52 protein-coding genes (2 of these 52 running past the window's edge) are annotated in these 57,671 nt (G+C 69.4%); 39 read left to right on the top strand and 13 right to left on the bottom strand.

All coding sequences use genetic code 11. From position 1 onward, the window contains the following. Positions 1-683 carry the 3' portion of a two-component system sensor histidine kinase NtrB gene (locus tag MKK84_RS08285; RefSeq protein ID WP_243918607.1) on the top strand. The gene continues 460 nt to the left of window position 1, outside the view, so the window shows 683 of its 1,143 coding nt (coding positions 461-1,143); its start codon lies off the left edge, out of view; the stop codon is at positions 681-683. A 48-nt stretch (positions 684-731) separates the two neighbouring features. After that, positions 732-2,198, top strand: a complete 1,467-nt coding sequence (gene ntrC / locus MKK84_RS08280; RefSeq protein WP_243918605.1) for a nitrogen regulation protein NR(I) — start codon at positions 732-734, stop codon at positions 2,196-2,198. A 175-nt stretch (positions 2,199-2,373) separates the two neighbouring features. On the opposite strand, the gene MKK84_RS08275 is transcribed toward ntrC, so the two are convergent. Next, positions 2,374-2,643: a hypothetical protein gene (locus MKK84_RS08275; RefSeq protein WP_243918603.1), complete on the bottom strand. Its 270-nt coding sequence runs from the start codon at positions 2,641-2,643 to the stop codon at positions 2,374-2,376. A gap of 102 nt (positions 2,644-2,745) precedes the next feature. Between MKK84_RS08275 and MKK84_RS08270 the strand changes: the two genes are divergently transcribed. The 11 genes from MKK84_RS08270 (at position 2,746) to MKK84_RS08220 (ending at position 15,077) form a co-directional block, all read left to right on the top strand. Continuing rightward, a complete protein-coding gene (locus tag MKK84_RS08270) occupies positions 2,746-2,919 on the top strand; it encodes an Rmf/CrpP family protein (RefSeq protein ID WP_243918601.1) in 174 nt (57 codons plus the stop codon). A gap of 107 nt (positions 2,920-3,026) precedes the next feature. Continuing rightward, positions 3,027-4,211, top strand: coding sequence for a cystathionine beta-lyase (metC, locus tag MKK84_RS08265; RefSeq protein WP_243918593.1), 1,185 nt, complete (start codon positions 3,027-3,029; stop codon positions 4,209-4,211). Next, positions 4,208-5,641, top strand: a complete 1,434-nt coding sequence (locus tag MKK84_RS08260) for an MmgE/PrpD family protein (RefSeq protein WP_243918591.1) — start codon at positions 4,208-4,210, stop codon at positions 5,639-5,641. Before metC ends, MKK84_RS08260 begins: the two co-directional genes overlap by 4 nt. A 263-nt stretch (positions 5,642-5,904) precedes the next feature. Next, complete coding sequence (locus tag MKK84_RS08255) at positions 5,905-7,626, top strand: ArnT family glycosyltransferase (RefSeq protein ID WP_243918589.1); 1,722 nt, start codon at positions 5,905-5,907, stop codon at positions 7,624-7,626. Further along, positions 7,623-8,390 carry a glycosyltransferase gene (locus MKK84_RS08250; RefSeq protein WP_313899323.1) on the top strand — a complete coding sequence of 256 codons (768 nt, stop codon included), beginning with the start codon at positions 7,623-7,625 and terminating at the stop codon, positions 8,388-8,390. Before MKK84_RS08255 ends, MKK84_RS08250 begins: the two co-directional genes overlap by 4 nt. After that, entirely contained in the window at positions 8,384-8,716 is a 333-nt protein-coding gene (locus tag MKK84_RS08245; protein WP_243918587.1) for a lipid-A-disaccharide synthase N-terminal domain-containing protein, read from the top strand. Before MKK84_RS08250 ends, MKK84_RS08245 begins: the two co-directional genes overlap by 7 nt. After that, positions 8,713-9,315, top strand: a complete 603-nt coding sequence (locus MKK84_RS08240) for a pyridoxamine 5'-phosphate oxidase family protein (RefSeq protein WP_243918585.1) — start codon at positions 8,713-8,715, stop codon at positions 9,313-9,315. The genes MKK84_RS08245 and MKK84_RS08240 overlap by 4 nt, the downstream gene beginning before the upstream one ends. 448 nt (positions 9,316-9,763) lie before the next feature. Then, positions 9,764-11,356 (top strand): methyl-accepting chemotaxis protein, encoded by a 1,593-nt coding sequence (locus MKK84_RS08235; protein WP_243918583.1) that lies wholly within the window; start codon positions 9,764-9,766, stop codon positions 11,354-11,356. A gap of 108 nt (positions 11,357-11,464) precedes the next feature. Then, positions 11,465-12,361 (top strand): EamA family transporter RarD, encoded by an 897-nt coding sequence (gene rarD, locus MKK84_RS08230; RefSeq protein ID WP_243918581.1) that lies wholly within the window; start codon positions 11,465-11,467, stop codon positions 12,359-12,361. Between the two features lie 50 nt (positions 12,362-12,411). Then, a complete protein-coding gene (locus MKK84_RS08225; RefSeq protein WP_243918579.1) occupies positions 12,412-14,799 on the top strand; it encodes a response regulator in 2,388 nt (795 codons plus the stop codon). Continuing rightward, entirely contained in the window at positions 14,796-15,077 is a 282-nt protein-coding gene (locus MKK84_RS08220; protein ID WP_243918577.1) for a hypothetical protein, read from the top strand. Before MKK84_RS08225 ends, MKK84_RS08220 begins: the two co-directional genes overlap by 4 nt. Positions 15,078-15,346: 269 nt before the next feature. Here the strand turns inward: MKK84_RS08220 and MKK84_RS08215 are convergent, their stop codons facing one another. After that, complete coding sequence (locus tag MKK84_RS08215) at positions 15,347-16,372, bottom strand: P1 family peptidase (protein ID WP_243918575.1); 1,026 nt, start codon at positions 16,370-16,372, stop codon at positions 15,347-15,349. Positions 16,373-16,482: 110 nt separating this feature from the next. Between MKK84_RS08215 and MKK84_RS08210 the strand changes: the two genes are divergently transcribed. Next, positions 16,483-17,349 (top strand): NAD(P)-dependent oxidoreductase, encoded by an 867-nt coding sequence (locus tag MKK84_RS08210; protein WP_243918574.1) that lies wholly within the window; start codon positions 16,483-16,485, stop codon positions 17,347-17,349. A gap of 22 nt (positions 17,350-17,371) precedes the next feature. On the opposite strand, the gene MKK84_RS08205 is transcribed toward MKK84_RS08210, so the two are convergent. After that, positions 17,372-18,229 carry a S49 family peptidase gene (locus tag MKK84_RS08205; RefSeq protein WP_243918572.1) on the bottom strand — a complete coding sequence of 286 codons (858 nt, stop codon included), beginning with the start codon at positions 18,227-18,229 and terminating at the stop codon, positions 17,372-17,374. Between the two features lie 215 nt (positions 18,230-18,444). Between MKK84_RS08205 and MKK84_RS08200 the strand changes: the two genes are divergently transcribed. The 6 genes from MKK84_RS08200 (at position 18,445) to MKK84_RS08175 (ending at position 23,980) form a co-directional block, all read left to right on the top strand. Continuing rightward, positions 18,445-18,765 carry a hypothetical protein gene (locus tag MKK84_RS08200; protein WP_243918569.1) on the top strand — a complete coding sequence of 107 codons (321 nt, stop codon included), beginning with the start codon at positions 18,445-18,447 and terminating at the stop codon, positions 18,763-18,765. A gap of 304 nt (positions 18,766-19,069) precedes the next feature. Continuing rightward, entirely contained in the window at positions 19,070-21,802 is a 2,733-nt protein-coding gene (gene gyrA / locus MKK84_RS08195; protein ID WP_243918567.1) for a DNA gyrase subunit A, read from the top strand. A 49-nt stretch (positions 21,803-21,851) separates the two neighbouring features. Beyond that, positions 21,852-22,355 (top strand): pantetheine-phosphate adenylyltransferase, encoded by a 504-nt coding sequence (gene coaD / locus MKK84_RS08190; protein WP_243918566.1) that lies wholly within the window; start codon positions 21,852-21,854, stop codon positions 22,353-22,355. 32 nt (positions 22,356-22,387) lie between these two features. Then, on the top strand, positions 22,388-22,936 hold the full coding sequence (locus MKK84_RS08185) for a peptidylprolyl isomerase (protein WP_243918564.1): 549 nt from the start codon (positions 22,388-22,390) through the stop codon (positions 22,934-22,936). Between the two features lie 7 nt (positions 22,937-22,943). Then, entirely contained in the window at positions 22,944-23,441 is a 498-nt protein-coding gene (locus MKK84_RS08180) for a hypothetical protein (RefSeq protein WP_243918562.1), read from the top strand. 77 nt (positions 23,442-23,518) lie between these two features. Further along, complete coding sequence (locus MKK84_RS08175) at positions 23,519-23,980, top strand: peptidylprolyl isomerase (protein ID WP_243918560.1); 462 nt, start codon at positions 23,519-23,521, stop codon at positions 23,978-23,980. A gap of 162 nt (positions 23,981-24,142) precedes the next feature. Here the strand turns inward: MKK84_RS08175 and mobA are convergent, their stop codons facing one another. The 3 genes from mobA to MKK84_RS08160 form a co-directional block, all read right to left on the bottom strand. Continuing rightward, entirely contained in the window at positions 24,143-24,742 is a 600-nt protein-coding gene (gene mobA, locus MKK84_RS08170) for a molybdenum cofactor guanylyltransferase MobA (RefSeq protein WP_313899322.1), read from the bottom strand. 4 nt (positions 24,743-24,746) lie between these two features. Further along, the gene (gene apbC, locus MKK84_RS08165) at positions 24,747-25,895 is read right to left on the bottom strand and encodes an iron-sulfur cluster carrier protein ApbC (protein WP_243918559.1); all 1,149 of its coding nucleotides are present in this window, start codon (positions 25,893-25,895) and stop codon (positions 24,747-24,749) included. Positions 25,896-26,071: 176 nt separating this feature from the next. Continuing rightward, positions 26,072-26,359 (bottom strand): hypothetical protein, encoded by a 288-nt coding sequence (locus tag MKK84_RS08160; protein WP_243918557.1) that lies wholly within the window; start codon positions 26,357-26,359, stop codon positions 26,072-26,074. Positions 26,360-26,503: 144 nt separating this feature from the next. Here MKK84_RS08160 and MKK84_RS08155 point away from each other — a divergent pair, with 144 nt between their 5' ends. The 8 genes from MKK84_RS08155 to MKK84_RS08120 all read left to right on the top strand — a co-directional run bounded on the left by MKK84_RS08155 (position 26,504) and on the right by MKK84_RS08120 (position 36,916). Further along, positions 26,504-27,007 (top strand): pyridoxamine 5'-phosphate oxidase family protein, encoded by a 504-nt coding sequence (locus MKK84_RS08155; protein WP_243918555.1) that lies wholly within the window; start codon positions 26,504-26,506, stop codon positions 27,005-27,007. A 122-nt stretch (positions 27,008-27,129) separates the two neighbouring features. Further along, positions 27,130-28,422 (top strand): nicotinate phosphoribosyltransferase, encoded by a 1,293-nt coding sequence (gene pncB, locus MKK84_RS08150; protein ID WP_243918553.1) that lies wholly within the window; start codon positions 27,130-27,132, stop codon positions 28,420-28,422. Positions 28,423-28,534: 112 nt separating this feature from the next. Further along, complete coding sequence (locus tag MKK84_RS08145; RefSeq protein ID WP_243918551.1) at positions 28,535-29,989, top strand: MmgE/PrpD family protein; 1,455 nt, start codon at positions 28,535-28,537, stop codon at positions 29,987-29,989. 112 nt (positions 29,990-30,101) lie between these two features. Then, positions 30,102-32,153: an AI-2E family transporter gene (locus tag MKK84_RS08140; RefSeq protein WP_243918549.1), complete on the top strand. Its 2,052-nt coding sequence runs from the start codon at positions 30,102-30,104 to the stop codon at positions 32,151-32,153. A gap of 106 nt (positions 32,154-32,259) precedes the next feature. After that, complete coding sequence (gene hisN / locus MKK84_RS08135; RefSeq protein ID WP_243918547.1) at positions 32,260-33,048, top strand: histidinol-phosphatase; 789 nt, start codon at positions 32,260-32,262, stop codon at positions 33,046-33,048. A gap of 163 nt (positions 33,049-33,211) precedes the next feature. Continuing rightward, positions 33,212-34,327, top strand: coding sequence for a hypothetical protein (locus MKK84_RS08130; RefSeq protein ID WP_243918545.1), 1,116 nt, complete (start codon positions 33,212-33,214; stop codon positions 34,325-34,327). An 86-nt stretch (positions 34,328-34,413) separates the two neighbouring features. After that, positions 34,414-35,859 (top strand): YcjX family protein, encoded by a 1,446-nt coding sequence (locus MKK84_RS08125; protein ID WP_243918543.1) that lies wholly within the window; start codon positions 34,414-34,416, stop codon positions 35,857-35,859. Between the two features lie 31 nt (positions 35,860-35,890). After that, complete coding sequence (locus MKK84_RS08120) at positions 35,891-36,916, top strand: YcjF family protein (protein WP_243918541.1); 1,026 nt, start codon at positions 35,891-35,893, stop codon at positions 36,914-36,916. 14 nt (positions 36,917-36,930) lie between these two features. Here the strand turns inward: MKK84_RS08120 and MKK84_RS08115 are convergent, their stop codons facing one another. The 3 genes from MKK84_RS08115 to MKK84_RS08105 form a co-directional block, all read right to left on the bottom strand. Continuing rightward, complete coding sequence (locus MKK84_RS08115; RefSeq protein ID WP_243918539.1) at positions 36,931-37,155, bottom strand: hypothetical protein; 225 nt, start codon at positions 37,153-37,155, stop codon at positions 36,931-36,933. 173 nt (positions 37,156-37,328) lie between these two features. Beyond that, on the bottom strand, positions 37,329-37,880 hold the full coding sequence (locus MKK84_RS08110; RefSeq protein WP_243918537.1) for an RBBP9/YdeN family alpha/beta hydrolase: 552 nt from the start codon (positions 37,878-37,880) through the stop codon (positions 37,329-37,331). 45 nt (positions 37,881-37,925) lie between these two features. After that, complete coding sequence (locus MKK84_RS08105) at positions 37,926-38,999, bottom strand: UV damage endonuclease UvsE (RefSeq protein WP_243918535.1); 1,074 nt, start codon at positions 38,997-38,999, stop codon at positions 37,926-37,928. A gap of 128 nt (positions 39,000-39,127) precedes the next feature. On the opposite strand from MKK84_RS08105, the gene MKK84_RS08100 reads away from it, so the two are divergent. The 3 genes from MKK84_RS08100 (at position 39,128) to MKK84_RS08090 (ending at position 42,133) form a co-directional block, all read left to right on the top strand. Beyond that, positions 39,128-40,321 carry a YihY/virulence factor BrkB family protein gene (locus MKK84_RS08100; protein ID WP_243918533.1) on the top strand — a complete coding sequence of 398 codons (1,194 nt, stop codon included), beginning with the start codon at positions 39,128-39,130 and terminating at the stop codon, positions 40,319-40,321. A gap of 68 nt (positions 40,322-40,389) precedes the next feature. Next, a complete protein-coding gene (gene msrB, locus MKK84_RS08095; protein ID WP_243918531.1) occupies positions 40,390-40,800 on the top strand; it encodes a peptide-methionine (R)-S-oxide reductase MsrB in 411 nt (136 codons plus the stop codon). A gap of 319 nt (positions 40,801-41,119) precedes the next feature. Beyond that, positions 41,120-42,133 (top strand): hypothetical protein, encoded by a 1,014-nt coding sequence (locus tag MKK84_RS08090; RefSeq protein WP_243918529.1) that lies wholly within the window; start codon positions 41,120-41,122, stop codon positions 42,131-42,133. Positions 42,134-42,231: 98 nt separating this feature from the next. On the opposite strand, the gene MKK84_RS08085 is transcribed toward MKK84_RS08090, so the two are convergent. After that, positions 42,232-42,660, bottom strand: a complete 429-nt coding sequence (locus tag MKK84_RS08085; RefSeq protein WP_243918521.1) for a L,D-transpeptidase — start codon at positions 42,658-42,660, stop codon at positions 42,232-42,234. A 247-nt stretch (positions 42,661-42,907) separates the two neighbouring features. Here MKK84_RS08085 and MKK84_RS08080 point away from each other — a divergent pair, with 247 nt between their 5' ends. The 8 genes from MKK84_RS08080 (at position 42,908) to metH (ending at position 54,660) form a co-directional block, all read left to right on the top strand. Next, a complete protein-coding gene (locus MKK84_RS08080; RefSeq protein ID WP_243918512.1) occupies positions 42,908-44,281 on the top strand; it encodes a dicarboxylate/amino acid:cation symporter in 1,374 nt (457 codons plus the stop codon). Continuing rightward, positions 44,281-45,207, top strand: coding sequence for an ROK family protein (locus tag MKK84_RS08075; RefSeq protein WP_243918510.1), 927 nt, complete (start codon positions 44,281-44,283; stop codon positions 45,205-45,207). Before MKK84_RS08080 ends, MKK84_RS08075 begins: the two co-directional genes overlap by 1 nt. 325 nt (positions 45,208-45,532) lie before the next feature. After that, complete coding sequence (locus MKK84_RS08070; RefSeq protein ID WP_243918508.1) at positions 45,533-47,254, top strand: enoyl-CoA hydratase-related protein; 1,722 nt, start codon at positions 45,533-45,535, stop codon at positions 47,252-47,254. Between the two features lie 131 nt (positions 47,255-47,385). Further along, on the top strand, positions 47,386-48,282 hold the full coding sequence (locus tag MKK84_RS08065; RefSeq protein ID WP_243918506.1) for a bestrophin family protein: 897 nt from the start codon (positions 47,386-47,388) through the stop codon (positions 48,280-48,282). Between the two features lie 180 nt (positions 48,283-48,462). Further along, the gene (locus tag MKK84_RS08060) at positions 48,463-49,473 is read left to right on the top strand and encodes an ArsR/SmtB family transcription factor (protein ID WP_243918499.1); all 1,011 of its coding nucleotides are present in this window, start codon (positions 48,463-48,465) and stop codon (positions 49,471-49,473) included. A gap of 48 nt (positions 49,474-49,521) precedes the next feature. Next, entirely contained in the window at positions 49,522-50,442 is a 921-nt protein-coding gene (gene metF / locus MKK84_RS08055) for a methylenetetrahydrofolate reductase [NAD(P)H] (protein ID WP_243918497.1), read from the top strand. 62 nt (positions 50,443-50,504) lie between these two features. Then, positions 50,505-50,738 (top strand): hypothetical protein, encoded by a 234-nt coding sequence (locus MKK84_RS08050; protein ID WP_243918496.1) that lies wholly within the window; start codon positions 50,505-50,507, stop codon positions 50,736-50,738. Positions 50,739-50,907: 169 nt separating this feature from the next. Continuing rightward, complete coding sequence (gene metH / locus MKK84_RS08045; RefSeq protein ID WP_243918642.1) at positions 50,908-54,660, top strand: methionine synthase; 3,753 nt, start codon at positions 50,908-50,910, stop codon at positions 54,658-54,660. Positions 54,661-54,862: 202 nt separating this feature from the next. Here metH and MKK84_RS08040 read toward each other — a convergent pair whose 3' ends face one another. From MKK84_RS08040 to MKK84_RS08030, 3 genes are all read right to left on the bottom strand, one after another. After that, positions 54,863-55,822: an SMP-30/gluconolactonase/LRE family protein gene (locus MKK84_RS08040; protein ID WP_243918640.1), complete on the bottom strand. Its 960-nt coding sequence runs from the start codon at positions 55,820-55,822 to the stop codon at positions 54,863-54,865. Positions 55,823-55,915: 93 nt separating this feature from the next. Continuing rightward, the gene (araD, locus tag MKK84_RS08035; RefSeq protein ID WP_243918494.1) at positions 55,916-57,646 is read right to left on the bottom strand and encodes an L-arabinonate dehydratase; all 1,731 of its coding nucleotides are present in this window, start codon (positions 57,644-57,646) and stop codon (positions 55,916-55,918) included. Between the two features lie 16 nt (positions 57,647-57,662). Continuing rightward, a protein-coding gene (locus tag MKK84_RS08030; protein ID WP_243918492.1) for an MFS transporter crosses the window boundary here: on the bottom strand, positions 57,663-57,671 show its end. Its footprint extends 1,338 nt past the window's final position; 9 of the gene's 1,347 nt are visible here — the last part of the coding sequence; its start codon lies beyond the right edge, outside the window — the gene reads right to left on this strand; its stop codon occupies positions 57,663-57,665.

Raw genomic sequence — 57,671 nt, 5'->3', positions numbered from 1 at the left:
TCAAGAACCCGCTCGCCGGCATCCGCGGCGCCGCGCAGCTCCTAGAGGGCACCGGTGCCGAAGAGGACCGGCTGCTCACCCGGCTGATCTGCGATGAGTCCGACCGGATCGTGCGTATCGTCGAGCGGATGGAGCTGTTCGGCGACGAGCGCCCGGCCGATCGCGGCGCCGTCAACGTCCACGGGGTGCTCGATCAGGTGAAGCGCTCGGCCCAGTCGGGCTTCGCGCGTCACATCCGCTTCGTCGAAACCTACGATCCGTCGCTTCCGCCGGTGCTCGGCAGCCGCGATCAGCTGATCCAGGTGATCCTCAACCTCGTGAAGAACGCCGCCGAGGCGATCGGCCCGGACGCGGTCGAGGGCGAGATCACCCTGTCGACCGCCTTCCGCACCGGCCTGCGCCTGCAGGTGCCGGGTTCCCGCGAGCGGGTCAGCCTGCCGATCGAGGTTGCGGTGCGCGACAACGGTCCCGGTATCTCGGCGGAGCTGTTGCAGGACCTGTTCGACCCGTTCGTCACCACCAAGGCGCAGGGGTCCGGCCTCGGTCTTGCATTGGTGGCCAAGATCGTCGGCGATCACGGAGGGATCGTCGAGTGCGATCCCGCCCCCCGCCGCACGACGTTCCGCATCCTCCTGCCGATGTCGAGCGCCCGCGACGGTCGCGAATCGGCGGTCGATCCGTGAAGTCGCATTCCCCCGTCCGGCCCCCGTCGGAGCTCTGAGTAGAGAGTCATGCCCAACGGCCACATCATCGTCGCTGACGACGACGCCGCCATCCGCACCGTCCTCAATCAAGCGCTGTCCCGGGCGGGCTACGAGGTCCGCTCGACCGGCAATTGCGCGACCCTCTGGCGCTGGGTCGCGCAGGGGGAGGGCGATCTCGTCATCACCGACGTGGTGATGCCCGACGAGAACGTGTTCGACCTGCTGCCGCGCATCAAGCGGGTGCGGCCGGAGCTGCCGATCATCGTGATGAGTGCGCAGAACACGTTCATGACGGCGATCCGGGCCTCGGAGCGGGGCGCCTACGAGTACCTGCCCAAGCCCTTCGACCTGAAAGAGCTGATCGCGATCGTGGGCCGGGCGCTGTCGCGGCCCCGCGGCGCGGCGCCGTCCGGCGCGCCGCCGGACAACGAGGACATCCCGCTGGTCGGCCGCTCGCCCGCCATGCAGGAGATCTACCGGGCGCTCGCCCGGTTGATGCCGACCGACCTTACCGTGATGATCACCGGCGAATCCGGGACCGGCAAGGAGCTGGTCGCCCGGGCGCTGCACGATTACGGCCGCCGCCGCACCGGCCCGTTCGTGCCGGTCAACATGGCGGCGATCCCGCGCGACCTGATCGAATCCGAGCTGTTCGGCCACGAGAAGGGCGCCTTCACGGGCGCGCTCCAGCGCTCGGCCGGCCGGTTCGAGCAGGCCGAGGGCGGCACGCTGTTTCTCGACGAGATCGGCGACATGCCCATGGAGGCGCAGACGCGCCTTCTGCGCGTACTCCAACAGGGCGAGTACACCACGGTCGGCGGCCGGGTGCCGATCAAGACCAACGTGCGCATCATCGCGGCGACCAACAAGGATCTGCGGATCTCGATCCAGCAGGGCATCTTCCGCGAGGACCTGTTCTTCCGGCTCAACGTCGTGCCGCTGCGGCTGCCGGCTTTGCGTGAACGATCCGAGGACGTGCCGGACCTCGTCCGCCACTTCTTCGTGATGGTCGAGCGCGAGGGCCTGACCCGGAAGTCCCTCGACGGCGATGCGATGGAGCGGTTGAAGCGCTACCGCTGGCCCGGCAACGTCCGCGAATTGGAGAACCTCGTCCGGCGGCTCGCCGCCCTCTATCCGCAGGACACGATCACCGGCCCGGTGATCGAGGCCGAGCTCGACACGCTGCCGCTGGCCGCGCCCGCGTCGTCGTCCACCAACGGGGCCGGCCGCAAGGCCGGCGGCGAATCGGAGAGCCTGTCGAGCGCAGTGGAGCGGCACCTCTCGGATTATTTTTCGGGTTATCGCGACACGCTGCCGCCGCCCGGCCTCTATCACCGGATCCTGCGGGAGATCGAAGGCCCGCTGATCGGCGCGGCACTCGCCGCCACCCGCGGCAACCAGATCCGCGCTGCGGAGCTGCTTGGGGTCAACCGCAACACCCTGCGCAAGAAGGTGCGGGATCTCGACCTGCAGGTGTTTCGGACGGCGCGGTAGGCCTTCCGAGCTACTGCAATCCATCCCCTTCATCCTGAGGTGCCCGCGTCAGCGGGCCTCGAAGGAGGGCTCCAGGGATCGCGCGGCCAGCTGGAAGGCTCCTTCGAGGCCTCCGCTTCGCTCCGGCACCTCAGGATGAGGTCCAGGGTGGGATAAGCGTTATCCCGCCTGCACCTTACCGCCCCGGCAGGATCGGATCGCCACGCATCAGGGCATGGAGCCGTTCGGTGTCGAATCCGTTCGGGATGCCGGGCGCAGCCGGCTTCGGCGCCGGGGCAGCCTTGATGGGCGCAGGCAGGGACCCGGTGGCGGAGGGCTCGGCCTGGGCGGCGCGGACCACCGGCGCCGGCGCCAGATGCGCGAGCCGGTCGGCGCTGACGAACACGACCGTCGCCGTGGAGGCGAGGACGAGAATGCCGCCGATGAGGGAACGCAGGATACGCAATCGACGATCCGATACGCGACTTGAGACGGCAACAGAATAGCGCCGCGGCCGTTAACGAAGCCCCACTCCAGGGCTTCCACCGCCAATCTTCGGGAGGCGATATTGACGAACGTCCAAGCCACCGCGAGCGACAGCCCGTTCATCCAAGGCCGCAACGCCCGCCTCTACGGCAAGCCCGTGAGCGATTGCCCCTATCCGGAGGGATCCGAGGAGCGCGCCGGCTGGATGGAGGCCTACGAGGAGGCCGCGAATACGAATCCGCCCGAGAAGCCCTGAGCACGAAATTCTGTCCTGACGGGTGCAGCCGGATGACGCCGCCGGCTTGACCTCATCGGATGCCGGGGGCTTCGTGCGTCGCAGAGCAACGCGATCACCGGTCCCCGATGTCCCTGACGCCCAAGCCCGAAAAGAATTTCGCGCCCGCGACGCGCCTCGTCCATGCGGGCCGCGATCCGGGCGCGCAGCACGGCTTCGTCAACACGCCGATCTACCGCGGGTCCACGGTCCTCTACCCGACCTACGATGCCATCAAGAACCGGCGCGGGCGCTACAATTACGGCACCTCGGCCACGCCCACGATGGACGCGCTCACCGAGGCCTGGACCGAACTCGCGGGTGCCGCCGGCACGGTCGTGACACCCTCGGGGCTGGCGGCGCTGACCGTCGCGTTGATGGCCGCGGTCTCGGCGGGCGACCACCTCCTCGTCACCGATTCCGCCTACCGGCCGACCCGCCAGTTCTGCGACGGCGTGCTGTCCCGGTTCGGCGTGGAGGTGACCTATTACGATCCCACCATCGGCGCCGGCATCGCCGCGCTGATGCGGCCGAACACGAAGGCGGTTCTGGTCGAGGCGCCTGGCTCGCAGAGCTTCGAGATGCAGGACATCCCGGCCATCGCCGAGGTCGCGCATGCCCGCGACGCCTGCGTGATCATGGACAACACCTGGGCGACGCCGCTGCTGTTTCCGCCCCATGAGCGGGGCGTCGACATCGCGGTCGAGGCCGGGACGAAATACCTGAGCGGCGGCTCGGACCTGCTGATCGGCCTGACCTCCGCCAACGCCCGGTATTACCCGGCGGTGCGGCGCACCTTCGAGCATTTCGCCATGTGCGCCGGCGCCGAGGACATCTTCCTGGCCCTGCGCGGCATGCGCACCATGAACCTCCGGCTGCGCGAGCATGGCCGCGCCGGGCTGGAGATGGCCCGGTGGTTCCAGGCGCGGCCCGAGGTGCTGCGCGTGCTCCATCCCGGGCTGCCGGAAGATCCCGGCCATGCGATCTGGAAGCGCGACTTCTCCGGCGCCTCCGGGCTGTTCGGGGTGATTCTCAAGCCCGTGCCGGAGGCGGCCGTGGCCGCCCTGCTGGACGGGCTGGAGCTGTTCGGGATGGGCTTCTCTTGGGGCGGTTTCGAGAGCCTCGTGATCCCGTTCGACTGCGCCGGCTACCGCACCGCCACGCAATGGGCGCCGGGCGGCCCAGCCCTGCGCTTCCATATCGGTCTGGAGGACGTCGAGGACCTGAAGGCCGATCTCGACGCTGGCTTCGCGCGCCTGCGGGCGAACGCGTGAGCGCACCGACCCGGCGGCGGCTGATCCAGGGTGCCGGCGCCCTGGCCCTCGTACAAAGCTGTGCGGCCATCGCTGCCGATGCAGAGGTGACCGGGCGGCTCGCCCGCTACATGGCGGCGGCCCGGGACCAGACCCTGCCGCCGGAGGTGCTGATCGCCTGCAAGCACCGGATCCTCGACACCCTGGCCGCCATGGTGTCGGGCGCCCGGATGCGGCCCGGCGAAATGGCGCTCGCCTATGTTCGCACCCTCGGCGGCACCGAGCAGGCGGGGATCGTCGCGTCGGATTTCCGAACCACGACGGTGAACGCGGCGCTGGCCAACGCCATGTGCGCCCATGCCGACGAGACCGACGATTTCGAGCCTGTGACCAAGGCCCATCCCGGCTGCGCCACCGTGCCGGCGGCCCTGGCGCTGGCCGAGCTGCACGGCAATTCCGGCGCCGAGTTCGTCCGGGCCGTGGCGTTGGGCTACGATCTCTGCTGCCGGTTGCTCCTGGCGCTGGGACCCGACCATGTGCGCGGCACGCACCGGAGCGCGGAGGGCACCAGTTCCACCTTCGGGGCGCTCGGTGCCGCCGCCTCGTTGGCCCGCCTCGACGAGCGCCGCATGCGCTTCGCGCTGGCCTACGCGGCCCAGCAGGTTTCCGGCCTGTGGAGCTGGGTGCGCGATCACGACCATGTCGAGAAGGCGTTCGACTTCGCCGGCATGGGCGCGCGCAACGGCGTCACGGCGGTCGGCATGGTCGAGGCGGGGCTGACGGGGGTGTCGGACGTGCTCGACGGCCGCCACAACCTGCTGAACGCGCTCTCGACCGCGCCGAAGCCCGACGCGATGCTGGAGGGGCTGGGCAGCCGCTTCTTCGTCACCGAAACCGCCATCAAGACCTATTCGGTCGGCTACCCGATCCAATCGCCGCTGGACGCGACGCTGACGCTGCGCCGGCAATACGGCCTGACGCCGGATTCCGTGCGCCACATCCTGGTGAAGCTGCCGACCGATGCCGTCGGCATCGTCGGGTCGAGCGCCATGCCGGATGTCAGCTGCCAGCACCTCGTGGCTTTGGCGTTGGTGAAGGGGGCGGTCTCCTTCGCCGACAGCCACGATGCCGGCCTGATGCACGATCCCGCGATCGCGGCGGAGCGCGCCAAGGTGGACGTCGCGGGTGATCCGGCCCTGATGGATCCGGCCGCCCCGCGCGGCGCCATCGTGACGATCACGCTGGCGGACGGCCGGATCGTCGAGCACCACACACGGCATCCGCCCGGCACGAAGGAGAACCCGCTGAGCACGGAGGCGGTGAACGCCAAGGCGCGCGACCTGATGGCGCCGGTGCTCGGGCCGGACAAGACCGATCGGCTGATCGCGCGGGTCAACGCGCTGGAGGCGGTGGCCGATATGCGCGAATTGCGGCCGCTGCTGGTTGCTTGAGGACGATGCCGCTGCGCGGCGCTGCGTGTGCTGGGTCCCGGATCAGGTTCCGCGACGCTGCCCCTGTCCGGGAAAAGGGGGCAGTTTTCCTTGAAACGCGCCGCCCTCTCACGGGCGCATGGAGCGCCAGCGGATTGCGACCCGGGACCCAGCACAGGAATCGCCGCGCAGCGGCACCGAATGCCCCCCGATACGGATATCCGCTGCGTCGAGCCGCCCGGTGCATTTGACCTTCCCGCGCGATCCTGATTGACCGGCCCGGCATGACCACGAGCCTCTCCGCCGGCGGCACCACGCGCCTCGCACCCGCCGATCGGATCGGCCGCGGGCTCGACACGCTGAGCCTGACCCACGTCCGCGCCGTCGCCGCCCTGCTGGCGCTGTGCTGCATCCTGTTCCTGCCGGGCCAGATCGCGCTGCAGCCGATGGACCGGGACGAGCCGCGCTTCGCCCAGGCGTCGAAGCAGATGCTGGAGACCGGCGATCTTGTGAACATCCGCTTCCAGGGGCAGGCGCGCAACAAGAAGCCGGTGGGGATCTACTGGGCCCAGGCCGCCGCCGTAGCGGCCGGCGAGGCTCTCGGCGTGCCGGATGCCCGCACGCAGATCGCCCTCTACCGCATCCCTTCGCTGATCGGCGCCGCCGCCTCGGTGCTGCTCGCCTACTGGGCCGCGCTCGCCTTCCTGCCGCGCCGCGCCGCACTGCTCGCCGCCGCCCTCTACGGCGCCGGCCTGATGCTCAACGCCGAGGCGCATCTCGCCAAGACCGACGCGCTGCTCGCGGCCTGCGCCACGGCGAGCCTCGGCGCGCTGGCCCGGACGTGGCTGGCGGCGCGCGCGGGCCGGTCACCGTCCGGCCCGGTCTTTGCCGCCTTCTGGCTCGGGATGGCTTTGGGCATCCTGGTGAAGGGGCCGATGGTGCCGCTCTTCGTCGCCCTGCCGGCGCTCGGATTGTCGGTCGTGGCGCGTTCCGGGCGCTGGCTGCTGCCCCTGCGGCCGCTGCCGGGCCTCGTCCTGACGTTGGCCGTGGTCGCCCCCTGGTTCGCCGCCATCGCGTGGAAGAGCGGCAGCGCCTTCTACGCCGAGGCGATCGGGCACGACATGCTCGGCAAGGTCGGCGGCGCGGCTGAGCGGCACTGGGGACCGCCCGGGGCCTACACGCTCGCGTTCTTCGCGACCTTCTGGCCCGGTGCCGCCTTCGCCGCCATGAGCCTGCCCTTCGCGTGGCGGGCCCGGCGCGAGCCCGCCATCGCCTTCCCGATCGCCGCTGTGCTACCCGCGTGGTTGATCTTCGAGGCGGTGCCGACCAAACTGCCTCACTACGTCCTGCCGCTGATGCCGTGGCTGGCGATCCTCACCGTACTGGCCCTGTCCCGGGGGGGGCTGGATCCACGGTTGCGCGGCGCCCGCCTGACCGCGATGCTGGTGCCGGCGATCCCCGTGGCGCTGACCATCGGCCTGTGCATCGTCGGCTGGCGCCTCGACAGCCACACGATCCCCTGGCCGGCGCTGCCCCTGCTCGCCGCCGCCTGCGCGGTAGCGATGCTCGCGTGGTTGGCCTTCGCGCAGGGGTCCGCCGAGCGCGCCCTGGTGCTCGGGGTGCTCGCCTCGTGCCTCCTCGGTCCGGCGGTGCTGGGGGTGGCGCAGCGTTCGCTGCCGGCCCTCAAGGTCTCGCCGCGTCTCGCCGCCCTGCGCGACCGGATGCCCTGTGCCACTCCGCAGGTGGCCAGCCTCGGGTACCGGGAGCCGAGCCTCGTCTTCTTGATCGGCACCGGCCTCGCCCTGCCGCCGGACGGGTCGGCGGCACGGGAGTTCCTGGAGGCTGGCGGCTGCCGGCTGCTGTTCGTCGAGGCCCGGGACCGCGACGACTTCAACGCCGCCTGGCCGGTGGGCAGCGGGGCGCCCGCGCCGATGGCCGAGGTCGAGGGCTTCAACCTCAACACCGGCCGGCGGGTGTTCGTGACGGCCTACGGGGTGGCACCGTGAGCGAGCCCCTCCGTCTCAGCGTCGTCGTGCCGATGCGCAACGAGGCCGGCAACGTCGCGCCTCTGGTGGCCGAGATCGAGGCTGCCTGCGCGGGCCTCGCCTTCGAGCTGATCTGCGTCGATGACGGCTCCACCGACGCCACCCCGACGGCGCTGGCTGCGGCGCGGGTGGGGCGGCCCTGGTTCCGGGTGCTGCGCCATAGCCGGGGCGGCGGCCAGTCCGCTGCCGTACGCAGCGGTGTCCTGGCGGCGCGCGGCGAGACCGTCGCGACCCTCGACGGCGACGGCCAGAACGATCCGGCCTTCATCCCGATCCTGCTCGAAGCCCTCGATGCTGCCGGTGCCGGAACCGGGCTCGCCCAGGGCCAGCGACGCGGGCGCAAGGACGGGCCGTTCAAGATGCTCCAGTCGCGGATCGCCAACGGCGTGCGCGGGCGCATCCTCAAGGATTCCACCCGTGACACCGGCTGCGGCCTCAAGGTCTTTCGCCGCGCCGTCTATCTGCGACTGCCCTATTTCGACGCGCTGCACCGGTTCATGCCGGCGCTCGTTGCCCGGGAAGGCTTTGCCGTGGTCCACCGCGACGTGGTCGACCGGCCGCGGCTGACCGGCGTTTCGAATTACGGGCTGTTCGACCGCCTCTGGGTCGGGCTGCTCGATCTCGCGGGTGTCTGGTGGCTGATCCGGCGCAAGCACGCCGACCCGCACCCGGACGAAATCGCCGCGCCGGCCGGGACGCCGGCAGACCAGGACGTCGGATGCTGATCCAGCTCGCCCACGATCTGCCGGACTACTTCTACGACGTGTTCATCACCCGAATGGATTTCTGGCTGGTGTTCGGCATCGTCGCCCAAGTGGTGTTCGGCTCGCGCTTCATCCTGCAATGGATCGCCAGCGAGCGGGCAGGGCGGAGCGTGATGCCGCTGTCCTTCTGGTTCCTGTCGATCCTCGGCGGGCTGATGACCCTGGTCTACGGCTTCGTCCGGCGCGAACCGGTGATCATCATCGGCCAGAGCCTGTCCACCGGCATCTATCTGCGCAACCTCGCGCTGATCTTCCGCGAGCGGCAACGGAAACGAGGTGCGGCATGACCCGCCCGCCGCTGCCGGCCTTCTACGACGACCGCGATGCCAGCTTCGCCGAACTCTGGCGGCTCCTGGCCGAGGGCGCCGCTTTGGGGCGCAGCGGGTTCCACCTGCCGGCGCTGGCGACGCTCGGCACGGATCGCGCGCCGCGACTGCGCACCGTGGTGCTGCGCGAAGCCGATCCGGAGACCGGGACCCTCCGGTTCCATTGCGATCGCCGGTCCGACAAGGCAGCCGAGATCGCCGTGAACCCGGCCTGCGCGCTCATGGCGTATGATGCGGCGGCCAAGACCCAGATCCGCGTGGAGGGCCACGCCACCCTCCACACCGACGATGCCGTGGCGGAGGCGGCCTGGACAGGATCGCGAGCGATGAGCCGGGTCTGCTACGGGGCCGAGCCCGGCCCTGGGACCACGCTCCCGGCCGGGGACGCCTACACGATGCCGGACGAGACCGCCGCCGCTACGGTCGGCCGGCCGCATTTCGCCGCCGTGCTGCTCAGGGCCGAGCGGTTGGAGTTCCTTTATCTCGACCGCCGCGGCCATCGCCGGGCGGCGTGGAGCAGAGATGCGTCCGGCTGGTGCGGGACATGGCTCGCACCCTGACTGGACCACACGCTCCGGCAGATCGCGCGAAGCCCGCGCCCCGATCGTAGCCTCGTCCTACGGCAGCTGATGGGCGAGGGCATCGTCGCGTGGGGGAGCGCGATCCGTGGGTCGACCAGCGCGTCGGCAAAAGCACATCGTGCGATGGTCAGCTATGATGTTTCGCACGACTTTCGCGAGACAAGATCAGTGACTATAAATTGCATGAATTGATCTCTCTGCATCGCTGAATAGAGATCCTATCGAGGCTGTCCCGATTTCGATCTGATGCCCATCAATGGGCAGAATTGTTATCGACTTCTTTAGTGCGCGCGATATAAGCACAGACTTTCTCGGAGCTTTGGCCGTGAATCGTCTGTTCAGAAATTCCATATCACTGAAGATTGTATTCGCCTTCGCCTTCATCGCCGCGAATTCAGTCGGTTATCTGTATTATATTTCAAATCGGATGGTCGCTGCCGACGCGACCTACAGCACCTATCTCGGCCGCGATGCCACCGCCGCCACGATGGCGGCGCGCCTCGGCCGCACCGTTTATCAGATGAGCTACGTGGCCTTCCGCGCCCTCGGCGAGGCCGATCCAGACGAGTCCGACCGGATCGGCGCGGCCTTCGAGCTGCTTCCGGCTGAGGCCGGCAAGCTCATCGACGGCGTGCGCCGAAACGCCCCGGCGGCCTTTCACGACCGGACCGAACGGATCGCCGAGCTACTCGATACCTACGCCAAGTTCACCGGCGAAATGTGCGCCATGGTCAAGAAGGGCATGAGCGCCCAGGCGCTGACCCTCGCCCACAAGAAGGTGGATCCTCTGCAGACAACGCTGTTCACCGAACTCGACGCCTTCACGAACGATCTGGGTGCCGCGATCGAGACGGGCTCGGCGACGCTCAGCTCCGACATCCGATCGACCCTGCTCTGGGTGATCGGCCTATCGGCGGCCGGCATTGCGGTCAGCATTCTGATCGGCTTGATGGTGACGAATCTCGGCGTCACGCGCCCGCTCGGCCGACTGACGGTTGCCTTGCAGGCGATGTCGGAGGGGGAACTGACCACGGAGGTTCCGGAGGCTCGGCGCGGGGACGAGATTGGCGCCATCGGCAAGGCGGTGGAGGGGATCAAGACCCTGGTCTCCCGCAGGACGGCCGAGCAGGCGGAGACCAAGCGGGTGGCCGACGCGGCGGCGGCCGCCGATCGCAGCCGCACGCTGCTGACCTTCGCCGACGGCTTCGAGGCGACGGTCGGTCGGATCATCGGCCTGGTCTCAGCCTCGGTCGCCACCCTGCAGGCCACCGCCCGGACCATGACCGACACCGCCGCGCGGACCGCCGATCGCTCGACCCATGTGGCGGCCGCCGCCGAGGAGGCCGCCACCAACGTCACCACGGTGGCGAGCGCGGCCGAGGAGCTGGGCTCCTCGGTGCTGGAGATCGGGCGGCAGGTCAGCGGCTCCGCCACGCTCGCCCAGAATGCCGTCGCGGAGGCCGATCAGACCGCAGCCCTGGTGCAGGACCTCAGCGCCGCCGCCGGCAAGGTTGGCGCCGTGGTCGAGCTGATCGCCGCCATCGCGAGCCAGACCAACCTGCTGGCGCTCAACGCCACGATCGAGGCGGCCCGCGCCGGCGAGGCCGGCCGCGGCTTCGCCGTCGTGGCGGGCGAGCTCAAGGAACTCGCCGCCCAGGCGGCCCGGGCGACGGGAGCGATCTCGGAGCAGATCGGGCAGATCCAGGGGGCGACCGGCCAGGCGGTCTCGGTCATCGCCACGATCACGGCACGGATCCGCGAGATCGACACGGTGGCCACCTCGATCGCGGCCGCGGTCGAGCAGCAGGGGGCGGCCACGCAGGAGATCGTGCGCAACGTCACGCAGGCCGCCACCGGCGCCAGCGAAGTCACCAGCAACATGGCGGGCGTCGCGGAGGCCTCGGAGGCGACCGGTGCGGCGGCCCATCAGGTCCTCGCCGCCACGGCCGCGCTGGCGCGCCAGTCGGAGGATCTCGGCGGCGAGGTCCGGCGCTTCCTCGCCACGATCCGGGCGGCGTGACGCCATCTCCCTGATGGCAGCCCTGCATCCGTCCCACTGACGCCGTCACCCCACCCGGGTTAAAGCCCCGACTCCCGGCCGCCCGACCGGGTCGCCCGGGAGAACACCGTGGGCCTCGTCTACGCGCTCGCCGCCTATCTGAGCTGGGGCCTGGTGGTCCCGATCCATTTCCGGTTGCTCGGGGCCTACAGCCCGAACCACATTCTGGCCGAGCGCATCGTCTGGTCGAGCCTGTTCGCCGGCACCCTGGCCCTGATCCTGGCGGCGCGCCACCGCCTCGTCCTGCCGCTGCCCCTGCGCCCGCGCCACGCCCTGCTTCTGCTCTCGGCCGCGATGATCGGCGTGAACTGGCTGATCTACCTCTACGCCGTCAGCAGCGGTCATCTGCTCGACGCGAGCCTCGGCTACTACATCAACCCGCTGGTCAGCGTGGCGCTCGGGCGGGTGGTGCTTGGCGAGCGGCTTCGGCCGATGCAGGCGGCTTCCGTCGCGGTCGCGGCAGCCGGCGTCGGGGTCGCGGTGATCTGGGCCGGCGAGTTGCCGCTCATGTCCCTGTCGCTGGCGGTGTCCTTCGCGCTCTACGGGCTCGTCCGGAAGATCGTCGGGGTCGACGCGCTGGTCGGCTTCCTGGCCGAGACTCTGCTGCTCCTGCCGGCGGCGATCGTGTGGCTCGTCCTCACGCCCGAGCCGTTCCTGCCTGCGGAAACCGCAAGCCGCGCGCTCCTGATGCTGACCGGGCTCACGACGGCGCTGCCGCTGATCTGGTTCGCCGCCGCGGCGGTGCGGCTGCGCCTCACCACCCTCGGCCTGCTGCAATACGTCGCCCCGACCTGCCTGCTCGGCCTCAGCGTTTTGGCCTACGGCGAGCGCGTGGAGCCGCACCGCGCCCTGATGCTGGCCCTGATCTGGGTGGCGCTCGTCCTCTACACGATCGATGCCCTCCGGGGCCGGCGCAATCCGGTCTCCGCGCCGGTGCGGTCGGATCCAGACGCGATGCGTGTATAAGGCATACCGGTACGGGTCCTTCGGGGCCGATGAGGGATGATGCGCAGCCGATGAGCGACAGAGAGGGCGGCGCCGAGGCCGTCACGGATGCCGACTACCGGATCCTCGCCGAGACGCTGCCGCAGCTCGCCTGGATCGCCGAGGCCGACGGCACGATCATCTGGTACAATCAGCGCTGGTACGACTATACTGGCACCTCGCTCGAGGAGATGCGTGGCTGGGGCTGGAGCAAGGTCCATCATCCCGACCATGTCGCGGCGGTGACCGAGCGCTATCAGGCCGCCATCGCCCTCGGGACCTCCTGGGAGGACACGTTCCCGCTGCGCGGCCAGGACGGGGTCTACCGCTGGTTCCTATCGAAGGCCCGGCCGCATTGCGACGAAGCCGGGCGGGTCCTGCGCTGGTACGGGACCAACACCGACATCTCCGGCCGCCGCGCCATCGAGGAGCGCCTGCGCCACTCGGAGCAGCGCTTCCGCGCGCTGGTGGACGCCTCCGCGGCCGTGATCTGGAACACCAACGCCGCGGGCGAGCTGACCCCGCCGCAGGTCCGCTGGAGCATCTACACCGGGCAGACCGAGGAGGCCTACCAGGGCTGGGGCTGGCTCGATGCGGTCCATCCCGATGATCGCGGCCACGCCGCGGATGCCTGGGCGGCCTGCGTGGAGGCCCGCGCGACCTACGAGGTCGAGTACCGCCTGCGCCGGCACGACGGCGTCTGGCGGACCATGGAGGTGCGCGGCGTCCCGGTGCTGGCCGAAGACGGCTCCCTGCGGGAATGGGTCGGCACCTGCGTCGACGTCACCGAGCGCAAGGAGGCCGAGGAGGCGGTGGAGCGGGCGCGCCAAGCCGCCGAGGCCGCCAACCTCGCCAAGAGCCAGTTCATCGCCAACATGAGCCATGAACTGCGCACGCCGCTCTCGGCGGTGATCGGCTATTCCGAGATGCTCGGCGAGGAACTGGAGGATATCGGCCAGGCCGCCCTCCTGCCGGACCTGCGCAAGATCGAGGCGGCCGCCCGCCATCTCCTGTCGTTGATCAACGACGTTCTCGACATCTCGAAGATCGAAGCCGGCCGCATGACCGCCTCGGCCGAGACCTTCGCGGTCGCGGACCTGCTCCAGGACGTCGCCGATTCCACCGGCTCCCTGGTGGAGAAGAAGGGCAACCGCTTCGTTCTGGATGCGGGTGCGGGGGCTGGGGCCGAACTCGGCTCGATGCACCAGGACCAGACCAAGATCCGCCAGTGCCTGCTCAACCTGATCGGCAACGCCGCCAAGTTCACCGAGCAGGGGACCGTCACCCTGACGGTGCGCCGCCACCTTGAGGACGGAGCCGACTGGCTGTCCTTCGCGATCGCCGATACCGGCATCGGCATGAGCGAGGAGCAGATCGGGCGCCTGTTCGAGCGCTTCGTGCAGGCCGATGAATCGACCACCCGCCAGTTCGGCGGCACCGGCCTGGGGCTCAGCATCACCCGCGCCTTCTGCCGGACGATGGGCGGCGATATCGCCGTCACCAGCAACCCGGGCGCGGGCTCGACCTTCACGATCCGCCTGCCTGCGACGCTCGCCCCCGAGGACACGCCGCTCACCGAGGCCGAGGCTCACGCGGTCGAGCCGCACGAGCAGCACGAGACGGTCCTGCTGGTCGACGACGACCCGGCCGCCCGGGAACTCCTCCAGCGCTTCCTGGAGCGCGAGGGCTTCCATGTCCGCAGCGCCAACGATGGCCGCGCGGGCCTGACGCTGGCGCGGGCCCTGAAGCCGCGGGCGATCCTGCTCGATGTCGAGATGCCGCGCATGGACGGCTGGGCGGTTCTGCACGCGGTGCGCAACGACCCCGACCTCGCCGGGACGCCGGTCATCATGACCTCGGTGGTGGCCGAGCAGGGCCTCGGTCAGGCGCTCGGCGCCACCGACTACTTCGTCAAGCCGATCAACTGGGACCGGCTCAAGGGCCTGATGGAGCGCTACCGGCCCGCAGCGCCGGACGAGGCCCGCATCCTCGTGGTCGACGACGACGCGGATGCGCGCGAACGCCTGCGCCGGTCGCTCGGTCGCGAGGGCTGGACCGTCGACGAGGCGGAGAACGGCCGGATCGCCCTGGAGCGGGTCAGCCAGGCGCGGCCGAGCATGATCCTGCTCGACCTGATGATGCCCGAGATGGACGGGTTCGGATTCCTACGCGCCCTGCGCGCCCGGCCCGACGGTGACGTGCCGGTGGTGGTGCTGACCGCCAAGGAGATCACCCATGCCGAGAAGGAGAGCCTGACCCGGCAGGCCGACCGGGTGATCGCCAAGGGCTCGATGAGCCTCGCCGAGATCGGCCGGCAACTGCGGGTGCTCTACGCGCGTTCGGCGAACGAGCCGGTGCCGGGACAACTCCAGGGCCTGATCGCGCGGCTCGCCGAGCAGGAGACGGGGGACAGGCCATGAGCGACGAGGGTATCGATCCCGACAAGGCGGTGGCGATCCGCCTGCGGGCGCGGCTGGCGGTGGTGGAACGTGCGGCGTGGTTCGGCATGGTCCACGCCATGAAGACGCGGCCGGCCGAGACCGAGGCCTACATCGCCTCCGAGCGGGCGCGCTGCGCTGAGGGCTTTGGTGGCACCACCTGGGCCAAGGATCTCAGCGATGCCGAGCGACGGATGCTCGGCGCGGAGGTCGATGCTGGGTTGGCACAGCTGCTGGAGGATGCCCGCGGGGACGTGTGAGTTGCCCGGGCAGAAGACCGAATCTCCGGCCTAGCGTGAGGCGTCCAAGCAGGCACGAGGTGGGATCGAGGCCAGCCCGCACCCTTTTCCCGGACAGGTGGAGCGCCAGCGGAACCTGATCCGGGACCCAGCATAAAAAGTGCCGCGTTAGCAGCACAGGTTGATCAGACGGACGCTGCGCGATGTCTCGTGCTGGGTCCCGGGTCGCATTCCGCTGACGCTGCACGCGCCCGGGCGGAGTAGAACCAGGATCAATCCCTGTTCCCGATTCAACCGCCGAGAAACACCTCGCCCCAAGCCGGCGGCAATCCCGTCAACGATTGAGCCGGCGCCACAGCCTGCCCCGGCAAACGCCTAGCGGAAAACACCCCCCGCGCCACGGCCCGCGCCAGCACCCGCGCGGCGGCGTCGCCCAGACGCGCCATCGCCACCACCGGGTCGGCCAGCGGCACGGCACCGGTCGCCGCGGCAAACACCAGATCACCGTCCAGTGGCGTATGCGCCGGGACCAGGGCGCGGGCGAGGCCGTCCTGGGCCGCCACCGCGAGGCGTCGGCACTGCGCCTTGGTCAGCGCCGCGTCGGTCGCCACCACGGCGAGCGTCGTGGCCGCACCCGGCAGCGCCCGGGCCGGGAAGGCGAGAGCCTCGGCCGGAACCCGGGCCGGGGAGCCGAGGCCGCCGAACTCGGCCCCTTCCTCGAAGGGCGCGGCCCAGAAATGCGGCCCGTCGCCGATCGTCGCGTTGCCGAAGGCGTTCACCGCCACGAGCGCCCCGACCCGGAAGCCCGTGCCCGCCACCAGCGCGGAGGCCGAGCCGATCCCGCCCTTCAGGCGCCCGGTGCGCGCGCCGGTCCCGGCTCCCACCGAACCCTGATCGAAATCCTCGGCCGCCGCGGCGGCAGCCTGGAAGCCGAGTTCGCGATAGGGCGGGTAGCGGCCCCATTCCTTGTCGCCGCCGTTGAGCAGGTCGAACAAGATCGCCCCGGGCACGATCGGCACCCGCATCCCGCCGACCGGGAAGCCGCGCCCGGCCTCGGCGAGCCACGCCGTCACGCCCGCCGCCGCGTCGAGCCCGAAGGCCGAGCCTCCGGACAGGACCAGAGCGTCGATCCGCTCCACGGTGCGCTCGGGATCGAGCAGGTCGGTCTCGCGGGTCCCCGGCCCGCCGCCGCGCACATCCACGGAGGCGACGACGGGCGCGTCGAACAGGATCGCGGTGACGCCACTGGCAATCCGCGGGTCGCTGGCGTGTCCGACCCGCAGGCCGGGAATATCCGTGATGCGATTTTGCAGCATCGGCGGAGCTTGCCACGCCCCGCGTTCGGGGCAAATCCCAGCCTGTGCCGCGGACCGCCCGGCCGGTTTCCCCGGTTGGTCAGGCGGCAAAGGGAATCGAGGAGCAAGCCATGGACGTCGGATTCATCGGATTGGGGCGGATGGGCCGGGCCATGGCCGGCAGCCTCGCGCGGGCCGGCCACACGGTCCGGGCCTGGAACCGCACGCCGGCGGGCGCTCAAGGCATCGAGGGGGTGACGCCAGTCGGCAGCGCCGCGGAAGCCTTCGCGGGCGACGCCGTCATCACCATGCTGGCCGACGACGCGGCCCTCGAAGCCGTGATCGTGGCCGGCGGCTTGCTCGACAAGGCGGAGCGCCCGGGCCTTCATATCGGCATGAGCACGATCTCGGTGGCCCTGGCGAAGCAGCTCGCCGCCGTGCACGAACGGGCAGGCGTCCCCTACATCTCGGCCCCGGTCTTCGGCCGTCCGGACGTGGCCGAAGCCGGCAAGCTCAACATCGTGGCAGCCGGCACGGCAGAGCAGATCGACCGCGCCGCCCCGCTGCTCGACGCCATGGGCGCCAAGACCTGGCGGTTCGGCGAGGAGCCGGTGCGGGCGAACGCGGTCAAGCTCGCCGGCAACTTCATGCTGATCTCGGCGATCGAGGCCATGGCGGAGGGCTGCGCGCTCACCGAGGGCCATGGCGTGCCGGGCGCCGAGTTCCTCGACCTGATGACCAACACCCTGTTCGCCTCGCCGGTCTACAAGGGCTACGGCGCCTCGATTGCCCAGAACCGCTACGAGCCGCCGGGCTTCATCCTCAAGCTCGGCGCCAAGGACGTGCGGCTGGCCCTTCAGGCCGCCGAGGGCGCAGGCGTGCCGATGCCGTTCGCCAGCGTCCTGCGCGACGGCCTGATCGAGGCGATCAGCCACGGCGACGGCGACAAGGATCTTGCCGCGCTGGCCCGCGTCTCGGCCCGGCGCGCCAGGCGGTAGCGGCGTTCCGAAGGGCCCTGTCTCAGAGCCCGAACCGGGCGAAGGCCGCGCGCTCCTCGACGGCGGCCATCGCCCCCTCGGCGAGGGCGATCCCGCCCGGTGCGCCGCCCCGGCGCAGCAAGCGGGACAGGAACCCGCCCCGGGCCTCGGCAACCAGCCGGAGGTCCACCTTCTCGCCAAAACGGGTGCGCATCACCGTACGCACGTCGCCCAGCGCGTCGACGAGGCCGAGCGGCAGAGCCTGCCGGCCGGTCCAGACTGCCCCGGTGAACAGGTTTTCGCCCTTCGACAGGGTCGGGCGACGGGCCGTGACGAGGCCCGTGAACAGGTCCTGCACGTCGGCCTGGATCCGCTTCAGCCGCTCCACATCCGCAGGATCCTCGGGGCGGAACGGGTCCAGCATCGACTTGGCTTCGCCCTGGGTGTGGACCCGGCGCTCGACGCCGAGTTTCTCCAGAAGGTTGTGGAATCCGAACCCCGCCGAGACCACGCCGATCGAGCCCACGATCGAAGTCGGGTCGGCGATGATCTCATCGGCCGCGCAGGCGATCATGTAACCGCCAGACGCCGCGACATCCTCCACGAAGGCGATCACCGGCAGGCTCTTCTCCTCGGCCAGCGCGCGGATCCGGCGATGGATCAGGTGCGACTGTGCGGGGGATCCGCCGGGCGAGTTGATCACAAGCGCCACCGCCTTGACCTCGGGCATCCCGAACGCCCGCTCCAGGCTGCCGGCCACACCGCCGATCGAGAGACCCGGGCGGAGCGGCGAGACCGCCCCAATGGTTCCCGACAGCCGGACCACGGCGACCCGCGGGCGGCGGTCCCGGAAACGGCGCGGAAGGAAGGCGCGGACGGAATCGGACAACGCGAACGCCATGGGGATCTTGCGCGGCTCACTGGAGATTCGGGTCAGAACGGCCCGGACGGATCTACCGCAAACTGGGCCTTCCTTAACCCCAAGCAAGGGTGGTGCGTCTGCGCAGTCCCATGGACCGAACCGTTTGCCGACCTTGGCCGTTCCTGCCGTCGGTGCGGTTGTCGCGCCGGCCCGGATCCGCAGGCTCATCCGGGCGCCAACACGGGAGAGAGACGATGCGACCCTGGCCTATCCTGGTCCTCCTGGCCGCGCTGATCGGCGGCCTGGCAGGCGCGCCCGCCCGCGCGGCGCCCCTTCCGGTTCCGGCGACCGCCGAGGCTGCGGCGCCCGCCCCGGCGATCCAGCTCGCCCGCTGGCACTACCGGCGCCATCACTGGCGGCGCCACTGGCATCACCGCCGCCACCATTGGCACCGGCGTCACCACTGGCATCGGCACTACGGGCACCGTCGCCATTACGGGTACCGCCATCACGGCTACCGGCACCACGCTGTCCGGGGCCGCGCGCTGGGTCACCGCCACCTGACGTTCTACTAGAGTGCTCTCCGCCGAAGTGGACACCGGTTCGGCGTGAGAGAGCGCGCCAAAACAAGGGCTTAGAGCCGTGCTCGATGGCAACGCGATCGGGCACGGCTCTGAGCGAACCGGTCTGCGGCACGGCCCCGACCGGCCGGGCCGCAGCGTCCTGGGAACCCCCGCCTGCACGCTTGCGGGCGGTCTCGGAAAACCTTATTTAACCGTCTGATATCACTGCTCTTCCGAGAGGTCGTTCCGGCGCATCGCGCGCCACCCGGGAGCGGCCGAGAGCATCGCCCATCCGGGCTTCAGAACGGAAACCGACTTGGCCGAGAACGATCCGACTGGCGCAGCCCCGCCCGCCAGCGACATCCGCCCCGTCTCCATCACCGACGAGATGCGCCGCTCCTACCTCGATTACGCGATGAGCGTGATCGTGAGCCGGGCGCTTCCCGACGCGCGCGACGGCCTGAAGCCGGTGCACCGGCGCATCCTGTATTCCGCCTTCGAGTCGGGTCACCTACCCGAGCGGAAATACGTGAAGTCGGCGCGCATCGTCGGCGACGTGATCGGTCTCTACCATCCGCACGGCGACCAATCGATCTACGACGCCTTGGTTCGGATGGCGCAGGACTTCTCCATGCGCCTGATGCTCATCGACGGGCAGGGTAATTTCGGCTCGGTGGACGGCGATCCGCCGGCCGCCATGCGCTACACCGAATCACGGCTGGCCAAGCCCGCCACGGCGCTGCTCGCCGACATCGACAAGAACACCGTCGATTTCCAGCCGAACTACGATGAATCGCGCGAGGAGCCGAAGGTCCTTCCGGCCCGGTTCCCGAACCTCCTGGCCAACGGCGCCGGCGGCATCGCGGTCGGCATGGCGACCAACATCCCGCCGCACAATCTGGGCGAATTGATCGACGCCTGCGTGGCGCTGATCGACGATCCCGGGCTGACCATCGAGCAGCTCACCGAGATCGTCCCCGGACCGGACTTCCCGACCGGCGGCCGGATCCTCGGCCGCGCCGGCACCCGGCAGGCCTACGCCACCGGCCGTGGTTCGGTGATCATGCGCGCCAAGTCGCATGTCGAGGAGCTGCGCAAGGAGCGCGAGGCGCTGATCTTCACCGAGATCCCGTATCAGGTGAACAAGGCGACGTTGGTCGAGAAGATCGCCGAGCTGGTCAAGGAGAAGCGCGTCGAGGGCATCTCGGACCTGCGCGACGAATCCGACCGGACGGGCATGCGCATCGTCGTCGAGATCAAGCGCGACGCCATGGCCGACGTGGTGCTGAACCAGCTCTACCGGTTCACGCCGCTGCAATCCTCGTTCGGCTGCAACATGGTGGCGCTGAACGGCGGCCGCCCCGAATTGATGAACCTGAAGGACCTGCTCGAGGCCTTCGTGGACTTCCGCGAGGAGGTCGTCTCCCGCCGGACCAAGTTCCTCCTCGGCAAGGCCCGTGAGCGCGCCCACGTCTTGTGTGGCCTCGCCATCGCGGTCGCCAACATCGACGAGGTGATCCGCCTGATCCGGACATCGCCGGACCCGAACTCGGCCCGCGAGGCCCTGATGGGCCGCGACTGGCCGGCCCACGACATCGCGCCGCTGATCGCTCTGGTCGATGACCCGCGCCACCGGGTCGCCGAGGACGGGACCTACCGCCTGTCCGAGACCCAGGCCCGCGCCATCCTCGACCTGCGCCTGCAGCGCCTCACGGCGCTGGGCCGCGACGAGGTCGGCGACGAGTTGAAGACGCTCGCCGACGAGATCGCCGACTATCTCGACATCCTGCGCTCGCGGGTGCGCATCCAGACCATCGTGAAGCAGGAGCTGATCGAGGTCCGCGAGCAATTCGCCACCCCGCGCCGGACCGAGATCGTCGACTTCGACGGCAGCGTCGAGGACGAGGATCTGATTGCCCGCGAGGACATGGTGGTGACCGTGTCGCACGCCGGCTACGTCAAGCGCGTGCCGCTCTCGACCTACCGGGCCCAGCGCCGCGGCGGCAAGGGCCGCTCTGGCATGGCGACCCGCGACGAGGATTTCGTCACCCGGTTGTTCGTGGCCAACACCCACACGCCGGTGCTGTTCTTCTCGAGCCAGGGCCAGGCCTACAAGGAGAAGGTCTGGCGCCTGCCGATGGCCGCCCCGAACGCCCGCGGCAAGGCGCTGGTCAACATCCTGCAATTGCAGGACACTTCTGAGCGCATCACCACGATCATGCCGCTGCCGGAGGACGAAGCCTCCTGGGAGACGCTCGACGTGATGTTCGCGACCGCGAGCGGCAATGTCCGGCGCAACAAGCTGTCGGACTTCACTACGGTGAACCGCAACGGCAAGATCGCCATGAAGCTCGATCCAGGCGACCACATCGTCCATGTCGAGATCTGCCGGCCGGACCAGAACGTGCTGCTCACCACCGCCAAGGGCCAGTGCATCCGCTTCCCCGTGGAGGATGTGCGCGTGTTCAAGGGCCGCGATTCGACCGGCGTGCGCGGCATCCTCCTCGCCCCGGACGATCGCGTCATCTCGATGACGATCCTGAACGCCTTCGACGCCACGGCGGAGGAGCGGACCGGCTACCTGAAGATGCGCCGGGCCGTCACCGGCGACACGGAGGACGGCGCTGAGATCGAGGCCGAGGACGGTGCCGAGGCCGCCGCGATCTCACCGGAGCGTTACGCCGAGATGGGGGGCGCCGAGCAATACGTGCTCACCCTGTCGGAGCGGGGCTTCGGCAAGCGCTCGTCGTCGTTCGAGTACCGGACCTCGGGCCGCGGCGGCAAAGGCATCACCGCGATGCGGGTCAACGAGCGCAACGGCAACCTCATCGGCTCCTTCCCGGTGGAGGCCTCGGACCAGATCATGCTGGTCACCGATGGCGGCCAGCTGATCCGCGTGCCGGTGGACGACATCCGCATCGTCGGCCGCGCCTCGCAGGGCGTGACGGTGTTCAACACCGCCAAGGATGAGAAGGTCGTCTCGGTGGAGCATATCGAGGGCGAGGACGAGGACGCCGAAGCCGGCATCGAGGGCGGCGAGGAGGCGTAAGGCGCCGCCCGGTTCCGTCCGGGGCGAAAATGCTCTAGGTCGGGTCGCGATGATCCGCACTGCCCTCTACGCCGGCTCGTTCGATCCGGTCACGAACGGCCATCTCGACGTGGTCCGCCAAGCCTGCCGGCTGGTGGACCGCCTCGTGATCGCCATCGGCGTGCATCCCGGGAAGGCGCCGCTCTTCTCCGCCGAGGAGCGGGCGGCGCTCCTCACCGAGACCTGCGGGCCGGTGGCTCAGGCCGAGGGCGCGACGCTGGAGATCGTCACCTTCAACGATCTTGCGGTTTCGGCCGCCCGGCGTTGCGGCGCCGCGATCTTCATCCGCGGCCTGCGGGACGGCACCGATCTCGATTACGAGATGCAGCTCGCCGGCATGAACGGCGCCATGGCGCCGGAGGTGCAGACCGTGTTCCTGCCCGCCTCGATTCAGGCGCGTCCGATCACCGCGACGCTGGTGCGCCAGATCGCGGGCATGGGTGGGGATGTCGCGCCCTTCGTGCCCGCGCCCGTGGCGGAGCGCCTCCGGCAGCGCTTCGCGGCCCGTTCCTGAGATTCGCAATTCCTCAACCCGGAAGGACTCCGATGAACCGACGCCACGCACTCCTCGCGCTCGCCCTCACGCTCGGTACCGCAAACGCGGCCTGGGCCGCGGATGCCAACACGGTCTATCTCCAGACCAAGGACGGCCGCATCACCATCGAGCTGCGTCCGGATCTGGCACCCAAGCACGTCAAGCAGATCAAGACACTCGTGGGGCAGGGCTTCTACAACGGCCTGAAGTTCCACCGGGTCATCGATGGCTTCATGGCCCAGACCGGCGACCCGAAGGGCAACGGCACCGGCGGCTCCAGCCTGCCCAACATCCCGGCGGAGTTCTCGCAATCGGCACAGTTCCGCCGGGGCACGGTGGGCATGGCCCGCTCGCAGGATCCGAACTCGGCCAATTCGCAGTTCTTCATCTGCCTCGCTGACGCGCCGAACCTGAACGGCCAGTACACGATCGTCGGCAATGTCACCGACGGACTGGACGTGCTCGACAAGATCAAGCGCGCATCCCCCGGCTCGCCCGGCGGCACCGTGCAGGATCCCGACAAGATCGTCAGCATGACACTCGCCGAGAAGGCGAAGTAGCGGCCGCATGCCGGGCTGGCGCGCCGCCGCAATCCTCCTGCTGAGCTTGGGTCCGGCAGCCGCCGCGACCTATGAGGGCAGCCCCTTCTACGGCTATGCCTTCGAGCCCGGCGGCGGCTATCCCTTGAGCCTACCGCAGACGCTGCGGGCCACGATCGTGGTGCCGGTCTCGCGAATGGCGACGAAGCCCGCCAATACTTTGGCGGAGCTGTACCCGGCGCTCGCCGCCTGCTGGCAGGTGCCGGCGGAACTCGGGGCGCCGAACGCGGGAGCGGACGACATCGAGATCACCCTGCGGCTGTCGCTGCGCCGCGACGGCAGCCTGATCGGGCCGCCGCGCGTGACTTACGCGGCGGGGGTCTCGGGCTCGCAGCGGACAACCCTGGTGCGCGGAACCCTCGACGCCCTGGCGCGCTGCACCCCCGCCCACATCACGGCCGGCCTCGGCAGCGCCATTGCAGGCCGCCCGGTGGCGCTCCGCTTCGTCTACCGCCCGCCGGCCTGAACGCCGGCAATACCATCACGGGCGCTGGCCGGATCCGGCATGCGCCGATACAATTCCCCCAACCGGAAGGATGAACCATGGCCGACAACGAAACCATCGTGCTTGAGACCACCAAGGGTCGCGTCGTGATCGCGCTGCGTCCCGACCTCGCCCCGGGCCACGTCGAGCGCATCAAGACGCTGGCGGGGCAGGGCTTCTACGACGGCGTGCCGTTCCATCGGGTGATCGACGGCTTCATGGCCCAGACCGGTGACCCGACCGGCACCGGCTCGGGCGGTTCGGACCTGCCGGACCTGAAGGCCGAGTTCAACGCCGAGCCGCACACGCGCGGCACCTGCTCCATGGCGCGGACCAACTTCCCGCACTCGGCGAACTCGCAGTTCTTCATCTGCTTCGACGACGCCCGCTTCCTCGACAAGCAATACACCGTGTGGGGCAAGGTCGTGGAAGGCATGGACGTGGTCGACACGATCAACAAGGGCGAGCCGCCGCGCTCGCCGGACAAGATCGTGAAGGCGACCGTCGGCGAAGCGGCCTGAGGCCTGATTGAAACTTCGCGTGCCTCAGAGCGTTTTCGGTTGAGGTCACCGCGGCTCCGCCGACTTTGCGAGCGGAGCGAAGCAATTTAGCCAGCGCGACGATTTCCGATGTCGCGCTGGACTGCATCACTTCGCTTCGCTCGTGATGACGGCGGACCCGTTTCAGCCTAAGTCGAGCACTTCGGCTGCCACCAGATCTGCCGGCGTGTTGACGTTGAGAAACGGATCCACCGGCGCGACCGGCCAGCATGCCACCGCCGCCCCGTGAAGCGCGATGAAGGCGCCGACCCGCCGCTCTCCGCGTTCAAGATAACCCCTGAGTGCACTGCGCAGGGCCGTTGGCCAAAGCGCGATCGTGTAGTGCTGGCGCTCGCCGGAGGCTGCGAGCGCGATGCCGGTCTCGGAGGTAGCCGCACGTAGACGTGCCACCAGATCCTCCGGCAGGAACGGCGCATCGCCCGAAACGCTGACAACCTGCGCGATGCCTTGCGCGGCAGCGTGCTCCAGCCCGGCGAGGATGCCCGCCAGCGGCCCCAGCCGATCCGGCAGCGGGTCCGGCAGGATCGGCCCTGGAAACCCAGCAAACCGCGCCGGATCGCCGTTGGCGCTGAGCGCCAGCCCCGCCCCACATTGTGGCCCGAGGCGTTCGACGACCCGTTGCAACAGGGTCCGGTCGCCGAGCCGCATCAGCGGCTTGTCACCGCCGCCCATCCGTCGCGCCTGCCCGCCGGCCAGGATCAGGCCGAGGACGGGCGGCGCCACGGGCTTACTCGAACACGATCTTGGGCGCCGTCCGCCCGGCCGGCGCGCTGGACAGGTTCGACCAGAGCTGGGCGGCGATGTCCCGATAGACCTTGGCGTGCGGCCCCTCGGGATCCGTCGCCACCACGGGCTGACCGGAATCCGACGTCTCGCGGATGGTCATGTCGAGCGGCACCTCGCCGAGGAACGGCACACCGAGGCGCTGCGCCTCGATCCGCGCGCCGCCATGCCCGAAGATGTGCGAGGCGTGGCCGCAATTCGGGCAGACGAAGGTCGCCATGTTCTCGATCACGCCGAGGATCGGCACCGCGACCTTCTTGAACATGGTCACGCCGCGGCGCGCATCGATCAGCGCAAGATCCTGTGGCGTCGAGACGATCACCGCGCCCGAGAGCGGCGTCGCCTGCGCCATGGTGAGCTGCGCGTCGCCGGTGCCGGGGGGCATGTCGACGAGCAGCACGTCGAGTTCGCCCCAGAGGACGTCGCGCAACATCTGGGTGATGGCGGACTGCACCATGGGCCCGCGCCAGATCATGGCGGTCTCGGGCTCGATCAGGAAGCCGATCGACATGACCTTGAGGCCGTAGCCGACCATCGGCTCCATGGCCTTGTTGTCGACGACGGTGGGCTTGCCCGACAGGCCGAACAGTTTTGGCACCGACGGGCCGTAGATGTCGGCATCGAGCAGCCCGACCTTCAGTCCCTGGGCCTGAAGGGCGAGCGCAAGGTTGCACGCGGTGGTGGACTTGCCGACACCGCCCTTGCCGGAGGCGACCGCCACGATGTGGCGCACGCCCGCGATCTGCGGGCCCTGGTTCGGCGGCGCGCCGGGCCGCGGTGGCGCCACCGGCGGCGGCGTCACGGGGCGCGGAGCGGCGCTGCTCTGAGCCGGATGGCTCTGGCTCCGCTCCGACGTGAGGCTCGCGAACACGCCCGAGACGCCCGGCATTTGCAGGACCCGGCCCTCCGCTTTCTGCCGCACCGGCTCGAAACGCTCGGCCTCGCTGGGATCGACCAGGATCGAGAACATCACGCGGCTGTTCGGATCGACCACCACCTGGGAGAGCCGCCCCGAGCCGGGCAGGGTGGTGCCGGCAGCATCGACGGTGACGTCGGCAAGCGCCTTCAGCACGTCGTCGCGGGTGATCGCCAAAATCGTTCTCCACCGGGGCAAATCAGGTATGCCAGAGCATGTAACCCAGCGCGCTCAGAACACCAGACCCCGGATCTGCGATTGCCAGCCCCGCGGGAAGCCTGCGTCCCTGTGCCGGTCCTGACCGCTTGAGCAACCGCGAACAGCCGCGGCATCGAGACCGGCCGTATCGCCTCCTATCGCGGCCGCGCGATCAGATTGCATTCCTCCATCGGCCCGCGCACCACGGTCCCGTCGCCGCGCCGGTAGACGCCGTCGCGGACGTGTCGGCAGCCGAGGAGGCCGCGCAGCCGCTTCACGCGCTCGATATGGACGCTGCCGGCGCGCCGGTTGGAAAAATCGTGCCCGCCGATGCGTACGCCCGGGCCGAACCGCACTTCGGCCGCGGCCGGCAGGACTGAAGGTGCCAGTGCGCCGAGGGCCAGCAGCACGGCGGCCGGCCGCCTCGCCCATGACTGCGTCATCCGAACCTCCGCCTCCGCACGCGCAAGCTGAACCAACGGCAGATTGATCCGTTGTCGGGTCACCCTTCCGGCGGGGACCCCTCCGGCGCGCCTCCGCGCGCCTCTGGAATCACCGCCCGAACCGACGATCAGGAGACCAAGTTCATGCATCAGGGCAACCACCGCGACCACGAGGGCGCGAAGAAGCTGTTCGAACTCATCAAGGACGTGAAGATCGCCATGATGACGACCGTCGATTCCGACGGTACGCTCAACAGCCGCCCGATGTGGAACAACGACGTCGATGAGAACGGCGACCTGTGGTTCTTCACCAAGCTGCACTCGCCCAAGACGGCCGAGATCAGCAAGGACAACCAGATCAACCTCGCCTATTCCGACCCGTCGAGCCAGAACTACGTCTCGGTGGCCGGCAAGGCCGAGATCGTCCGCGACCAGTCGATCATCGACGCGAAGTGGAATGAGAGCCTTAAGACCTGGTTCCCCAACGGCAAGGACGATCCCGAGGTCGCGCTGATCCGCGTCCACCCGGAGAAGGGCGAGTACTGGGACAGCCCGAACAGCACGATGCTGCACCTCTACGGCTACGTGAAGGCCTCGCTCACCGGCGAGAGCCCGAAGACCGAGACCAAGAAGGTCGATCTGGCCTGACTCTTCGGTTTCGGAACGCTGTACGTCCGCGGGCGGTCTCCATCGGGAGCCGCCCGTCTTCTTGACGGGGCCGGGCCCGGCATGCGCTCTGCGTCGGCGAAGCGCAGCAGAGTCCCGGAAGAATGCTCGATCTGGCGAAGCGGGTTTACGATCACAGCTTCCGCATCGACCCGGTCGAGCGGTCGCTGCTCGACACGGATTTCTACAAGCTGCTGATGGCGCAATCGATCCTGCGCCGGCATCCGGACATCCGCGCCACCTTCGGCATCGCCAACCGGACGCACCGGATCCGCATCGCCGACGAGGTCGATGCCGGGCTGCTGCGCGAGCAGCTCGACCACGCCCGGACGCTGCGCCTCAGCAAGGGCGAGGTCACGTGGCTGCGCGGCAACGTCTTCCGCGGCCAGGGGCGCATCCTCGGGCCGGAATTCGTCGATTGGCTGGAGAACTTCCGGCTCCCCGAGTACGAACTCGCCGTCCACGACGGCCAGTACGAGCTGACCTTCCACGGCCCCTGGGTCGAGACCACGATGTGGGAGGTCCCGGCCCTCGCGATCCTCAACGAATTGCGGGCGCGGGCCGTGCTGCGGGACATGGGCAAGCTCGAGCTTCAGGTACTCTATGCCCGGGCGATGACCCGGGTCTGGGAGAAGATCGAGCGGCTGCAGAAGCTGCCGGACCTGTCGGTGGCGGATTTCGGCACCCGGCGGCGGCACGGCTTCCTGTGGCAGGACTGGTGCGTGCAGGCGATGGCCGAGGGCCTGGGCGGCGCGTTCCTCGGCACCTCGAATTGCCTGATCGCCGCCCGGCAGGAGGTCGAGCCTGTGGGCACGAACGCCCACGAGTTGCCGATGGTCTACGCGGCGCTCGCGGAGGACGACGCGGCGCTCGCCGCCGCGCCCTATCGCGTGCTCGCCGACTGGCAGGAGGATTACCAGGGCAACCTCCTGGTCGTCCTGCCCGACGCCTACGGCACGACGGGCTTCCTGGCCAACGCCCCCGACTGGGTCAGCGACTGGACTGGGATCCGCATCGATTCCAAGGACCCGATCGAGGGCGGCGAGGAGGCGATCCGGTTCTGGCAGGCGCGCGGACGCGACCCGCGCGAAAAACTCGCGATCTTCTCCGACGGGCTCGATATCGACGAGATCGAACGCATCCACACCCGGTTCCACGGGCGGATGCGCATCGGCTACGGCTGGGGCACGCTGCTCACCAACGACTTTCGCGGGCTGCTGCCGGACGGCAAGCTCGATCCGGTCTCGATCGTCTGCAAGGTCACGGACGCCAATGGCCGGCCGACCGTGAAGCTGTCTGACAATCCCACCAAGGCGCAGGGGCCGGCCGAGGAAGTCGCCCGCTACAGACGCGTGTTCGGCGTCGGCGATCAGGAGGCGCTGCCGGTTGTGGTGTGAACAGGTGTCAGACCCGGCAGGGTGAAACACGGAGGCTGACGGGCCCCGACTGAATTCATTATCATGTCGTCCAACCGGAGCCGCCACGGGCGGCCCTGTCTGGGAGAACGCCATGTCGATGAATCGCCGTTCGCTGATCGGGGCCGCCGGGCTCGCCCTCACGACGCCAGCTTTGCCCGGCGCCCAAGCTGCCGAGGCGGTGAAACCCGCCGCCAAGTCCGCGCCGCCGCACGTCACCAAAATTCTGGCGCAGTGGATCCTGTCCTCCTCCTACGACACGCTGCCGGAACCCGTCCGCCGCGAGGGCGTGCGCAGCTTCCTCAACTGGGTTGGCGTGGCGATCGGCGGCTCGCACCACGAGACCGTGGATGTCGCAGTGTCGGCGCTGCAGCCCTTCTCGGGGCCGCCGCAGGCCGGGTTGTTCGGCCGGACCGAGCGGTTCGACATCATGAACGCCGCCTTCCTCAACGGCGTGGCGAGCCACATCTTCGACTTCGACGACACCCATCTGAAGACGATCATCCACCCGGCCGGACCAGTCGCCTCGGCGATCCTGGCCTACGCGTCGATGAAGCCGGTCTCCGGCAAGGACTTCCTCGACGCCCTCGTGGTGGGGATTGAGGCCGAATGCCGGATCGGCAACGCCGTCTATCCGAACCACTACGATGCCGGCTGGCACATCACCGGCACCGCGGGCGTGTTCGGATCGGCCGCCGCCGCCGGCAAGCTGATGGGGCTGACCGAACAGCAGATGGTCTACGCGCTGGGGCTCGCCGCCTCGCAGCCGGTGGGCCTGCGCGAGTCGTTCGGCTCCATGAACAAGAGCTTCAATCCCGGCCGCGCGGCCTCGAACGGCCTGTTCGCGGCGATCCTGGCCGCCAAGGGCTTCACCTCGTCGGACGGGATGATCGAGGCCAAGCGCGGCTGGGCCAACACGATCTCCACCAAGCAGGACTGGTCCGAGATCACCGATGGGCTCGGCACCCGCTACGAGGCGCAGCTCAACACCTACAAGCCCTTCGCCTGCGGCATCGTCATGCATCCGACGATCGACGCTGCGATCCAGATCCGCGATGAGGATCACGTCAAGCCGGAGGACATCAAGCGCGTCGACCTCAAGGTCCACCCGCTGGTGCTGGAACTGACCGGCAAGACCGCGCCGAAGACCGGACTGGAAGGCAAGTTCAGCATCTACCACGCCGCCGCGGTCGCGTTCGTGGAGGGCGCGGGCGGCGAGAAGCAGTTCAGCGACCGTGCCGTGAACGATCCGCGGGTGGTGGCGCTCCGCCAGAAAATCATGCCGGTGGTCACCCCCGGCATCGACGCCGCGCAGGTCGACATGACCGTGACGCTGAACGACGGACGGACTTTCCACCGCTTCATCGAACACGCGATCGGCAGCGTGGAGAAGCCGATGTCGGACGCGCAGTTGGAGGCGAAGTTCACGGATCTCGCGGCGGGCGTGCTGCCGGACGCGCAGGCCAAGCGGGTGATGCAGCTGTGCTGGTCGCTGCCGGAGCTGAAGGATGCGGGTGAGGTGATGCGGGCCGGCGTGCAGGGGGCGTGATCCCTGCACGCCGTGCGGGATCGTTTTCCCGTCCCATGCCGTTCCCCGAGCGCGCGGCCTCGTCCGACCCCGGCGGGCGCCCGCCTGTAGCGTTCGGGGCGCGGATCGCGGCATGGCAACAAGAACCCCGGTCGGGGGTGAACCGGCGGCGCGGCAGGGCGCGCCCCTGATCCCGCCGCGCCCCACGCGCGTCGCCGCCGCCGAGACCCCACGGGCCGCCATGGCATCGCCCGTGGTGGTCGGCGCCACGATCATCGCGGCGCTGTATTTCGGCCGCGAAATCTTCATCCCGATCGCGATCGCGCTGCTTCTGTCCTTCGTGCTCACGCCGCTGGTGAACCGCCTGCGGCGGCTGCGCCTGCCGCGGCTGGTGGCGGTGGGCGTCAGCGTCCTCCTGACCCTCGGCGTCGTGGCGTCGATGGCGACCCTGATCGGCATCCAGGCGGCCGACCTGGCTGGGGACGTCCCGCGCTACCGGTCTACGATCGAGCATAAAATCAACGGCCTGCGCGACTCGCCCGTGGGGCACGCCACCGAATACGTAGCCAATATCGGGCGCGCCCTGCACACCGGTGGCAAGGAGGCGGGAAAGGAGGTGGGCGCCGCGGAGGGGCCGGCCGCCACGCCGCCGCAGCCGGCGCCGGACCAGACGGGATCGCAGCCGAAACCCGTGGTGGTCGAGGTGGCCTCGACCCCGCCGGGCTCGCTGGAAATGCTGTCCACGGTGCTGACGCCGGTCATGCATCCGCTGGCCACCGTCGGTATCGTGTTCGTGGTCCTACTATTCGTGCTGATGCAGCGCGAGGATCTGCGCGACCGCATGATCCGGCTCGCCGGATCGAGCGACCTGCACCGTACCACCGTGGCGATAGACGACGCGGCCAAGCGCCTGAGCCGCTACTTCGTGGTTCAGCTCGCCCTCAACGCCGCCTTCGGGATCGTGGTCGGCATCGGGCTCTACGTGATCGGCGTGCCAAACCCGGTGCTCTGGGCAATCTTTTCGGCCCTGATGCGCTTCGTGCCGTATCTCGGCGCGGTCCTGTCGGCGATCCTGCCGATGGCGCTCGCGGCCGCGGTGGATCCCGGTTGGAACATGATGATCGCGGTGGCGATCCTGTTCGTCATCCTGGAGCCGCTGACCGGGCAGGTGGTCGAGCCGATCGTCTATGGCCAATCCACCGGGCTCTCGCCCTTCGCGGTGCTGGTTTCGGCCCTGTTCTGGACTTGGCTGTGGGGACCGGTCGGCCTGCTGCTCTCGACGCCGCTCACCGTCTGCCTCGTGGTGCTCGGCCGCCACGTGGAGCACCTCGAATTCCTCGACGTGCTGTTCGGCGACCGGCCTGCGCTGACGCCCGTACAGAACTTCTATCAGCGGATCCTCGCGGGCGATTCGGAGGAGGTGCTGGGCCATGCCGAGCTGATCCTGCAGCAATGCGCACTCTCGTCCTATTACGACGAGGTGGTCCTCAAGGCGCTCGAACTCGCTGCCCGGGACGCGGCACGGGGGGTGCTGACCGCCCGGCAGAAAGCCGCGATGCGCACCGCTTTGGGCGAGCTGATCGCGGATCTCGCCGACCGGAGCGACATGGTCGCGGAGGCGGCGGGGCAGGGCGGCAGCGGCTCCGGCGAAGGTACCTGCAGCCCGCTGCCGATGGGCCCGGCGCCGGACGGGCTCGCTGCGGCCTGGAGGCGACAGGGCGCTGTGCTCTGCATCTCCGGGCGCGGCTTCCTCGACGAGGCCGCTGCCGCGATCCTGACACAGATCCTGGAGAAGCGTGGGATCGGGGCCCGTACCGTTTCCTTTAGCGAGGCGTCGGCGGCGCGGATCGGGCGGTTCGAGCCCGGCGCGGCGCAGATGACCTGCGTCATCTCCCTCGCCCTCGACGGCGAACCCACGCATCTGCGCCGGCTGATCCGGCGCTTGAAGGAGCGGATGCCGGGTGTGCCGGTGCTGCTCGGGCTCTGGCTCGTTCGGGACGATGACCGGGCCGTGGCCGCCGCGGAGCGGTCGACGGGGGCCGACGCGCAAGCCGGCTCGCTGCGGGCGGTCGTCGAGGCGGTCCTGGCTGCCGCGCAGGATCCGGATACGAGAGACGCCCGAGCGGTGCAGGACCCGAAGAGCAGGGAAGATGCCCTGCCTGCGCCTGTCGCAGCCGGCGCATGACGCCGTCGTTCCGGTCTCGGGGGCTTGACGGCCGGGGGGACGCCCCGGTTTCGTCGGGTGCCGGCCCTTCGCGTCGGCCAGCCGCAGATGGACAGGGAGTGATCCGATGAGCGTCGTCGAACTCGGGCGATTCCTGGACGATCTGGCGGATGCGTCCGGGAAGGCGATCCTGCCATTCTTCCGCGCCCAGTTCGGGCTCGACGACAAGGCCCGCGGCGGCGCGCCGTTCGATCCGGTCACCGAGGCCGACCGGGCCGCCGAAATCGTGCTGCGCAAGCTGATCGGCCAGACCTTCCCGGGCCACGGCATCCTGGGCGAGGAATTCGGCGCTGAGCGCACTGATGCCGAATGCGTCTGGGTGCTCGACCCGATCGACGGCACCCGGGCCTTCATCGCAGGGCTGCCAACCTGGGGCACCCTGATCGGGCTGACCCGCAACGGCGTACCCGTCCGCGGGATGATGCATCAGCCCTATCTCGGTGAGCGCTTCACCGGCGACGGAAAGAGCGCCCGCCTGCGCGGGCCTACGGGCGAACGCCCCCTGCTTACCCGCCGCTGCGGGGACCTCGCCCAGGCGATCCTGGCCTCGACGGACCCGCGGCTGTTCGCGGCCGGCCAGGAGGCGGAACGCTTTCGAGCGCTGGAGGGACAGGTGCGGATGTCGCGCTACGGCGCCGATTGCTACGCCTACTGCATGCTGGCGGCCGGCCAGATCGATCTGGTGGTGGAGTCGGGGCTGAAGCCCTACGACATCGTGGCCCTGATCCCGATTATCGAGGGCGCGGGCGGGCGGGTCACAACTTGGGATGGCGGCCCGGCGGCCGGGGGCGGGCGTATCGTGGCGGCGGGCGATCCGCGGCTGCACGCGGCCACGCTCAAGGTGCTGAACCCGTGACGGCAGGGCGGGGGAGCCCGATGCCCGCGCGTCGGCGCGCAAGAACTTGCGGCATTGCGGCCGAAGGACTGGGCGTGCAGACCTATGTCCGGCGCTTTCCGTCCCCCTTTGCGAGGGACGGAAAGGCGATGCACTTGCACACAAGATTCAAGGACCGATCCGCGTGTTGTTGAACGCGCTCGTCCTTCTGACCAGCCTGATGCCTCTCGCAACGGAGGGCGCGGATGCCGCCCTGCGCGGGCCGCCGGCGGCCCCGGTGATCGCCACGCCCATCGAACCGGCCCCGCGCTTCGACCCCGCCACCCGCTCCGTCTCGAACTGGCACACTGAGACCGGCGCGCAGCTTCTGCCGCGGGCGCTGGCTCTCACGGCCTCGCTGACGGCGGATCCGCCCTACGTCGCCCGATGCGTGCGGCTGAACAACGGCTGGTGCATCAAGTCGGCGCGCTGGCCGGGCGAGATCGGCGCGGACGCCGAGGGGCATACCGCCTTCGCCACCCTCGATGACGGGGCCGACGCGGCGGCGAGCCTGCTGCGGCGCTACTACCGCGACTATAACCGGCACACGGCGCTCGCCATCGTGCGCCGCTGGGCGCCGGCCGAGTGCCGGGTCGCGTCCCCGGGAGCGGGCGGAGGGGTAAAGGCGGCCGCCGTCGCGACGGCGCTGGCGCCGCGCGGCCTGGGACGGACGCTGCGCGCCCGCTTCCTCGCGAAGCACCGCCCAGGCGGAGCGCCCCGGGGTCGGACAGTCCTGCGCGTGCAGCCCTGGTCGCCCCTCGCGCGCATGGCCGGCCGGCCGACCCGTCGCCCCGCCCTTCCGCGCGTGGCGGCGCTCCGGCCCGTACCCGACATCGCGTCCGACATCTCCCCGTCCGCACGCCCCACCCGGAGCGTCGCCGATCCATCGGCGCTCCTCGATCGGAAGGCGGACGGCCGGGTGCCGAACCCCGACCGGATGGTGGCCGAATCCGCGCTCCTGCCTGCCATCGCGGCTGGCCTGCCCCTTCTCGACCTGCGCCTACCGGCCCCGCTCTGCACGGGCGACGAGACACGGATCCAGGCCTACGCCGCCCGGATCAGCGGCAGCGTCGGCCTGAAACCCGGCGACGATCTCAACCTGTTCGAGTCGGACGGAACGCCGCGCGCCAACCTCGCGCCGGTGATGCTGGCGATGTCGGCGGTGGAACTCGGCACCCTCCGGGCCGGTCCGAACCTCGTCGCCGGGGCAATCGCCCGGCTGCGCCCGCTCACACCGGCCGCTGGGGGCACCCCGCCGTAACGACAAGCCTTGCGGTTCGGCCCGCGCCGCGCCACCTCTGCGGCGCGACTTCCACCCCGCCCGTTCCCCTCACCACGAGCCCGCCCGTGCCCCTGACCGACCTTGCCGCACGCGCCGGCTCGGCCGTCAAAGCCTTCGCCGAGGCCTCGCACGACCTGTTGATCCAGCCGACCCTTCGGCTCGGGGTTACCGGGCTCGCGCGCTCGGGCAAGACCGTGTTCACCACGGCGCTGATCCACCACCTCGTGGAGACGCATGCCCTGCCGGCCTTCGCCCCCGCGCAGGAGGGCCGCCTGCGCCGCGCCAAGCTGGTGCCGCAGCCCGACGACGACGTGCCGCGGTTTCCCTTCGAGGAGCATTTCGGGACGCTGACCGAGGCACGGCGCTGGCCGCGCTCGACCGACCGGATCAGCCAGTTCCGCCTGGAGATCGCCTACGAGCGCGCCGCCGGCTGGCGCACCGGACCGGCGACCCTGATGCTCGACGTGGTCGATTATCCCGGTGAATGGCTCCTCGACCTTGCGCTGATCGAGACGAGCTACACGGCGTGGTCGCGGGCGACGATCAACGGCACCCGGCGTCCGGGCCGCGCGGCGGTCGCCGCCCCCTGGCTCGACGCGCTCAAGGGGTTCGACCCGAACGGCCCCCTCGACGAGATTGCGGCCGAACGCGCGAGTGACGCGTTCAAAAACTACCTTGAGGGCCTGCGCGCCGGACCGGAATCGGTGGCGACCACGCCTCCGGGGCGCTTTCTGATGCCCGGCGACCTCGCGGGCTCCCCCGCGCTGACCTTCGCGCCGCTCGACCGCCTGGGCGAGACGATCGCCCCCGACAGCCTCGCCGGGCTGATGGAGCGGCGGTTCGAGGCCTACAAGAGCAAGGTCGTAACGCCGTTCTTCCGCGACCATTTTCAGCGGGTCGACCGGCAGATCGTGCTGGTGGACGTGCTCTCGGCGGTCGATGCCGGGCCCACCGCCCTGGCGGAGCTGGAAGAGGCGCTGGATGCAGTGCTGCTCAGCCTCAACATCGGCCGCAACACGGTGTTGTCGCGCCTGTTCGCGCCGCGGGCCGACCGGGTGCTGTTCGCTGCCACCAAGGCCGATCACCTCCACCAGACGAGCCACGACCGGCTCGACGCGTTGCTGAGGCTCCTCGTGTCGCGGGCCATGCGGCGGACGGAAGCCGCGGGCGCCCGGGTCGGCACGGTGGCGCTGGCCTCCGTACGGGCCACCCGCGAGACCACCGTTCACGACGGCGCCGAGACCCTGCGTGCGGTCGCCGGTACACCGGAGGCCGGCGAGGTGGTGGGCGACGAGATGTTCGACGGCAACAGCGAGGCCGCGATCTTCCCGGGCGAATTGCCCGCCCGGGCCGAGGCCGTGCTGGAGGGTGCGGTGGAACCGGGTTCGCTCCGCTTCCCGCGTTTCCGCCCACCGCTCGTGCGCCCTGACGGTCTCGGCCGGCCGGGACACCTGCCGCAGATCCGGCTGGACCGGGCGATGCAGTTCCTGATCGGGGACAAGCTGGCGTGACGATGTCTGTGTGTCTGCGGAGCTCTCAGCCATGACCTCGGGCCAGAAACCCCGCGCCTTCCGGCTCACAGCGGAACCGCCGCCGAACGAGAGCGTGACCACCACGCCCCTCTCGGCCGGGCCGCAGACGCGGATCGTCGAGGAGCCCTTCGAAATCGTCGATGCCGCCGATGGCGTAGCGGTGCCGGTGGCGCCCAAGCGGCGCTCGCCCTGGGGGGCGCTATTCCTGTCGGCGGTCGGCGGCCTCGTCTCCCTCGGGGTCGGGCTCTCGGTCGAGCGGATGATCTCCGACCTGTTCCAGGCCGCGCCGTGGCTCGGTTGGGTGGCGCTCGCGCTGCTGGGCCTCGCCGGGCTGGCGCTGCTCGCAATTGTCGTGCGGGAACTCGCCGGCCTGCGGCGCGAGCGGAAGATCGAGCGCCTGCGCCAAGCCGCCCTCGACGCCGTGAGCACCCGCGACCACACAGGCGCGCAGTCGGTGGTGCAGGCGCTGTCGGCCTTCTACGCCGATCGCGACGCCCTCTCGGCGGGCCGCGCCCGGATCGACGCCGCCGCCGACGCGATCCTCGACGTGGACGACCGAATCGGCCTCGCCGAGCACGAATTGCTGTCGGGCCTCGACCGGCAGGCCTGCAACGCCATCGCGGCTTCGGCCAAGCAGGTCTCGGCGGTGACGGCTTTGAGCCCCCGGGCGATCGTGGATGTGGCCTTCGTAGTCTTCGCCGCCGTGCGGCTGCTGCGCCGGATCGCGGCGATCTACGGCGGGCGACCGGGTTTCCTCGGCTTCCTGCGGCTAGGGCGTGCGGCGCTTGCGCACCTCACCGTCACCGGCGGAATGGCGGTCGGCGAGAGCGTGATGCAGCAGGTGCTGGGTCTCGGGATCGCGGCCCGGATCTCCGCCAAGCTGGGGGAGGGGGTGCTCAACGGGCTGATGACCGCCCGCTTCGGCCTCGCCGCCCTCAATGTCTGCCGGCCGCTCCCCTTCGTACGGGAAGCGCCGCCGCGGCTCGCCGACGTTGCCGGGGAGCTGCTGCGCGCGGTTCAAGCGGAACCGAAATAACGTTGCGTAGCGCGCTACTTGGCGCCCGCGGCGCGGCGGTTGGCGATGCGGGTGAACATGTTGCCGGTGTAGTCGGCGACTTTCGGCTTCTCGGCCTCACCGACCTTCGCCTCGAAGGCTTCGATGCGCTTGAGCAGCGCCACGTCGTTGAACAGCGAGCTGTTGAAGTTGGCCTGGGCCCGCTGCCCGAGGGCGGTCTGAACCACCTCGAGTCGTTCCAAAAGCTCTTTGCGCGTCACGATTCTCTCCCGGGGCGGCCTCGGGCCGAAGCACCGCCCGCGGCCCCCACTGAAGGGGGCGGTGGTAAACGGCGCGTTAACGCGACCTGCGTCTACCGCTGGATCCGGGCCAGAGGCGTGCGGCGTTCAGCACGGCCAGTTGGACGGCGCTGCAATGCCGAGCACAACTCAGTCTACAACCCCTTCAAGAACCCCGCGAGCCGCATCAACCCCTCGGGCCACGGCCCGTGCCCGCTCGCGACGTTGATGTGGCCGGATTCGCCCGCATCGACCGTCAGTGAGCCCCAGGCATGGGCGAAATCATCCGCCCGGTCGTAGCGGCAATAGGGGTCTGTGCGACTGGCAACGAGCACGGAGGGGAAGGGCAGGGGGTCCCGCGGCACCGGCGCGAAGGCGCGCACCGCATCGGGCAGGCCCAACGCCTCCTCCACGTCGGGGACGGAGACCAGCAGGGCGCCACGCACCACGCCCGCGGGGAACAGCGGCACCGCCTCGACGCTCGCCACCACGCCGAGGCTGTGGGCGATCAGGATCACCGGCCGGGTTGCGGCCGAGACCGCCTCGGCGATCCGTCCGCACCACGCTTCGGGCGTCGGCGCGTGCCAGTCGTCCTGCGCGACCACGCGCGCGGTGGTGAGCCGGCTGGCCCAGCGGGCCTGCCAGTGGTCTTCCTCGGAGCCCCCGAGGCCCGGGACGATGAGGATATTGCAATCGGCGGTCTTCATGCCGGATTGCCTAAAGCGGTCCGGCGGAGGCGTCGAGACCGGGCGTCATTCGGCGGCGATCGCGGCGGCCTGCTCCCGTTCGGTGATGTAGCGGGCGATCTGCATCGAGGCGCGGTTCTTCGCCTTGGCCTCGATCTCGAAGTCCGCCCAGACCAGGTGGCGGGCCACGAGGTCGTTCACCGCCCGGTTCCACATCAGGTCGGAATGGGCGGCGAGGTCCCGGACCGCGTGGCCGGCTTCGCGCAGCGCCGGGAAGTCGGGGAGGGCCTCCGGATTGGAATCCGCGATCACGGCCTCGCGCGATACGCTGATATGGGCGATCGGCCGGATCCCGCGCCAGGACTCCTTCACCCGGGCGATGCGGGGATCGTCCGGTTCGAGATATTCGCCGCCGCTCTGGACCCAATGGTGGTGGAGATCGAGCACCACCGGCACGATGTCGGCGAGTTGCAGCACGGCCTCGAGGCCGAACACGTTCTCGTCGTTCTCCACGGTGATGAGGTCGCGCGCGACCTGGCTCGCCCTGGGCAGCGTCTCTCGGAACCCCGCGACGCCGGGGTCACCGGCCCCGACGTGGATGTTGATGTGGGCGCCGTGCGGATGCCAGCCGCCGCCATAGCCCATCCGGTCGAAGATTTCGGCGTGGTAGTCGAGTTCCGACAGGCCATTGGCGATGGCCGCCGGATTCCGGCTCGCCAGCAGGCAGAACGGGCCCGGGTGGAAGCTCAACCGCACCCCGAGCCGACGCGCCAGGGCGCCTGCCTCCGCAAGCCCGCGATCGACCAGCGCCACCATCTCGGGCTCGGCGTAGATCGGCTGCGCGATCGGGTGGGTGTAGCCCGGCAGGACGTTACTCGCCATGCGCAGCAGGCGCTCCATCGGCGGCCGGGCGCCGACCCAGGCGATCTGGCGGGCCAGCGCGTCGAGGTTATGCGCCACCAGTCCGGAGAGCTTCGTCCGCCGGGCCGCAGGCTCCAGCTTGGCGAGATACGCCATCGTCACGCTGGTCAGGTTCATGTGGAGCGTCGCCTCCCGCTCCGCCTTGAGCGTGGCATGCGTGCCGGGCGGCTCATCCAGAATGAACTTGCAGCAGAAACCGAGGCGGGGCTGATCGACCATAAGACGCACAACGCGCGGAAAGCGCTTGCGTCCCCGCCGGAAGGGCCAAGATTGGCGGAACGGCGGCGGCGCGGCGACGTTTGGCCCCCTGAGCGCGGCAGTTCCGCGCGCACGGCCCGTTCCGACCCATGACCCCGCCACCCTCACGCTCGACCGGACCCTCTGAGACCGGCTCGATCCTGTGGATCCTGATGCTCGGATCGGCGCTGGTGACCCTGGCGGCGGCCCGGCGGGGTGAGCCGGTGCCCCGTGCAACCGCTGAACCGCCGGCCGATCCCGAACCCGCCCGCGCGGTGACCGCGGACAAGGATCCGCGCAGGAACGTCGCCCCCGGCGCGCGCTCGATCTCGGGCCGCGCCGCGCAGCTCACCGTGGCGACCCAGCCCGAGCGCGGCCGCACCGCCGAGACCCCCGCCGAGATGACGCGAGCCGGCTGGAAGGACATCGCGGTCCGGGTCTACCTGGAGTTCAACAAGGACCGGGTCCTGGCGGTTGCCGCAGGCGTCACCTTCTACACCCTGCTGTCGCTGTTCCCGGCGATCGCCGCGCTGGTTACCTGCTACGGCCTGTTCGCGGACGTGAACGCCATCAACGAGCATCTCGCGCAGCTCCACGCCGTGCTGCCCGCCGGGGCGGTCGAGCTGATCGGCGATCAGGTCAAGCGCATCGCCGCCAAGGGCAGCGGCTCGCTCAGCATCACGTTCTTCTCGAGCCTGCTGCTGTCGCTCTGGAGCGCCAACGCCGCCATGAAGGCGATGTTCGACGCGCTGAACGTGGTCTACGAGGAGGAGGAGAAGCGGAACTTCTTCTGGCTGAACCTCCGCTCCCTGACCTTCACGATCGGGGCCCTCCTGTTCATCATCATCGCGCTCAACGTGATCGTGGTGGTGCCGGTGGCGCTGAACTTCCTGGGCCTCGGCTCGACCGCGTGGCTGCTCGCCGCTTTGCGCTGGCCGGCGATCCTGATCGTGCTGCTGGGCGGCCTCTCCGTGCTCTACCGCTTCGGCCCGAGCCGGGAGCACGCCCGCTGGCGCTGGGTCGGCGTGGGAAGCGTCGTGGCGGGCCTGCTCTGGCTCGTCGCCTCGCTGATGTTCTCCTGGTACGTCGCGAATTTCGGCACCTACAACGAGACCTACGGCTCCCTCGGCGCGGTGATCGGCTTCATGACCTGGATCTGGATCTCCTCAACGATCGTGCTGCTCGGCGGCGAGATCAATGCCGAATTGGAGCACCAGACCGGGCGCGACACCACAACGGGGGCGCCGCTCCCGATCGGGCAGCGGCGGGCCAGGATGGCCGACACCGTGGGTGCGGCGGCCTGACTGTACGGGGCGGGACTGCCGAATACCCCGGTTTGCACCTATATGACGGTGCGACAAGGGAGATCACCATGGCGGACACGTCGACCACCAGCCCGGATACCCGCAGCGACACCGAGTGGCGCGAGTCTCTTACGCCCGAGCAGTACCGGGTCCTGCGCGAGCACGGCACCGAGCGGGCCGGCACGAGCTGCCTGCTCGCCGAGAAGCGCCCCGGCACCTTCACCTGCGCCGGCTGCGGCCAGCCGCTGTTCGAGCAGGGCACCAAGTTCGAGTCCGGCACCGGCTGGCCGAGCTTCTTCGAGCCGATCGACGGGTCCGTGGAGACCACGGTGGACCGCAGCCATTGGATGGTCCGCACCGAGGTGCATTGCGCGCGCTGCCAGGGTCATCTCGGCCACGTCTTCGACGACGGCCCCGCCCCCACCGGCCTGCGCTACTGCATGAACGGCGCCGCCATGAATTTCGAGCCGGCGGACTGACGCTCCGAATTTCCTTTAACCTGGGTTGCGAAAGCTGGGCGTAAAGTCGGGATAGCGGGGACAGGACGGTCGGCGACCGAGTCTTGTCCACGGTTCGGTCTTGATTTCGGCACGTTTTTGCTTAGCGATTTATTCTCTCATGTTGTCGCCGCCCGGAGTTTGGCGACGGAAGCGATTGGGTACGGGTGAATACGGCGTTGCAGCACAGCTTAGACGTCGTACGCCGCCGTTCCATTTGCTCCCGCGTGTCCGGGCAGGCGATCCGAAGGGTGTCCGCCGGATCGGCGCGCCGCCGACCACGCGGAGGGGTATTGAGTTCATGAGCACCGTTCGCCGATTTCTGGTCGCCCCATCGCTGGTCCGGCTGATCCGCAAGGAGCGCGGTGGCGCCCGCATCACCGAGGGCCACTTCGCGGCACAGGGAGGCCGGTCCTCCTTCGTGCGGGTCGACGGGCAGCAGTGCCAGCTGGTGCTCCTCAACAAGGGGCCCGACGGCGTCCCGGTCGAAGAGCGGACCGACGTGCCGCGCGCCCATGGCGATGCGCTGCTCGACGTGTGCCCCGGCAAGGCCGCCTACGACCGCACCACGCTGACGATCGGCGGGCGCGAGATCGCCATCGACCGCTACGTCACCCCCGGCAGCCTCGATCTGGTCAGCATCGCCTTCGACAACGACGGCGATGCGGCGGGCTTCCAGACGCCAACGTGGTTCGGGCGGGAGGTCAGCAGCGATCCGGCGTTCGAGCGTCAAGCGCTGGCGATCCAGGGCGTGCCGGCCCAGGAAGAGGTTCCCCTGAACAATGCGGCCCTCGACGCCGTGCTCGACCTGATCGAACCCCGGTTCGGCTTCGGCCGCTATGGCAGCAGCCCCCGGTCCTCCGAGTCGGACGAAGGCGCGCTCGGTGCAATGCGCCGTATCGTGGCGCCGCCCCCGGCACCGCAAGCCGCCCCGGTTCCCGTTCCCGTTCCGGCCGCCCCCGTCGCGCCGCCACCTGCGCCGGAGCCCGTCGAGGCCCTGCCGGTCGCCGCTGAGCACATCGCACCGGAGCCCGAGCACCACGCCGAGCCGGAAGCCCCGCCGCCCGCACCGGAGCCCGTCGTCCATCAGTCGGTCCACCAGGAGGCCCCCGCCGCACAGGCCAGTGCGCCGGACTCGCTGCACGGCGACACCCGCATCGACGATGTGATCGAGAGCCTGTCGCAGGCGCTCGGCGCGGCGATCCACCAGCAGCCGGAGCACGGCGGCGAGGCCAAGGACGGAAAAAGTGAGGATCCGGGTTCGATGTTCGAGCGCTGGACCGTGCGCCCCCGCCGCACCCAGCAGCAGACCTGAGGCGCCGACCGGCTAAGCCGGTACGACGGTGATATCCGGGCCGTGGCGCATGATGCGCCGCGGCCCTCTTTGTATGTGGGAGCCCGGTCCGCCCGGCCTCAGTTGCGGATCACCACCGCCGCCCCACCCCGGTTGCGCGCCAATTGAAACAGGGCGGCCGCGTGACCCGGCGACAGGCGGATGCAGCCGTGGCTGGCCCGGCGCCCGAGCGAGCCCGTCGCGTAGGTGCCGTGGATCGCGTAGCCGCCCCGGAAGAACATGGCGTGCGGCATCGGCGCGCCGTGATATTTGCGCGAGCGCCACATCGGGGCCATCAGCCCGACCCGGAACCGGCCGTTGGGCGTGACGTAGCCGTTCCGGGCGGTGGACACCGGCCAGTCATAGGCGGGATAGCCATCGACGAAGACGCGCATCCTCTGGCGCCCCTGGTCGATCTGGGCGACGATTCCGGCCGAGGCCGGAGCGGACAGGACGCAGGACAAGAGGCCGCCGAGCAACGCGGCCCCGGCCCAATGACGCACAGCCACGGAAAACCTCCGGAATGTCTCTGAACGCCGTTGGACGGACGGCAAAATCCGGCGGCAGTCAAAAAATAGCCGCGCTTCATGGGATGAGCGCGAATGTCGGTCGGGAGAAGTACTTTACTGGTGGGATCGACAGGTTTTTGTCACGGTTGGTTCCCGGTAGATTACCGACCTGCCGTTGAGGCGCGGGACGAGAGTCGCTAGCGTGCAACCAAATCGGGAGGGTGCGCGGCAGTCGCACGGGATGGACATGGCACAGGCAATCCACGCGACAGGTCCGGCCGCCGCGCCGCGCGAGCCCTGGTACAAGGTGCTCTACATCCAGGTTCTGATCGCCATCGCGCTCGGCGTGCTGCTCGGCTGGTACGACCCGGCCACCGGCAAGGCGATGAAGTGGCTCGGCGACGCCTTCATCGCGCTGATCAAGATGATGATCGCGCCGATCATCTTCTGCACCATCGTGCACGGCATCGCATCGGTGGGCGATCTCAAGAAGGTCGGCCGGGTCGGCGTGAAGGCGCTGTTCTATTTCGAGGTGGTCTCCACCCTGGCGCTGCTGGTCGGCGTGCTGGTCGGTGAGGTGATCAAGCCTGGCGCCGGCTTCAACGCCGATCCGTCGAAGCTCGATGCCAGCAAGGTCGCCACCTACGCCAACAAGGCAGCGGCCGATTCCACCGTCGCCCACATCCTGGCGATCATCCCCAAGAGCTTCTTCGATCCCTTCGCCACCGGCGACCTGCTGCAGGTGCTGCTGATCTCGATCCTCACCGGCGTCGTGGTGACGAGCCTGGGCGAGCGTGCGGCCTCGGTGAACCACGCGATCGACACCGCCGGGCAGATCTTCTTCAAGATCATCGGCATCGTGGTGAAGCTCGCCCCCGTCGGCGCCTTCGGCGCCATGGCGTTCACCATCGGCGAGTACGGCATCCAGAAGGTCTACGACCTCGCATGGCTGGTCGGCACCTTCTACGTCACCGCGATCCTGTTCGTCCTCGTGGTGCTCGGCTCGATCGCCCGGGTGGCGGGCTTCTCGATCCTGCGCTTCCTCGCCTACATCAAGGACGAATTGCTGATCGTGGTCGGCACCTCCTCGTCCGAGACGGTGCTGCCGCAACTCATGACCAAGATGCGCCGGCTCGGCGCCTCCGACTCGGTCGTCGGTCTGGTGGTGCCCACGGGGTACTCCTTCAACCTCGACGGCACCAACATCTACATGACGCTCGCCACCCTGTTCCTGGCGCAGGCGGTGGGTGCGGATCTGACCTTCTCGCAATATGCAACCATCATCCTGGTAGCGATGCTGACCTCGAAGGGCGCATCGGGCGTCACCGGCGCGGGCTTCATCACCCTGGCGGCGACGCTGTCGGCGATTCCCAACAGCCCGGTCCCGGTGGCTGCCATGACCCTGGTGCTCGGCATCGACAAGTTCATGTCCGAGTGCCGCGCGCTCACCAACCTCGTGGGCAACGGCGTCGCCTGCGTGGTGATCAGCCGCTGGGAGGGTGAGCTCGACATGGCCAAGCTCAACGAGGTCATGGCCCATCCGGTCGCCATCGGCACCCACATCACCGATCAGCCGCCCCAGCCGATGGGCACGGACAGCAAGGTCGCCGCCGCCGAGTGATGGCGGCTCCTGCGGGCCGGGCACGCCTCGGCATCGATCTCGGCGGCACCAAGATCGCCGGGATCGTCCTCGACCGGGCCGGCGCGACGCTGACCGAGGCCCGGATGGCCGCCCCGCGCGGCGACTACCGGGCCACGATTGAAGCGGTGGCAAGCCTCGTCCTGAAGCTTGAGGCTGCAGCGGGCACGCCCTGCACCGTCGGCATCGGCATGCCGGGGAGCCTGTCCCCCGCCACCGGCCTCGTGCGCAACGCCAATTCATACTGGCTCAACGGACATCCGTTCGCCGCGGACCTTGCCCGACGGCTCGAGCGGCCGCTGCGGATCGAGAACGATGCCAACTGCCTTGCCGTCTCGGAGGCGATCGACGGCGCGGGCGCGGGCGTTCGGGTCGTCTGGGCGGTGATCCTCGGCACCGGCGTCGGCTCGGGTATCGCCATCGACGGACGGGTGCTCACGGGCCGCAACGCGATCGCGGGCGAATGGGGCCACGGCCCGCTGCCGGGAGCCCGGGACGACGAGCGGCCGGGCGCCCCCTGCTATTGCGGCCGGCGCGGCTGCGTCGAGACCTGGCTGGCCGGTCCCGGCCTCGCGGCTGACCACGCGCGGCGGCACGGCGGGGACATGTCCGCCGAGGCGATCGTGGCCGCCGCCCGCGCCGGCGACCCCGCGGCGCAGACCACGCTCGCCAACCACCTCGACCGGCTCGGACGAGCGGCCGCCCAGGTGGTGAACCTGCTCGATCCGGACGTGATCGTGATCGGCGGCGGCCTGTCGCGGATCCCCGAACTGATCGCCGGGCTGCCCGCAGCGATCGCCCCGCACGTCTTCTCCGACGCCTTCGACACCCCGGTGCGGGCGAGCCTGCACGGCGACGCCTCGGGCGTGCGCGGGGCGGCGTGGCTGTGGGACGCCGAACCGGTCTGACGTCTGCGTCCCGACGGATCATATCATCCCGAGCTGTCTGCGCGCGGCCGAAGCGGCCCCCGGCGTCCTCAGCGCGCCCCGCTCGTTCGAAGGCCCGCCGCACGGCAAAGCTTGATCAAAGTCGTTCCATAGCATAAATCGCGTTTACGCTGATGTCCTGATCGATTCGACGCGCATTTTGCCTGTCAAATCCGCTTTATTGATCCAGGATATATTCGAACGACAATAACATACTGAGAAGAAACCCGAGATTGGTTTGGTTGCAGCCGAATTGATATCGGGTATCCTCATGCATGTGCTTCTGGTCTCTTCCGCGTTCAACAGCATGACGCAGAGGTTCTTCGTCGAGCTATCCGATGCCGGCCATGAGGTCGCGGTCGAGGTCTATGCCGGCGACGAGGATCGGCTCGCCGAGGCGTTCGCGGCCTTTCGCCCGGATCTGACGATCGCCCCGTTCCTGACCCGCGCCATCCCGGAGCGGCTCTGGCGCACCTATCTCACGCTGATCGTCCATCCGGGGATCGAGGGCGACCGCGGCCCGTCGGCGCTCGACTGGGCCATCCAGGAGCGCTGGGACATCTGGGGCGTGACCCTGCTGCAGGCCGAGGCCGAGATGGATGCCGGCCCGATCTGGGCGAGGCGGACCTTCCCGCTGCGCCAAGCGCCCAAGAGCAGCCTCTACCGCCGCGAAGTGATCGACGGCGCGGTTTCCTGCATGCGGGAGGCGCTGGCCAATTTCGAACGGCCCGACTTCCGCCCGCGGCCGCTCGACTATGCCGCACCGACCGCCCTCGGGCGCCTGCGCCCGTCGATGAAGCAGGCGGACCGCCGCATCGACTGGAGCCGGCATGGGACGGCCGAGATCCTCGCGCGCATCCACGCGGCCGACGGGGTACCGGGCGTCCTCGACGAGCTCTATGGCCGGCCGGTCTACCTGTTCGCCGCCAGCGCCGAGCCGCGCCTGCGGGGCGAGCCGGGCGCGGTGATCGCCCGGTCGGAGAGCGGCGCGATCTGCCGGGCGACGGTGGACGGTGCGGTCTGGATCGGCCGGCTGAAGCCGAAGCAGGAGGGCGGCATCAAGCTCGACGCCGTTCAGGTGCTCGGCGACGCGCTTCCTGCGGACCTGCCGGTGGTCGGCTCCTCGGAGGATCTCGCCTATCCGAACCCGGTCGAGGAGGTGCGCAGCGAGCGTCAGGGCGACGTCATCCACCTGCGCTTCGACTTCCACAACGGCGCGATGAGCACCGCCCAGTGCCGCCAACTCCAGGCCGCGTTCGAACAGGCGCGGGCCCATGCGCCCAAGGTGATCGTGCTCGCGGGCGGCGAGGATCTCTGGTCGAACGGCATTCATCTCAACGCGATCGAGGCCAGCGCGGACCCAGCCGCGGAATCCTGGGCCAACATCGTGGCCATGGACGATCTGATCCGCGCGATCATCCTGGCGACCGACTCGGTCGTGGTGGCGGCGGTCGGCCGCAATGTCGGCGCCGGCGGGGCGATCCTGCCGCTGGCTGCGGATTTCGTGCTGGTCCGCGAGGGCGTGGTGCTCAACCCGCATTACCGCAACATGGGCTGGCTCTACGGCTCGGAGTACTGGACCTATCTGCTGCCCCGCCGGGTCGGGTGGGAGCGCGCGGTCGAACTAACCGAGTCCTGCCTGCCGATCAGCGCCCGCCGGGCCGCAGATATCGGCGTCGCCGACCGTGCGGTTGCCGGTGAGGCATTCGAGCTGGCCGTGCAGGCCTTCGCGGCCGCGAAAGTGGAGGATCACGCCGCGATCACCGCGCGCAAGCAGGCGGCGCGGGCTGCCGACGAGGCGCATCGGCCGCTGGCGCAGTATCGGCGCGCCGAGCTGACACAGATGTACCGGAACTTCTTCCAGCCGGATTCGCCCTACCACCGAGCGCGCAACGCCTTCGTGTTCAAGCGTCCCGCCTGCTGGTCGCCGGCCTCCGTCCGCCTGCTCACCAGCACGGCGGAGGCTGAGGGAGCCACGCCGCCGGCGCTGTCCGACACCTGCAACGTGCGGGAGGCCGTCGGCTTCTGAAGCCAGACGTCCGCGAAGATGGGGCAAAGGCACCCGGCTCAACACGTCTGACGCAGACGTGTTGAGCCGGGTGCCTTGCGGGCCTGGGTCAAGCGGGGCACGAGGGCCGCGCCCTCAGCTCCGATGCCCGCATGATCGTCCGCCCCCGGCCCAACCTTCTGACCCTGCTGTTCACCCTGCATGGCTCGATCCTGCCGCGGGTGGCGCCAAAGCTTGTCGGCATCGTCGCGGTGTCCTGCGCGATGGTGTGGACGGAGGCGCGCTGGCCCGCCTTCTTCCCGGTCAGCGCGGGGGTGACGCCGTTCACGGTGGTGGGCCTCGCGCTTTCGATCTTCCTGAGCTTCCGCAACAACGCCTGCTACGAGCGCTGGTGGGAGGCCCGGAAGCACTGGGGTAGCCTGATCGGCGAGGTGCGCAACCTCGCCCGCGCCCTGCCGGCTCTGCTCCCGGACCGGGAGGCAGCGCCTCAGCTCCGGCGCCTGTCAGCCTTCGCGCACGGCCTGCGGGCCCGCCTGCGCGCCCTCGACGAGGCCGCGGCCGTGGACGGCAGGGTCCCCGGGTCGGACCTGTCCGGCCCGAACCCCACGGACGCCGTGCTCGCCGCCATGACCCGTGATCTGGCCGTTCTCCTGCGTGCGGGGCAGCTCACCGACATCCAGTTCGGCCTCTTGGAGGCACGGATCGAGGCGCTGTCGGGCGTCCACACCGCCTGCGAACGGCTGGCCAATACGCCGCTCCCCTTCGCCTACACGCTCCTCGTCTACCGGACCGCATGGCTCTACTGCCTGCTCCTGCCGGTGGGGCTCGCGGGCTCTTTGGGCTGGGGGACGCCGATCGTGGTGGCGCTCGTCGGCTACACGTTCTTCGGCCTCGACGCCCTCGGCGACGAACTGGAGGAACCCTTCGGCACCGAGCCGAACGATCTGCCCCTCGACGCCATGGTCCGCACCGTGGACCGGATCGTCCACCACGCGCTCGGCGAGCCGATGCCGGAGCCGCTGCGCCCGGACGGGTACTGGCTTCGCTAGAGGCAAAGACGGGTTTCCAAAGGGCTACGCCCTTTGGCGAGGTACCGGGGCGGAGCCCTGGTGAATGGGGCGTCGCCCGACGGCAGGGCGCTGCCCTGCACCCGCGAAAGGTCTCAGACCTTTCGAAACCATGACGTTTCGCGCTTGCGCCGGGGGCGAAACGCACATAAACATATCTTTATGTCTATCGAAGCAGTGCGAGAGGCGGGAGCGATCCCCTTTCCGGAAGCCCTGGGCGTCCTGCGCGCGGCTGCCGAGGAGACGCGCCTGCGTATCCTGGCGCTGCTCGTCGAGGGGGAGCTTTCGGTCTCCGATCTCACCGACATCCTGGGTCAGTCGCAGCCGCGGATCTCGCGCCATCTCAAGCTTTTGGTCGAGGCCGGGCTGGTCGAGCGCCACCGGGAGGGTGCCTGGGCGTTCTTCCGCCTGTCTGAAGCCCGCGCCGGATTGGCCGATCCGCTCCTATCGGGGCTGGACCGAACCACACCGCCGCTCTCCGAGGACCGCGCCCGACTCGATGCCGTACGGGCGCAGCGGGCCGATACCGCCCAGACCTTCTTCGCGCGGCTCGCGCCCAAATGGGACGAGCTGCGTTCCCTGCACATTTGCGAGACCGTCGTCGAGGCAGCGGTGCTCGTTGCGCTCGGCGACCGCCCGATCGGTAGCCTGATCGATCTCGGCACCGGCACCGGCCGGATGCTCGGCCTGCTGGCCCCCCTCGCCGGGCGCGCCACCGGGCTCGATTCGAGCCACGCCATGCTGTCTGTCGCCCGGGCCAACCTGGAGCGGCAGGGTCTGTCGCGGGTGGACCTGCGGCAGGGCGACATCCACGCCCCGCCCTTCGCCCGGGCGAGCTTCGATCTCGTGGTTGTGCATCAGGTGCTGCATTATCTGGATGATCCGGCCCGGGCCCTGCGCGGGGCCGCACGGCTCGTGGCACCGGGCGGTCGGCTGCTTGTGGTGGATTTCGCCACCCACGAGCTGGAATTCCTGCGGACGGGTCAGGCCCATCGGCGGCTCGGCTTCTCGGCCGAGCAGGTGTCGGGCTGGCTCGCCGAGGCCGGGCTTGCGACAATCACCACCCGCGATCTGGCGCCGCGCAAGTCGGGCCAGCTTACCGTCACACTTTGGCTGGCTCAGGACGGGCTCGCCGACGACATCACCGAACAGCCCCGGCGCGCCGTCGCCTGAGGCTCAGATCCATCGTCTGAACCGACCGACATAGAGGACGAGACCCCGATGCGCCGTTCCACTCACCGCGCCAGCCGCGACGGCTACCACCCGATCCGCGTCTCGATCGAGTTCTTCCCGCCGAAGACCGACGAGATGGAAAAGATCCTCTGGGCCTCGATCGAGCGCCTCGCGCCGCTCCAGCCGAGCTTCGTCTCGGTGACGTACGGCGCCGGCGGCTCAACCCGCGAGCGGACCCACAACACGGTGGCCCGGATGGTCCACGAGACCAGCCTCAAGCCGGCCGCCCACCTCACCTGCGTGGACGCCAGCCGCGAGGAGATCGACGCGGTGGTGCAATCCTACTGGGACGCAGGCGTGCGCCACATCGTGGCTCTGCGCGGCGACCCGGCCGAGGGCGTGGGCCACGCCTACCGGCCGCATCCGGAGGGCTACGCCTCGACCGCCGAACTGGTCGAGGGGATCAAGCGGATCGGCGACTTCAAGGTCTCGGTCTCGGCCTACCCTGAGAAGCACCCCGAGGCGTCCTCCCTGGAGGCCGACATCGATGCCCTGAAAGCCAAGGTCGATGCCGGGGCCGATCAGGCGATCACCCAGTTCTTCTTCGAGAACGAGATCTACCTGCGCTACCTGGAGAAGGTCCGGGCCGCCGGGATCACGATCCCGATCATCCCGGGCATCCTGCCGGTGCAGAACTTCAAGCAGGCGGCGAACTTCGCCCGCCGCACCGGCGCCTCGGTGCCGTACTGGCTGGCCGCCCGATTTGAAGGGCTGGAGAGTGATGTGGAGACCCGCCGCCTTGTGGCCGGCGCGGTGGCGGCCGAGCAGGTACTCGACCTTGTGGACGAGGGCGTCAACGACTTCCACTTCTACTCGATGAACCGCTCGGATCTGGTCTACGCGATCTGCCACCTGCTCGGCCTGCGTGCCCAAGCGCCGAAGCTGGCGGCGGCGAAGGCGGCGGCTTAGATTTCAGCTGCGCCCCGTGCGGGTGCGGCAGGGGGTTCATCGCGATGGCTGAGCCACACGATATGATCGTTCCGCTCCTCCGGGAGATGAGAGCGGAGTTGGGCGCAGGTTTCGAGCGCGTCGACCGCAAGCTCGAAGAGCACGACGCGCGCTTCGACAAGCTTGAACGCCGGTTCGAAAATCTCCGCGAAGCCGTGAACGGCGAATCGGTCCATGGCCGCTACGCCGCCGCGGAGGTCGAGGACCGGCTCGAAGCGATCGAGAAGCGCCTCGCAGCCCTGGAAAAGACGGGTTGACCGCGCCCGGCCCGGAACGCCGATCGATCCCACCCTCCACCTCATCCTGAGGTGCCGCGAAAGCGGCCTCGAAGGAGGGTTACAGAGAACACCGAGATATCTGGAGGCCTCCCGCGAGGCCTCCGCTTCGCTCCGGCACCTCGGATGAGGTGATCTGACAGGACGCATGATGACCGCTTTTGCCCCCGTCGACGGCCCCGAGATCGCCAAGGCCCTGCGCCAGCGCGCGGCGGAGAAGATCCTCGTCCTCGACGGGGCGATGGGCACGGTGATCCAGCGGCTCAAGTACTCGGAAGAGGACTTTCGCGGAGACCGGTTCAAGGATCACAGCCACGATCAGAAGGGCAACAACGACCTCCTGATCCTGACCCAGCCCGACGCGATCCGGCAGATCCACCTCGACTACTTCCTGGCCGGCGCGGACGTCTGCGAGACCAACACCTTCTCGGGCACGACCATCGCCCAGGCCGATTACGGCATGGAATCGATCATCCACGAGCTGAACGCCCAAGGCGCGCGGCTCGCCCGGGAGGCCGCCAAGCTCGCTGAAGAGAAGGATGGCCGCCGCCGGTTCGTGGCCGGCGCCATCGGCCCAACCAACCGCACCCTGTCGATCTCGCCGGACGTGAACGATCCGGGCTTCCGGGCCGTGACCTTCGATCAGGTCAAGCAGGCTTATGTCGAGCAGATCCACGGCCTGATCGACGGCGGCGCCGAGTTGATCCTGATCGAGACGATCTTCGACACGCTCAACGCCAAGGCGGCGGTGGCGGCGGCGTGGCAGGTCTTCGACGAGACCGGCATCCGGCTGCCGATCCAGATCTCCGGCACCATCACGGATCTCTCGGGCCGCACCCTGTCGGGCCAGACCCCGGCGGCCTTCTGGCATTCCCTGCGCCATTCCGAGCCGCTGACCTTCGGCCTCAACTGCGCGCTCGGCGCCCGCGAGATGCGTGGCCACATCGCTGAGCTGTCGCGGATCTGCGACACGCTGGTTTGCGCCTACCCGAATGCCGGCCTGCCGAACGAGTTCGGCCTCTACGACGAGAGCCCGGAGGCGATGGGCAAGCTGGTCGGCGAGTTTGCCGAATCCGGCCTCGTCAACATGGTCGGCGGCTGCTGCGGCACCACCCCGGACCATATCCGGGCGATCGCGGAGGCGGTCGCCGGCAAGGCGCCCCGGCCGATCCCCGAGGTACCGCGCCTGATGCGGCTGTCGGGCCTCGAGCCCTTCGTTCTCACGAAGGAGATCCCCTTCGTGAATGTCGGTGAGCGCACGAACGTCACCGGCTCGGCCAAATTCCGCAAGCTCATCACCAATGGCGACTACGCGGCGGCGCTCGACGTTGCGCGTGATCAGGTGGCGGCCGGCGCCCAGGTGATCGACATCAACATGGACGAGGGCCTGCTCGACTCGCAGAAGGCGATGGTCGAGTTCCTGAACCTCGTCGCCGCCGAGCCCGACATCGCCCGGGTGCCCGTGATGGTCGATTCCTCGAAGTTCGAGGTGATCGAGGCCGGGCTGAAGTGCATCCAGGGCAAGCCGATCGTCAACTCGATCTCCATGAAGGAGGGCCCTGAGAAGTTCATCGAGGCCGCCAAGGTCTGCCGCTCCTACGGCGCGGCCGTGGTGGTGATGGCCTTCGACGAGCAGGGCCAAGCAGATTCCTACGAGCGCAAGGTCGAGATCTGCACCAAGGCCTACCGGATCCTGACCGAGCAGGTCGGCTTCCCGCCCGAGGACATCATCTTCGACCTGAATATCTTCGCCGTCGCCACCGGCATCGAGGAGCATAACGGCTACGGCGTCGCCTTCATCGAGGCGACCCGCACGATCCGCGAGACCCTGCCGCACGCCCATATCTCGGGCGGCGTCTCGAATCTCAGCTTCGCGTTCCGCGGCAACGAGCCGGTGCGCGAGGCGATGCACGCGGTGTTCCTGTTCCACTGCATCCAGGCCGGCATGGATATGGGCATCGTCAATGCCGGCCAGCTCGCCGTCTACGACGAGATCCCGGCCGAGTTGCGCGCGCTGTGCGAGGATGTGGTCCTCAACCGCCGCGACGATTCCACCGAGCGCCTGCTGGACTCGGCCGAGCGGTTCAAGACCGGCGCCTCGGCCCAGGCCAAGACCGCCGACCTGACCTGGCGCGAGGCTCCGGTGGCCAAGCGCATCGAGCACGCCCTGGTCAACGGCATCACCGAGTACATTGTGGCCGACACCGAGGAGGCCCGCCAGGGCGTCGAGCGCCCGCTCCACGTCATCGAGGGCCCGTTGATGTCGGGCATGAACGTGGTCGGCGACCTGTTCGGCGCGGGCAAGATGTTCCTGCCGCAGGTGGTGAAATCCGCCCGGGTGATGAAGCAGGCGGTCGCCTATCTCGAGCCTTACATGGAGGCCGAGAAGCTCGCCAATGGCGGCGACGGTAAGCGGCAGGCCGCCGGCAAGGTGCTGATGGCCACCGTAAAGGGCGACGTCCACGATATCGGCAAGAACATCGTCGGCGTCGTGCTGGCCTGCAACAACTATGAGATCATCGATCTCGGCGTGATGGTGCCGGCCGCCAAAATCCTGGAGACCGCCAAGCGCGAGCAGGTCGACATCGTCGGCCTGTCGGGCCTGATCACCCCGTCGCTGGACGAGATGGTCCATGTGGCCGGCGAGATGGAGCGCGAGGGGTTGGACGTGCCGCTGCTGATCGGCGGCGCCACCACCAGCCGCGTCCACACGGCGGTGAAGATCCACCCGGCCTACGCCAAGGGACAGGCCGTCTACGTCACCGATGCGAGCCGCGCGGTCGGCGTGGTGTCGAGCCTGATCTCCAAGGAGACTCGCGGCGCCACGATCGAGAAGGTCCGGGCCGAGTACGCCAAGGTCGCCGACGCGCACAGGCGCTCGGAGGTCGACAAGCAGCGGCTGCCGCTGGCCAAGGCCCGCGCCAACCCGTTCAAGATCGACTGGTCGGGCTACAAGCCGGCCAAGCCGAGCTTCACCGGTGCTCGGGTCTACGGCTCCTACGAGGTCGCCGACCTCGTCCCCTACATCGACTGGACGCCGTTCCTGCAGACCTACGAGTTCAAGGGCCGCTTCCCGGCGATCCTGGACGATCCCGAGCAGGGCCCGGCTGCCCGCGCCCTCTACGAGGATGCGCAGGAGATGCTGAAGCAGATCGTGGCGGAGCGGTGGTTCAACCCGAAGGCGGTGATCGGCTTCTGGCCGGCCAACAGCATCGGCGACGACATCGCGCTCTACACGGGCGAGAGCCGGTCGGATCGGCTCGCCACCTTCCACGGGCTGCGCCAGCAGCTCTCGAAGCGCGACGGGCGTTCGAACACCTGCCTGTCGGACTTCGTGGCCCCGGCCGAGACCGGCATCGCCGATTACATCGGCGGCTTCGTGGTGACGGCCGGGCTGGAGGAGGTGCGGATCGCCGAGCGGTTCGAGCGGGCCAACGACGATTACCGGGCGATCCTCGTAAAGGCGCTCGCCGACCGCATCGCCGAGGCCTTCGCCGAGCGGATGCACGAGCGGGTGCGCAAGGAGTTCTGGGGCTACGGGGCCGCGGAGACCTACACCCCAGAGGAGCTGATGAAGGAGGACTACGCCGGAATCCGCCCGGCCCCCGGTTACCCGTCCCAGCCCGATCACACCGAGAAGACGACGCTGTTCGATCTGCTCAAGGCCGAGAGCCGCATCGGCGTGAAGCTCACCGAATCCTACGCGATGTGGCCGGGCTCGTCCGTATCGGGGATCTACATCGCCCATCCGGAGTCGCACTACTTCGGCGTCGCCAAGGTGGAGCGCGATCAAATCGAGGATTACGCCGTCCGCAAGGGGATGGATGTCCGCGAGGTCGAGCGCTGGCTCGGGCCGATCCTGAACTACGACCCGGCGCGGTATCTGGCGGAAGCCGCGGAGTAGAGGCGGGGAAAAAGGCGGAGCCGCTGCGCGTCGCTTCTTGCGCTGGATCCCGGATCAGGTTCCGCTATGCTTCACCTGCCCGGGAAAGGGCCAGTCTAGAATAAGACTTGTCCCTTTCCCGGACGCATGCAGCGACAGCGGAATGCGTTCCGGGACCCTGCGCAAGACTCACCGCGTAGCGATCTGCATCACAAGACCACTTTCAGCAGGTCCCCGCGCCCCGCGTGTTCACGTACAGCGCATAAATCGAATGCACCGCCGTCATCAGCAACAAATTGCGGTTGAGGCCGCCGAAGCACAGGTTGGCGCAGCGTTCCGGCAGGCGGATCCGGCCGATCGGCTTGGCCTGCGGTGACAGCACGAGGACCCCGTCCTCGGCCTCGCTCATCCCCCAGCCGCACCAGAGATTACCGTCGACATCGACCCGGAACCCGTCCGGCGTGCCGGTGCCGGCATCGTAGAAGACGCGGCCGTTGGCGGTTTTGGTGCCAGTCTCGACCACATCGTAGACGCGGATCAGGCGATTGGGCTTCGCCCGGGCCTCGATGACGTAGAGCTTGGACTCGTCCGGCGAGAAGCACAGGCCGTTCGGCCCCGCCACACCCTCGACCGCGACGCTGGCCTGTCCCGTCTTCGGATCGATCCGGTAGACGTTGCCCGGCAATTCAGGCGCCGCCATCGACTCGTGAGGGTTCGGCCCGAAGGCCGGATCGGTGAACCAGATCGCCCCGTCGGAATGGCACACCACGTCGTTTGGCGAGTTCAGCGGCTTGCCGTCGAACCGGTCGAGCAGCGTGGTGAGGCTGCCGTCGTGCTCGGTGCGGGTGACGCTGCGGGTCTTGTGTTGGCAGGTGATCAGCCGGCCCTGCCGGTCGCGGGTGTTGCCGTTGGCGTAGTTCGACGGCTTGCGGAACACCGAGAGCGCGCCGGACGCCTCCTCCCACTTCATGATCCGGTCGTTGACCACGTCGCTGAACAGCAGCGACCCCATATCGCCGAACCAGACCGGCCCCTCGGCCCAGCGAAAGCCGGTGGCGACCCGTTCCACAGTCGCGGAGGCGAGGCGGTACTTGGCGAAGGCCGGATCGAGGATCTCGACGGCCGGGTCGGGCACCCGCTGCGACGGCTCCCAGGCCGCCCCCGCGGCCCGCGCGGCGCCCATGAGGGCCGCCCCGGCGAGCAGCCCTCTGCGTGCGATCATCGTCATGTCGCCTCCCTGCGATACAGGCCTGCCGCTCTCCGGCGGCTGGCCCGGTCAGTGAATCTCGGGTTCCGGGATTCCGCCCGCGCCCTCCAGGAAATCGAAGTCGCAGCCCTCGTGGGCCTGCCGCACGTGCTGGGCGAACAGGCGGTTGTAGCCCCGCGGATAGGCCCGGTCCGGCGGGCGGAACGCTTTCACGCGCTCGGCGATCTCGGCATCGTCGAGGTGCAGGTGGATGCTCCGTCCCGGCACGTCCACGGTGATCAGATCGCCGTTTCGGACCGCCGCGAGCGGCCCGCCGGCCGCCGATTCCGGCGACACGTGCAGGATGCAGGCACCGTAGCTCGTGCCGCTCATCCGGGCGTCCGAGATCCGGACCATGTCGCGCACGCCCTGGCGGAGCAGCACCTTCGGGATCGGCAGCATGCCCCATTCCGGCATGCCGGGGCCGCCGATCGGCCCGGCATTGCGCAGGATCATCACGTGGTCGGCCGTCACGTCGAGGTCGAGGTCGTTCACCGCCGCGCTCATCGAATCGTAATCGTCGAAGACCAAAGCCGGGCCGGTATGCTGGAGGAAGCGCGGGTCGGCGGCCGGCGGCTTGATCACGCAGCCGTCCGGGGCAAGGTTGCCGTAGAGGATCGCGGTGCCGCCCATGGCGACGATCGGCTGGTTCAGCGGCCGGATCACGTCGTCGTTGAAGACCCGGATGCCGGCGAGCCCATCGCCGATCGTGCCGCCGCTAACCGCACGGGCATCGAGGTGGAGGAGGGGGGAGAGCCGCGCCATCAGGGCCCGGATCCCGCCCGCGATGTGGAAATCCTCCATCAGCCACTGACCGGAGGGGCGCAGGTTGGCGATCACCGGCACACGCTCGGCGAACTCATCGAACTCGGTGAGCTTCAGCGGGATGCCGGCCCGCCCCGCCATGGCCACGAGATGGATCATCGCGTTGGTCGAGCCGGCGAGCGCATTGTGGACCACCAGCGCGTTGTCGACGGAGCGCCGGTCGAGGATGTCGGAGGGCTTCAGGTCCTCCCAGATCATCTCGACGATCCGCCGGCCGCAGGCGCCGGCCATGCGCGGATGGTCGGCATCCGCCGCCGGGATCGAGGCCGCGCCCGGCAGGGTGAGCCCCAAAGCCTCGGTGATCGACGTCATGGTCGAGGCCGTGCCCATGGTCATGCAGGTGCCGGCCGAGCGAGCGATCCCGGCCTCCATGTCGTTCCACTCCTGGGTGGTAATGTTGCCGGCTTCCTTCTCGGCCCAGTACTTCCACACGTCGGAGCCCGAACCGAGGATCGTGCCACCGGAATGCCCGCGCATCATCGGGCCGGCCGGCAAAAAGATCATCGGCAGGTTCATGGAGATGCCGCCCATCACGGTGCCGGGCGTGGTCTTGTCGCAGCCGCCCATCAGCACCGCGCCGTCGACGGGATGCTGGCGCAGCAGCTCCTCCACCTCCATGGCGAGGAGGTTGCGGTAGAGCATCGTGGTCGGTTTGACGAAGTTCTCCGACAGGGAGAGCGCCGGCAGCTCGATCGGGAAGCCTCCCGCCTGCCACACGCCGCGCTTCACGTGCTCGACGCGCGCCTTGAAGTGCTGGTGGCAGGGGTTGATGTCGCTCCAGGTGTTGATGATGCCGATGACCGGCTTGTCGCTGAAGTCGGCGCGCTCGTAGCCCATCTGGAGCATGCGCGAGCGGTGGCCGAAGCTGCGCAGGTCGGTTGCGCCGAACCAGCGCTGGCTGCGCAGCTCGCCCAAGGTCTTCTTGTGGGCGGTCATCGCGATCTCTCCGGTCTCACGCGTT

Source organism: Methylobacterium sp. E-065, assembly GCF_022829605.1.
Lineage (GTDB): Bacteria > Pseudomonadota > Alphaproteobacteria > Rhizobiales > Beijerinckiaceae > Methylobacterium.
This window is presented reverse-complemented; position numbering and strand designations above follow the sequence as displayed.

Excerpts from the sequence above, each read along its gene's own strand:
- ntrC (WP_243918605.1), top strand. The coding sequence starts at position 732 with ATGCCCAACGGCCACATCATCGTCGCTGACGACGACGCCGCCATCCGC.
- metC (WP_243918593.1), top strand. The coding sequence starts at position 3,027 with ATGTCCCTGACGCCCAAGCCCGAAAAGAATTTCGCGCCCGCGACGCGC.
- MKK84_RS08255 (WP_243918589.1), top strand. The coding sequence starts at position 5,905 with ATGACCACGAGCCTCTCCGCCGGCGGCACCACGCGCCTCGCACCCGCC.
- MKK84_RS08245 (WP_243918587.1), top strand. The coding sequence starts at position 8,384 with ATGCTGATCCAGCTCGCCCACGATCTGCCGGACTACTTCTACGACGTG.
- MKK84_RS08240 (WP_243918585.1), top strand. The coding sequence starts at position 8,713 with ATGACCCGCCCGCCGCTGCCGGCCTTCTACGACGACCGCGATGCCAGC.
- MKK84_RS08235 (WP_243918583.1), top strand. The coding sequence starts at position 9,764 with ATGGTCGCTGCCGACGCGACCTACAGCACCTATCTCGGCCGCGATGCC.
- MKK84_RS08225 (WP_243918579.1), top strand. The coding sequence starts at position 12,412 with ATGAGCGACAGAGAGGGCGGCGCCGAGGCCGTCACGGATGCCGACTAC.
- MKK84_RS08220 (WP_243918577.1), top strand. The coding sequence starts at position 14,796 with ATGAGCGACGAGGGTATCGATCCCGACAAGGCGGTGGCGATCCGCCTG.
- MKK84_RS08215 (WP_243918575.1), bottom strand. The coding sequence starts at position 16,372 with ATGCTGCAAAATCGCATCACGGATATTCCCGGCCTGCGGGTCGGACAC.
- MKK84_RS08210 (WP_243918574.1), top strand. The coding sequence starts at position 16,483 with ATGGACGTCGGATTCATCGGATTGGGGCGGATGGGCCGGGCCATGGCC.
- MKK84_RS08205 (WP_243918572.1), bottom strand. The coding sequence starts at position 18,229 with ATGGCGTTCGCGTTGTCCGATTCCGTCCGCGCCTTCCTTCCGCGCCGT.
- MKK84_RS08200 (WP_243918569.1), top strand. The coding sequence starts at position 18,445 with ATGCGACCCTGGCCTATCCTGGTCCTCCTGGCCGCGCTGATCGGCGGC.
- coaD (WP_243918566.1), top strand. The coding sequence starts at position 21,852 with ATGATCCGCACTGCCCTCTACGCCGGCTCGTTCGATCCGGTCACGAAC.
- MKK84_RS08185 (WP_243918564.1), top strand. The coding sequence starts at position 22,388 with ATGAACCGACGCCACGCACTCCTCGCGCTCGCCCTCACGCTCGGTACC.
- MKK84_RS08180 (WP_243918562.1), top strand. The coding sequence starts at position 22,944 with ATGCCGGGCTGGCGCGCCGCCGCAATCCTCCTGCTGAGCTTGGGTCCG.
- MKK84_RS08175 (WP_243918560.1), top strand. The coding sequence starts at position 23,519 with ATGGCCGACAACGAAACCATCGTGCTTGAGACCACCAAGGGTCGCGTC.
- MKK84_RS08160 (WP_243918557.1), bottom strand. The coding sequence starts at position 26,359 with ATGACGCAGTCATGGGCGAGGCGGCCGGCCGCCGTGCTGCTGGCCCTC.
- MKK84_RS08155 (WP_243918555.1), top strand. The coding sequence starts at position 26,504 with ATGCATCAGGGCAACCACCGCGACCACGAGGGCGCGAAGAAGCTGTTC.
- pncB (WP_243918553.1), top strand. The coding sequence starts at position 27,130 with ATGCTCGATCTGGCGAAGCGGGTTTACGATCACAGCTTCCGCATCGAC.
- MKK84_RS08145 (WP_243918551.1), top strand. The coding sequence starts at position 28,535 with ATGTCGATGAATCGCCGTTCGCTGATCGGGGCCGCCGGGCTCGCCCTC.
- MKK84_RS08140 (WP_243918549.1), top strand. The coding sequence starts at position 30,102 with ATGGCAACAAGAACCCCGGTCGGGGGTGAACCGGCGGCGCGGCAGGGC.
- hisN (WP_243918547.1), top strand. The coding sequence starts at position 32,260 with ATGAGCGTCGTCGAACTCGGGCGATTCCTGGACGATCTGGCGGATGCG.
- MKK84_RS08120 (WP_243918541.1), top strand. The coding sequence starts at position 35,891 with ATGACCTCGGGCCAGAAACCCCGCGCCTTCCGGCTCACAGCGGAACCG.
- MKK84_RS08110 (WP_243918537.1), bottom strand. The coding sequence starts at position 37,880 with ATGAAGACCGCCGATTGCAATATCCTCATCGTCCCGGGCCTCGGGGGC.
- MKK84_RS08105 (WP_243918535.1), bottom strand. The coding sequence starts at position 38,999 with ATGGTCGATCAGCCCCGCCTCGGTTTCTGCTGCAAGTTCATTCTGGAT.
- MKK84_RS08100 (WP_243918533.1), top strand. The coding sequence starts at position 39,128 with ATGACCCCGCCACCCTCACGCTCGACCGGACCCTCTGAGACCGGCTCG.
- msrB (WP_243918531.1), top strand. The coding sequence starts at position 40,390 with ATGGCGGACACGTCGACCACCAGCCCGGATACCCGCAGCGACACCGAG.
- MKK84_RS08090 (WP_243918529.1), top strand. The coding sequence starts at position 41,120 with ATGAGCACCGTTCGCCGATTTCTGGTCGCCCCATCGCTGGTCCGGCTG.
- MKK84_RS08080 (WP_243918512.1), top strand. The coding sequence starts at position 42,908 with ATGGCACAGGCAATCCACGCGACAGGTCCGGCCGCCGCGCCGCGCGAG.
- MKK84_RS08075 (WP_243918510.1), top strand. The coding sequence starts at position 44,281 with ATGGCGGCTCCTGCGGGCCGGGCACGCCTCGGCATCGATCTCGGCGGC.
- MKK84_RS08070 (WP_243918508.1), top strand. The coding sequence starts at position 45,533 with ATGACGCAGAGGTTCTTCGTCGAGCTATCCGATGCCGGCCATGAGGTC.
- MKK84_RS08065 (WP_243918506.1), top strand. The coding sequence starts at position 47,386 with ATGATCGTCCGCCCCCGGCCCAACCTTCTGACCCTGCTGTTCACCCTG.
- MKK84_RS08060 (WP_243918499.1), top strand. The coding sequence starts at position 48,463 with ATGTCTATCGAAGCAGTGCGAGAGGCGGGAGCGATCCCCTTTCCGGAA.
- metF (WP_243918497.1), top strand. The coding sequence starts at position 49,522 with ATGCGCCGTTCCACTCACCGCGCCAGCCGCGACGGCTACCACCCGATC.
- MKK84_RS08050 (WP_243918496.1), top strand. The coding sequence starts at position 50,505 with ATGATCGTTCCGCTCCTCCGGGAGATGAGAGCGGAGTTGGGCGCAGGT.
- metH (WP_243918642.1), top strand. The coding sequence starts at position 50,908 with ATGACCGCTTTTGCCCCCGTCGACGGCCCCGAGATCGCCAAGGCCCTG.
- MKK84_RS08040 (WP_243918640.1), bottom strand. The coding sequence starts at position 55,822 with ATGGGCGCCGCGCGGGCCGCGGGGGCGGCCTGGGAGCCGTCGCAGCGG.
- araD (WP_243918494.1), bottom strand. The coding sequence starts at position 57,646 with ATGACCGCCCACAAGAAGACCTTGGGCGAGCTGCGCAGCCAGCGCTGG.